Annotated in this window: 51 protein-coding genes (1 of these 51 running past the window's edge); 27 read left to right on the top strand and 24 right to left on the bottom strand. The window is 68.2% G+C overall.

All coding sequences use genetic code 11. The annotated features are described in order from the left end of the window. Positions 1 to 89, top strand: partial view of a tyrosine-protein phosphatase gene (locus tag ACFV2O_RS30095; protein ID WP_379254838.1) — the end only. 658 nt of this gene lie to the left of the window's left edge; only the last 89 of its 747 coding nucleotides appear in the window; its start codon lies off the left edge, out of view; the stop codon is at positions 87 to 89. A gap of 7 nt (positions 90 to 96) precedes the next feature. Here the strand turns inward: ACFV2O_RS30095 and ACFV2O_RS30090 are convergent, their stop codons facing one another. Together ACFV2O_RS30090 and ACFV2O_RS30085 are read right to left on the bottom strand one after the other, a co-directional pair. Beyond that, entirely contained in the window at positions 97 to 1,332 is a 1,236-nt protein-coding gene (locus tag ACFV2O_RS30090; RefSeq protein ID WP_379254837.1) for a class I adenylate-forming enzyme family protein, read from the bottom strand. 92 nt (positions 1,333 to 1,424) lie between these two features. Then, positions 1,425 to 2,219 carry an enoyl-CoA hydratase/isomerase family protein gene (locus ACFV2O_RS30085; protein ID WP_355077286.1) on the bottom strand — a complete coding sequence of 265 codons (795 nt, stop codon included), beginning with the start codon at positions 2,217 to 2,219 and terminating at the stop codon, positions 1,425 to 1,427. 38 nt (positions 2,220 to 2,257) lie between these two features. Between ACFV2O_RS30085 and ACFV2O_RS30080 the strand changes: the two genes are divergently transcribed. The 6 genes from ACFV2O_RS30080 (at position 2,258) to ACFV2O_RS30055 (ending at position 13,689) form a co-directional block, all read left to right on the top strand. Beyond that, positions 2,258 to 3,283, top strand: coding sequence for a glutathione S-transferase family protein (locus tag ACFV2O_RS30080; protein WP_379254835.1), 1,026 nt, complete (start codon positions 2,258 to 2,260; stop codon positions 3,281 to 3,283). Between the two features lie 138 nt (positions 3,284 to 3,421). Next, complete coding sequence (locus ACFV2O_RS30075) at positions 3,422 to 4,153, top strand: hypothetical protein (RefSeq protein ID WP_355077290.1); 732 nt, start codon at positions 3,422 to 3,424, stop codon at positions 4,151 to 4,153. After that, a complete protein-coding gene (locus ACFV2O_RS30070; protein ID WP_379254834.1) occupies positions 4,150 to 5,136 on the top strand; it encodes an ABC transporter ATP-binding protein in 987 nt (328 codons plus the stop codon). The genes ACFV2O_RS30075 and ACFV2O_RS30070 overlap by 4 nt, the downstream gene beginning before the upstream one ends. Continuing rightward, entirely contained in the window at positions 5,133 to 5,915 is a 783-nt protein-coding gene (locus ACFV2O_RS30065) for an ABC transporter permease (RefSeq protein WP_379254833.1), read from the top strand. The genes ACFV2O_RS30070 and ACFV2O_RS30065 overlap by 4 nt, the downstream gene beginning before the upstream one ends. Before the next feature lie 51 nt (positions 5,916 to 5,966). Further along, a complete protein-coding gene (locus tag ACFV2O_RS30060; RefSeq protein ID WP_379254832.1) occupies positions 5,967 to 9,752 on the top strand; it encodes an ABC transporter ATP-binding protein in 3,786 nt (1,261 codons plus the stop codon). Positions 9,753 to 9,858: 106 nt separating this feature from the next. Beyond that, positions 9,859 to 13,689, top strand: coding sequence for a multifunctional oxoglutarate decarboxylase/oxoglutarate dehydrogenase thiamine pyrophosphate-binding subunit/dihydrolipoyllysine-residue succinyltransferase subunit (locus ACFV2O_RS30055; protein WP_379254831.1), 3,831 nt, complete (start codon positions 9,859 to 9,861; stop codon positions 13,687 to 13,689). A gap of 145 nt (positions 13,690 to 13,834) precedes the next feature. Here the strand turns inward: ACFV2O_RS30055 and ACFV2O_RS30050 are convergent, their stop codons facing one another. From ACFV2O_RS30050 to ACFV2O_RS30040, 3 genes are read right to left on the bottom strand one after another with little or no spacing between them, the layout of a single operon-like run. Further along, positions 13,835 to 14,227 carry a DNA-binding protein gene (locus ACFV2O_RS30050; protein ID WP_379254830.1) on the bottom strand — a complete coding sequence of 131 codons (393 nt, stop codon included), beginning with the start codon at positions 14,225 to 14,227 and terminating at the stop codon, positions 13,835 to 13,837. Beyond that, positions 14,227 to 14,484 (bottom strand): hypothetical protein, encoded by a 258-nt coding sequence (locus ACFV2O_RS30045; protein ID WP_379254829.1) that lies wholly within the window; start codon positions 14,482 to 14,484, stop codon positions 14,227 to 14,229. Before ACFV2O_RS30045 ends, ACFV2O_RS30050 begins: the two co-directional genes overlap by 1 nt. A 49-nt stretch (positions 14,485 to 14,533) precedes the next feature. Continuing rightward, positions 14,534 to 14,731 (bottom strand): hypothetical protein, encoded by a 198-nt coding sequence (locus ACFV2O_RS30040; RefSeq protein WP_379254827.1) that lies wholly within the window; start codon positions 14,729 to 14,731, stop codon positions 14,534 to 14,536. Between the two features lie 61 nt (positions 14,732 to 14,792). Here ACFV2O_RS30040 and ACFV2O_RS30035 point away from each other — a divergent pair, with 61 nt between their 5' ends. The 4 genes from ACFV2O_RS30035 to ACFV2O_RS30020 are packed head-to-tail and all read left to right on the top strand — an operon-like array spanning position 14,793 to position 17,250. Next, complete coding sequence (locus ACFV2O_RS30035) at positions 14,793 to 15,137, top strand: type VII secretion target (protein ID WP_379254826.1); 345 nt, start codon at positions 14,793 to 14,795, stop codon at positions 15,135 to 15,137. Then, positions 15,134 to 15,436: a WXG100 family type VII secretion target gene (locus ACFV2O_RS30030; RefSeq protein ID WP_379254824.1), complete on the top strand. Its 303-nt coding sequence runs from the start codon at positions 15,134 to 15,136 to the stop codon at positions 15,434 to 15,436. The genes ACFV2O_RS30035 and ACFV2O_RS30030 overlap by 4 nt, the downstream gene beginning before the upstream one ends. A gap of 3 nt (positions 15,437 to 15,439) precedes the next feature. Continuing rightward, positions 15,440 to 16,762 carry a hypothetical protein gene (locus ACFV2O_RS30025; protein WP_379254822.1) on the top strand — a complete coding sequence of 441 codons (1,323 nt, stop codon included), beginning with the start codon at positions 15,440 to 15,442 and terminating at the stop codon, positions 16,760 to 16,762. 35 nt (positions 16,763 to 16,797) lie between these two features. After that, the gene (locus ACFV2O_RS30020) at positions 16,798 to 17,250 is read left to right on the top strand and encodes a hypothetical protein (protein ID WP_379254820.1); all 453 of its coding nucleotides are present in this window, start codon (positions 16,798 to 16,800) and stop codon (positions 17,248 to 17,250) included. Positions 17,251 to 17,645: 395 nt separating this feature from the next. On the opposite strand, the gene ACFV2O_RS30015 is transcribed toward ACFV2O_RS30020, so the two are convergent. The 3 genes from ACFV2O_RS30015 to ACFV2O_RS30005 are packed head-to-tail and all read right to left on the bottom strand — an operon-like array spanning position 17,646 to position 19,714. Then, positions 17,646 to 18,182: a hypothetical protein gene (locus ACFV2O_RS30015; protein ID WP_379254818.1), complete on the bottom strand. Its 537-nt coding sequence runs from the start codon at positions 18,180 to 18,182 to the stop codon at positions 17,646 to 17,648. A 35-nt stretch (positions 18,183 to 18,217) separates the two neighbouring features. Beyond that, positions 18,218 to 19,030, bottom strand: coding sequence for an SGNH/GDSL hydrolase family protein (locus ACFV2O_RS30010; protein ID WP_379254816.1), 813 nt, complete (start codon positions 19,028 to 19,030; stop codon positions 18,218 to 18,220). Between the two features lie 3 nt (positions 19,031 to 19,033). After that, positions 19,034 to 19,714 (bottom strand): hypothetical protein, encoded by a 681-nt coding sequence (locus ACFV2O_RS30005; protein WP_379254814.1) that lies wholly within the window; start codon positions 19,712 to 19,714, stop codon positions 19,034 to 19,036. A gap of 70 nt (positions 19,715 to 19,784) precedes the next feature. Here ACFV2O_RS30005 and ACFV2O_RS30000 point away from each other — a divergent pair, with 70 nt between their 5' ends. After that, positions 19,785 to 20,312, top strand: coding sequence for a MarR family winged helix-turn-helix transcriptional regulator (locus ACFV2O_RS30000; RefSeq protein ID WP_379254812.1), 528 nt, complete (start codon positions 19,785 to 19,787; stop codon positions 20,310 to 20,312). A 600-nt stretch (positions 20,313 to 20,912) separates the two neighbouring features. Here the strand turns inward: ACFV2O_RS30000 and ACFV2O_RS29995 are convergent. From ACFV2O_RS29995 to ACFV2O_RS29985, 3 genes are all read right to left on the bottom strand, one after another. Next, positions 20,913 to 21,818 (bottom strand): aromatic prenyltransferase, encoded by a 906-nt coding sequence (locus tag ACFV2O_RS29995; protein WP_379254811.1) that lies wholly within the window; start codon positions 21,816 to 21,818, stop codon positions 20,913 to 20,915. A 120-nt stretch (positions 21,819 to 21,938) separates the two neighbouring features. Next, on the bottom strand, positions 21,939 to 22,859 hold the full coding sequence (locus ACFV2O_RS29990) for a hypothetical protein (protein WP_379254810.1): 921 nt from the start codon (positions 22,857 to 22,859) through the stop codon (positions 21,939 to 21,941). Beyond that, positions 22,859 to 23,239 carry a hypothetical protein gene (locus ACFV2O_RS29985; RefSeq protein WP_379254808.1) on the bottom strand — a complete coding sequence of 127 codons (381 nt, stop codon included), beginning with the start codon at positions 23,237 to 23,239 and terminating at the stop codon, positions 22,859 to 22,861. Before ACFV2O_RS29985 ends, ACFV2O_RS29990 begins: the two co-directional genes overlap by 1 nt. A gap of 153 nt (positions 23,240 to 23,392) precedes the next feature. Between ACFV2O_RS29985 and ACFV2O_RS29980 the strand changes: the two genes are divergently transcribed. Next, positions 23,393 to 27,559, top strand: a complete 4,167-nt coding sequence (locus ACFV2O_RS29980; protein WP_379254806.1) for a CHAT domain-containing protein — start codon at positions 23,393 to 23,395, stop codon at positions 27,557 to 27,559. A gap of 39 nt (positions 27,560 to 27,598) precedes the next feature. Here the strand turns inward: ACFV2O_RS29980 and ACFV2O_RS29975 are convergent, their stop codons facing one another. Together ACFV2O_RS29975 and ACFV2O_RS29970 are read right to left on the bottom strand one after the other, a co-directional pair. After that, positions 27,599 to 29,392: an NERD domain-containing protein gene (locus tag ACFV2O_RS29975; protein WP_379254804.1), complete on the bottom strand. Its 1,794-nt coding sequence runs from the start codon at positions 29,390 to 29,392 to the stop codon at positions 27,599 to 27,601. Positions 29,393 to 29,543: 151 nt separating this feature from the next. Next, a complete protein-coding gene (locus ACFV2O_RS29970) occupies positions 29,544 to 30,569 on the bottom strand; it encodes a hypothetical protein (RefSeq protein WP_379254802.1) in 1,026 nt (341 codons plus the stop codon). A 56-nt stretch (positions 30,570 to 30,625) separates the two neighbouring features. On the opposite strand from ACFV2O_RS29970, the gene ACFV2O_RS29965 reads away from it, so the two are divergent. Continuing rightward, positions 30,626 to 31,069 (top strand): MarR family transcriptional regulator, encoded by a 444-nt coding sequence (locus ACFV2O_RS29965; protein ID WP_355077323.1) that lies wholly within the window; start codon positions 30,626 to 30,628, stop codon positions 31,067 to 31,069. A 40-nt stretch (positions 31,070 to 31,109) separates the two neighbouring features. Here the strand turns inward: ACFV2O_RS29965 and ACFV2O_RS29960 are convergent, their stop codons facing one another. Beyond that, entirely contained in the window at positions 31,110 to 31,742 is a 633-nt protein-coding gene (locus tag ACFV2O_RS29960; protein WP_379254800.1) for a TetR/AcrR family transcriptional regulator, read from the bottom strand. A gap of 71 nt (positions 31,743 to 31,813) precedes the next feature. Here ACFV2O_RS29960 and ACFV2O_RS29955 point away from each other — a divergent pair, with 71 nt between their 5' ends. From ACFV2O_RS29955 to ACFV2O_RS29930, 6 genes are all read left to right on the top strand, one after another. Beyond that, entirely contained in the window at positions 31,814 to 33,343 is a 1,530-nt protein-coding gene (locus tag ACFV2O_RS29955) for a flavin-containing monooxygenase (RefSeq protein ID WP_379254798.1), read from the top strand. Next, complete coding sequence (locus ACFV2O_RS29950) at positions 33,340 to 34,170, top strand: SDR family NAD(P)-dependent oxidoreductase (protein ID WP_379254796.1); 831 nt, start codon at positions 33,340 to 33,342, stop codon at positions 34,168 to 34,170. The genes ACFV2O_RS29955 and ACFV2O_RS29950 overlap by 4 nt, the downstream gene beginning before the upstream one ends. A gap of 21 nt (positions 34,171 to 34,191) precedes the next feature. Then, on the top strand, positions 34,192 to 35,109 hold the full coding sequence (locus ACFV2O_RS29945; RefSeq protein ID WP_379254794.1) for an alpha/beta hydrolase: 918 nt from the start codon (positions 34,192 to 34,194) through the stop codon (positions 35,107 to 35,109). A gap of 119 nt (positions 35,110 to 35,228) precedes the next feature. Next, on the top strand, positions 35,229 to 37,022 hold the full coding sequence (locus ACFV2O_RS29940; RefSeq protein WP_379254792.1) for an AMP-dependent synthetase/ligase: 1,794 nt from the start codon (positions 35,229 to 35,231) through the stop codon (positions 37,020 to 37,022). Between the two features lie 127 nt (positions 37,023 to 37,149). Beyond that, a complete protein-coding gene (locus ACFV2O_RS29935) occupies positions 37,150 to 38,964 on the top strand; it encodes a molybdopterin-dependent oxidoreductase (RefSeq protein ID WP_379254791.1) in 1,815 nt (604 codons plus the stop codon). A gap of 100 nt (positions 38,965 to 39,064) precedes the next feature. After that, positions 39,065 to 39,691, top strand: coding sequence for a Uma2 family endonuclease (locus tag ACFV2O_RS29930; protein WP_379254789.1), 627 nt, complete (start codon positions 39,065 to 39,067; stop codon positions 39,689 to 39,691). Between the two features lie 51 nt (positions 39,692 to 39,742). On the opposite strand, the gene ACFV2O_RS29925 is transcribed toward ACFV2O_RS29930, so the two are convergent. The 3 genes from ACFV2O_RS29925 to ACFV2O_RS29915 form a co-directional block, all read right to left on the bottom strand. Next, positions 39,743 to 41,224 carry a DHA2 family efflux MFS transporter permease subunit gene (locus ACFV2O_RS29925; RefSeq protein ID WP_379254787.1) on the bottom strand — a complete coding sequence of 494 codons (1,482 nt, stop codon included), beginning with the start codon at positions 41,222 to 41,224 and terminating at the stop codon, positions 39,743 to 39,745. 12 nt (positions 41,225 to 41,236) lie between these two features. Further along, a complete protein-coding gene (locus ACFV2O_RS29920) occupies positions 41,237 to 41,935 on the bottom strand; it encodes a PadR family transcriptional regulator (RefSeq protein WP_355077338.1) in 699 nt (232 codons plus the stop codon). 481 nt (positions 41,936 to 42,416) lie between these two features. Next, a complete protein-coding gene (locus tag ACFV2O_RS29915; protein WP_379254785.1) occupies positions 42,417 to 43,307 on the bottom strand; it encodes a glycine betaine ABC transporter substrate-binding protein in 891 nt (296 codons plus the stop codon). A 242-nt stretch (positions 43,308 to 43,549) separates the two neighbouring features. Here ACFV2O_RS29915 and ACFV2O_RS29910 point away from each other — a divergent pair, with 242 nt between their 5' ends. The 4 genes from ACFV2O_RS29910 to ACFV2O_RS29895 are packed head-to-tail and all read left to right on the top strand — an operon-like array spanning position 43,550 to position 47,039. Next, positions 43,550 to 44,434: an ABC transporter substrate-binding protein gene (locus tag ACFV2O_RS29910; protein WP_379254966.1), complete on the top strand. Its 885-nt coding sequence runs from the start codon at positions 43,550 to 43,552 to the stop codon at positions 44,432 to 44,434. A 13-nt stretch (positions 44,435 to 44,447) separates the two neighbouring features. Continuing rightward, complete coding sequence (locus ACFV2O_RS29905; RefSeq protein ID WP_356969741.1) at positions 44,448 to 45,596, top strand: ABC transporter ATP-binding protein; 1,149 nt, start codon at positions 44,448 to 44,450, stop codon at positions 45,594 to 45,596. 49 nt (positions 45,597 to 45,645) lie between these two features. Continuing rightward, entirely contained in the window at positions 45,646 to 46,314 is a 669-nt protein-coding gene (locus ACFV2O_RS29900; RefSeq protein WP_379254783.1) for an ABC transporter permease, read from the top strand. Then, positions 46,311 to 47,039, top strand: a complete 729-nt coding sequence (locus ACFV2O_RS29895) for an ABC transporter permease (protein WP_379254781.1) — start codon at positions 46,311 to 46,313, stop codon at positions 47,037 to 47,039. Before ACFV2O_RS29900 ends, ACFV2O_RS29895 begins: the two co-directional genes overlap by 4 nt. 113 nt (positions 47,040 to 47,152) lie before the next feature. Here ACFV2O_RS29895 and ACFV2O_RS29890 read toward each other — a convergent pair whose 3' ends face one another. The 4 genes from ACFV2O_RS29890 to ACFV2O_RS29875 all read right to left on the bottom strand — a co-directional run bounded on the left by ACFV2O_RS29890 (position 47,153) and on the right by ACFV2O_RS29875 (position 51,566). Continuing rightward, positions 47,153 to 48,349, bottom strand: a complete 1,197-nt coding sequence (locus ACFV2O_RS29890; protein WP_379254779.1) for an NADP-dependent malic enzyme — start codon at positions 48,347 to 48,349, stop codon at positions 47,153 to 47,155. Between the two features lie 506 nt (positions 48,350 to 48,855). Further along, complete coding sequence (locus ACFV2O_RS29885; RefSeq protein ID WP_379254777.1) at positions 48,856 to 50,397, bottom strand: FAD-dependent oxidoreductase; 1,542 nt, start codon at positions 50,395 to 50,397, stop codon at positions 48,856 to 48,858. A 51-nt stretch (positions 50,398 to 50,448) separates the two neighbouring features. Then, positions 50,449 to 50,715, bottom strand: a complete 267-nt coding sequence (locus ACFV2O_RS29880; RefSeq protein ID WP_379254775.1) for a hypothetical protein — start codon at positions 50,713 to 50,715, stop codon at positions 50,449 to 50,451. Beyond that, positions 50,712 to 51,566, bottom strand: coding sequence for a PHP domain-containing protein (locus ACFV2O_RS29875; protein WP_379254773.1), 855 nt, complete (start codon positions 51,564 to 51,566; stop codon positions 50,712 to 50,714). The genes ACFV2O_RS29880 and ACFV2O_RS29875 overlap by 4 nt, the downstream gene beginning before the upstream one ends. Positions 51,567 to 51,641: 75 nt before the next feature. On the opposite strand from ACFV2O_RS29875, the gene ACFV2O_RS29870 reads away from it, so the two are divergent. Continuing rightward, positions 51,642 to 52,733 (top strand): magnesium and cobalt transport protein CorA, encoded by a 1,092-nt coding sequence (locus ACFV2O_RS29870; protein ID WP_379254964.1) that lies wholly within the window; start codon positions 51,642 to 51,644, stop codon positions 52,731 to 52,733. A gap of 12 nt (positions 52,734 to 52,745) precedes the next feature. Here ACFV2O_RS29870 and ACFV2O_RS29865 read toward each other — a convergent pair whose 3' ends face one another. Genes ACFV2O_RS29865 through ACFV2O_RS29855 form a run of 3 tightly spaced genes read right to left on the bottom strand, consistent with a single transcriptional unit; the run spans position 52,746 to position 54,791 of the window. Next, positions 52,746 to 53,327, bottom strand: coding sequence for a suppressor of fused domain protein (locus tag ACFV2O_RS29865; protein WP_379254771.1), 582 nt, complete (start codon positions 53,325 to 53,327; stop codon positions 52,746 to 52,748). Positions 53,328 to 53,330: 3 nt separating this feature from the next. Next, positions 53,331 to 53,822, bottom strand: a complete 492-nt coding sequence (locus ACFV2O_RS29860) for a general stress protein (protein WP_039800517.1) — start codon at positions 53,820 to 53,822, stop codon at positions 53,331 to 53,333. A gap of 12 nt (positions 53,823 to 53,834) precedes the next feature. Next, complete coding sequence (locus ACFV2O_RS29855; protein ID WP_379254769.1) at positions 53,835 to 54,791, bottom strand: HpcH/HpaI aldolase/citrate lyase family protein; 957 nt, start codon at positions 54,789 to 54,791, stop codon at positions 53,835 to 53,837. A gap of 63 nt (positions 54,792 to 54,854) precedes the next feature. On the opposite strand from ACFV2O_RS29855, the gene ACFV2O_RS29850 reads away from it, so the two are divergent. Beyond that, the gene (locus ACFV2O_RS29850) at positions 54,855 to 56,135 is read left to right on the top strand and encodes a magnesium transporter MgtE N-terminal domain-containing protein (protein WP_379254767.1); all 1,281 of its coding nucleotides are present in this window, start codon (positions 54,855 to 54,857) and stop codon (positions 56,133 to 56,135) included. 58 nt (positions 56,136 to 56,193) lie between these two features. Next, entirely contained in the window at positions 56,194 to 56,823 is a 630-nt protein-coding gene (locus ACFV2O_RS29845; protein WP_379254962.1) for a DUF1003 domain-containing protein, read from the top strand. Positions 56,824 to 56,975: the final 152 nt, after the last annotated feature.

Genomic DNA, 56,975 nt, shown 5'->3' with positions numbered 1-56,975 from the left:
AGTTGCACGGCGGCCTGGACGGCTATCTCGCGACGATCGGACTGACGCCCGACCTGCTCGGGCGGCTGCGCGAGCGAATGCTGGAGTGAGACAGGGTCACTCGACGGGCACCGGTTCCCTGCGCACCAAGCCGTCTTCGTCGATCGTCACCTGATCGCCGGTGTGGAACCAGGTTCCGGTGAACCGGGCCGCGGTCGTGGTCGGGTCGTCCCAGTAGCGCGGGGTGACATTCGGCCCGCGGCACAGCAGTTCGCCGTGCCCCGCCGTCGCCCGCGGGCCCCACAGCGCCAATTCCGTTCCGCCGAACGGGAAACCGAGTACCGCGGCGGCTTCGGACGAGTCCGCTCGCTCGGCGTCGTCCACCGCGAGGCCGATACCGCTGGTCTCGGTCGCGCCCCACACCGACCACTGCCGGGCGGCGGGGAACACGCCGCGCAGTTCGGCCGCGAGGGCGGCCGGAGACGCGGCGCGATGACCGGCTTTACTGATCCGCGCGATGCCCTCGGTGCGCAATCCGTCGGAGCGCAGTTCCGCGAGCCGGGGCAGCAGGCCCGCGAAGATCCGCGGCGTCGCGGAGACCATGTCGACGCGCTCGGCGGTGACGGCTTCGGCCATGCCTCGGGTGTCCCGGGTGAGCACCACGGTGCCGCCGACGGCGAAGGTCGGCAACAGCTGATCGACACAGCCGCCCGCGTGCGCCAACGGCAACAGCACCAGGTTGCGCAGGCCGTCGGTCGGCAGGTCCAGCGCCGCGACCACCGAACGCACGGCCGACAGCAGGTTCTCGTTGGTCAGTTCCACACCCTTGGGCGTGCACGTTCCGCTCGTGTAGCACAGCAGCGCCAGGTCGCCCAGTGCCGCGCCGTCATCGATGTAGGCGGCGCCGTCGGGCAGCTCGGTCTCGGCGCCCTTGCCGCCGAGCACGAAATCGGCACGGCTGTCGGCGATCACGCGCTCGGCCACCGACTCCGGGAGCCCGTCGTGCACCAGTACCGGTACCGCTCCGCTGAGCAGTGCGCCGAGGAATGCCTGCACCCATCGAGCGCCGGTGGGCAGGTGGACGGCGACTCGGTCCCCGTATCCGATGCCGTGCTCCTGCAAGCCGCCCGCGATGCGGGAAGCGGAGTGCCACAGCTCCCGGTAGGTCAGGCGCGGGCCGCCGACCTCCACCACGGCTTCGCGGCTCCCGAACGCGTGCACCTGAAGATCGAGTAGTTCGGTGAGCGCGGGTGTGAGGTTTCCGTAGCGCAGCACCCCGTCGGCGCCCCGAGCTAGCGGGTTGTCCCAGACGTGCGGGCCGGTGAGGGGATATTCGACGAGCAACTGCGACATTCGTCCTCCGCGTGCCTCGAGTTATCAGGCACTGCGACTATATGACGCATGTCACAACTTCGCTGGAATAGGCGATGAACGTGTCCTAGCTGTCACCGGCCCGCGTAGCGCGCCTTCCCCGGGCCCTGCTCGAGGAAGCTGCGCACACCGCCCTGCAGATCCTCGGTGCCGAACAGCTCGCCGGACACCTCCGGCGTCACCGAATCCGCATGTGCCACACCGCCGGAACGCCAGGCCTCGATGATCTTCTTGGTGGCCGCGTTGGCTTTCGTCGGGCCATCGGCCAGCCGGTGGGTCAGCGCTCGCGCCGCGGTGTCGAGGTCTTCGTGCACGGCGTTGACCACGCCCCACTCGGCCATGGTCGCCGCGTCGTAGAGGTCGCCGGTCATCACGAACTCGCGGGCCCGCCCCGAGCCCGCGCGCTCGGCGAGACGCTGCGGGCCGCCCATCGACGGGGTCAGCCCGACCACGATCTCCACCAGTCCGAACTTCGCCTTCGGCGCCGCGAGCAGGATGTCGCAGGCGAGGGCGATCTCGAAGGCGGCGGTCAGGGTCAACCCGTGCGCGGCGAACACCACCGGGCACGGCAGCGCCTCCAGCGGATGGATGATCTGCGCGAACAGGGTGCGCCACAACTCGGCGCCCTGCTCGGGCGTCAGGCCGTCGAAGACGTGCACGTCGACGCCGCCGGAGACCACTTTGCCCTCGGCGCGCAGCAGCACCGCGCGCGGCGGCCGCGCCGACAGCTCGGCGATGTCCTCGACCAGCGCGTCCAGCATCGACCGGTCGAAGAGGTTGAGCGGCGGATGGGCGAGCGTGAGGGTCGCCACCTCCGCTCCGCCGTCGGTGACGTCTCGTTCCAGACGGGTGGCCTTCGTTTCACTCATCCGGTCAGCGTACGAGGTCGATCTGGAAGACTGTCGATGTGACCAAGTCGGCCAGCAAAACCGGTTCCTACGTCGAGCCCGGCGAGTTCAAACGCGACACGAACTACATCACCACCCGGATCACGGCCGACGGCCGCGACGGTTACCCGGTCGAGCCGGGGCGCTACCGGCTCGTCGCGGCGCGAGCCTGCCCGTGGGCCAATCGAACGCTGATCGTGCGCCGCCTGCTCGGACTGGAGCCGGTGCTCTCGCTCGGCTTGTGCGGACCCACGCACGACAAGCTGAGCTGGACCTTCGATCTGGATCCCGGTGGTGTCGATCCGGTGCTCGGCATCCCGCGGCTGCGCGACGCCTACCTGGCCAGGTTCCCGGACTACCCGCGTGGCATCACGGTGCCCGCCATCGTGGACGTGCCGACCGGCCAGGTGGTCACCAACGACTACGCGCAGATCACCCTCGACTTCTCCACCGAGTGGACCGCGCACCACCGGCCCGGCGCGCCGCAGCTGTACCCGGAGCCGCTGCGCGCGGAGATCGACGAGGTGAATCTCGCCGTGTTCCGCGACGTCAACAACGGCGTCTACCGCTGCGGATTCGCCGGTACGCAGGACGCCTACGACGCCGCCTACGACCGGCTCTTCGCGCGGCTGGACTGGCTCTCCGAACGCCTTGCCGCACAACGGTATCTGGTCGGCGACACGATCACCGAGGCCGACGTCCGGCTGTTCACCACGCTGGCCCGCTTCGACGCGGTCTACCACGGGCACTTCAAGTGCAACCGGACCAAGCTCGCCGAGATGCCGGTGCTGTGGGCGTACACGCGCGACCTGTTCCAGACCCCGGGCTTCGGCGACACGATCGACTTCGGGCAGATCAAGCGGCATTACTACGTGGTGCACCGGGACATCAACCCGACCGGGATCATCCCCAAGGGCCCCGACCTGGCGAACTGGCTGACCCCGCACGGCCGAGAAGCTCTCGGCGGCAGGCCGTTCGGCGAAGGAACCCCACCTCCCCCTCCGGCATCGGGCGAACGCGTGCCCGCGATCCACGCTTCCGCGTAAGGACGCACCCGCCCGGGTCGAAAGCGAGGCAGCCGCCGGTGGAACCGATGCGGCTGGGTACTTCGTTGTCATGACGAGCTGACGGCAACCGGTGCCATACAGTTCTACCCAGCAGACCGGAAGAGGAGGATGCCGCCGATGCTCAAAGGCGCGTTCGAGAAGACGGTGGTCGAACTGCTCGACACCGGGTCCCGCCTGCAGGCCCCCGCGGTCGCCAAGTACGTGGACCGCATTCGCCGCTCTCACCCTGGTGAGAGCCCAGCACAGATCGTCGACCGACTGGAGAAGCAGTACCTGCTCGCGGTGACCGGCAGCGGCAGCGCGGTCGGCGCGACCGCAGCCTTCCCCGGCGTCGGCACCGTCGCGGCCATCGCCGCGGTGAGCGCGGAGACGACCTTTTTCATGGAGGCGTCGGCGGTGTTCACCCTCGCGGTGGCCTCGGTGCACGGCATCACGCCGGAAGACCAGGAGCAACGCAGGGCGCTCGTGCTGGCGGTCGTGCTGGGTGAGAGCGGCATGCAGATCGTGCAGAAGAGCGTCGGCACCTCCGCGAAGAACTGGGGCTCGGCCTTCGCCAACCGCATCCCCGGATTGTCGAGCATGAACGATTCGCTGCTGAAGCGGTTCATCATCCGGTTCATCACCAAGCGCGCGGCGCTGATGGCGGGCAAGGTACTGCCCGCAGGCATCGGCGCGGTGATCGGCGGCGCGGGCAACCGCGCCCTCGGCAAGGCCACGATCACCAACGCGCGCAAGGCATTCGGGCCGCCGCCCACCACCTGGCCGGTCGACCGCCATTTGGTCATCGAGGCCGATCCGCTCACCGCGATCGACCCGGCGAAGCCGCGACCTCCGGCCACTCCGCGATGAGCGGGACGCGGCCGATCGCGTTCGCGGTCCGGGGACTGACCAAGCAGTACGAGCTGGCGACCGCCGTGACGGACGTCAGCTTCACCGTGCCCTCCGGCACCATCGCCGCACTGGTGGGCCCGCGCGGCGCGGGCAAGACCACTGTCTTGCGGGTGCTGCTCGGCCTGCTCGCTCCCACCTCGGGCACGGCGTCCGTCGGCGGGCCCGGTTCCCGGGGAAACACCGCGGGCTCCGCGAACGTGATCGGCGGCGTCCTCGCGCCACGCGGACTGCATCCGGCCCGCACCGCGCGCGAACACCTGTGGGTCTACGCGGCGGCGGCGAACGTCGTCGACAGCCGGGTGACCGAAGTGCTCGAGCTGGTCGGACTGGACGAACATGCCAGGACGAAGATCGGCGCCCTGTCGATCGGACAGCAGACCAGGCTGGCCCTGGCCACCGCGCTGCTCGGCGACCCCCCGCTGCTGGTGCTGGACGAACCGATGGACGGACTCGACCCCGCCGAACGCGGCTGGCTGCACGACTTTCTGCGCAAGCACGCCCGGCGCGGCGGCAGTGTCCTGCTGACCAGCGAGAGTCTCGGCGCGGTGCTGCCCGCCGCGGACCAACTGGTCGTGCTGAGCGAGGGCGCGGTGGTGTACCAGGGCACTCCGGCGCGCTTGCGGCGCGGGCATCCGGACCGGCTGGTCGTCGCGGCGTCCACCCCCATCGCGCTGGCCACCACGCTTGCGGCACAAGGATTCACGGACGCGGTGATCCGGCCGGACGGCCGCCTCGCCGTCGCCGAGGCGAGCGAAGCGCAGATCAGGACGGCGGCCACCGCGGCGCAGGTGCGGATCGATAGCATCGTGCCCGACCCGATCCACCCCGACCGCGTGCTCGCGTCGCTGACCAGACGCACCGCCACGCCCGCGCCGCACTACCCGGGCCTCTCCGCGCCCGCCCAGCCACCCTCGCCGACGCCCTACGGGATCCCACGATGATCGCCATCCTGCCCACGGACCTGGTGCCGAACGTCAACTCCGAGGTGCGCAAGGTCGTCACTATGCCGCGCGGCCGGACGCTCGCCGCAGCGCCGATCGTCGTGGCGCTGCTGGCGAGCGTCGCGTCGGCGAGCCTGGCCGGGCCGCCGGATCCGCGCGGCCAGCCCGCCACCGGCGCCGCGACGATCGGGCTCTACTTCGGCCTCGCCTTCGTCGTGCTGGCGGCGGCGGTCTTCGGCGCGCTGGCGACCGGCGCGGAGTACCAGTACCGCAGCATGGCCGTGACCACGCTGTTCAGCCCTGACCGCGACCGGCTCACCGCCGCGAAGTTCCTGGTCATCGGAGGCTGCGCGCTGGCCGCGGCGGTCGCGGTGGAACTGGTGTCGGCCGGCGCGCTGTTCGGCGTGGGGCGCGGCAAGGTCCCGGTCACCGGGGAGTTCTTCGCGGTGCTCGGCGGCGGGCTGCTCGCCGCGGTCTGCTGGTCGTTGATCGGCGCGAGCGCGGGCATCCTGCTGCGGTCCTCGACCAAGGCGGCGGCGCTGCTGCTCGGCTGGAGTGTCGTCGCCGAGCCTTTGATCTGGCTGATCGCGCGCGGTCTCGGTATTCCGGGCGTGGTCACCCTGCTGCCCGTCTCCGCCACCGTCGGCACCGTGGCGGTCGGTTCCTATCCCGACAGCGACTTCCTCGCACCTACTCCGGCCGCCGTGGTGGTCCTGCTGCTGTGGACCATCGGCCTGGGCGCCGCGAGCTGGTGGAATCTGCGCACCCGCGATCTGTGATCCGAGGACCCGCCGGGAACAACGACTTGTCGGCCGGTGTCGGTACCGTCGATGACGAACGCGGTACGACGAAGGGGACGGGCGAACGACGTGGACGGGGGATGCAGTCCGGGCTGGATACGGAGGCTGTGGGCCGAATGCCTACCGCACCGCGCGGTGCTGGGCGGCCTCGCCGCCGCGGTGCTCGGCGGGGCGATCGTCGAGACAGCGGGGCCGCTGCTGACCAAGCGGGCCGTCGACGCGGCCGGGATCGGTGACACGGCCGCGATCAGCGTGGTCGCCGGGCTGATCCTGGTAGTGGCCGTGAGCCGGTCCGGGGCCGGATTCGGACGGCGCTGGCTGGCCGGGCGGCTGTCCTTGGACGTGCAGCACACCCTGCGGGTGCAGCTGCTCGGCGCACTGCAGCGGCTCGACGGCGTCGGTCAGGACACCCTGCGCACCGGCCAAGTGGTGTCGCGATCGATCACCGATCTGCAGCTCGTCCAAGGACTGCTGGCCATGGTGCCGCTGTCGGGCATGGCGCTGCTGGAATTCGGGCTCGCCGCCGCGGTCATGCTCTGGCTCTCCCCGCCGCTGGCCGCCGTCGCGTTGCTCGTGGTGCCCGCGGTCGGCCTGGTGGTCTACCGCATGCGGCCGCGCCTGCACGCGGCGACCTGGTCCGCGCAGCAGCGTGCCGCCGATCTGGCCCAGCACGTCGAGGAGACGGTCACCGGGGTACGGGTGGTCAAAGGCTTCGGCCAAGAAGCGCGGATGGTCGACCTGCTGGAGCGGCACGGTCGCAAGCTGTTCGCGGAGCGGATGCGCGCCGCACGGATCGACGCGCGCTTCGCGCCGACCGTCGCGGCGATCCCGCAGCTCGGGATGGTCGCGGTCATCGCGCTCGGCGGACTGCTCGCGCTGCACGGCAGCATCGGCATCGGCACCTTCGTCGCGTTCGCCGCCTACGTCGCCGTCATGACCGGCACCGCGCGCATTCTCTCCTCGGTGATCGTCATGGCGCAGCTCACCAGGGCGGCGGCCGAGCGGGTCTTCCAAGTGATCGACACCGCCCCGGTCATCGCCGATCCCGAACGCCCGGTCGAGCTGCCGGACGGCCCGCTCGGCATCGAGCTCGATGCGCTGAGCTTCGGCTTCGATCCCGAGCGGCCGGTGCTGCGCGAACTGGATCTGCGCGTGCGGCCCGGCGAGACGGTGGCGGTCATCGGTCCGGCGGGCTCGGGCAAGTCGACGCTCGCTCTGCTGCTTCCGCGCTTCTACGCGCCGGACGCGGGCCGTATCCGGCTGTTCACCGATCCCACCGCGCCGCACGCGGGCGCGGTCGACGCGATCAAAACCCCGACTTCGCGCGCCGGGACCCGAATCGGCGAGGCCGTCGACATCGCCGACGTGCGCGCTGCCGACCTGCGCGCCGCCATCGGCGTCGTCTTCGACGATCCGTTCCTGTTCTCCGACACCATCGCGGCCAATATCGCGCTCGGGCGACCGGACGCCACCGACGAGGAGATCAGGCAGGCGGCCGTCCAGGCCGCGGCGGACGAATTCATCGCCGAGCTACCCGACGGCTACGACACGGTGGTCGGCGAGCGCGGCCTCACCCTCTCCGGCGGCCAGCGTCAGCGGATCGCGCTGGCCAGGACGCTGCTGGCCCGTCCGCGCATCCTGGTGCTCGACGACGCCACTTCCGCGGTGGACGCGGTGACCGAGGCGGCGATCTTCGACGCGCTGCCCGACCAGGGCGGACGGACCACGCTCATCCTCGCGCACCGGGAGTCGACGCTCGCCCACGCCGATCGCGTGATCCGGCTGCCCGCGCCCGCCGGGCACCCCGCTCCCGAGCCGGACGCGAGTTCGGCCACGGGCAGGCGAGTCGGCGACGGATCCGCCGGCCGTCGCTTCGGTGCGGCGGCGGCCGACATCAGCGAGACGCCCGAGCTGCGCCGGACCATCGAGCGACTGCCACCTGCCACCGAGCAGCCGGACACGGACAGCGAACGCATTCGCGAGCCGGATCCAGGTTTCCGGCTCACCCGCCTGCTGCGTCCCGTCCGCGGGCTGGTGCTGACCGTGATGGCGCTGCTGGCCGTGGACGCGGCGATCGCCATCGCGTTCCCGCCGCTGGTGCGCTACGCGATCGACGGCGGCGTGCTCGGCGACGACGCCGGAGCACTCGTCCGAGCGACACTGCTCGGCGCGGTACTGGCCGCGGCGGGGTTGGCGGTCGGCGCGGCCACCACGCTGCTCACCGCGCGCACCGGGGAACGCGTGCTGTTCGCCCTGCGGGTGCGCAGCTTCGCACACCTGCAACGACTCGGCCTGGACTACTACGAGCGCGAACTGTCCGGGCGGATCATGACGCGGATGACCACCGACGTCGACGCGCTGTCGACCTTCCTGCAGACCGGCGTGGCCACCAGTCTGGTCGGGCTGCTGACGCTGGTCGGCATCACGGTCGCGCTGCTGGTCATCGACGTATCGCTGGCTCTGGTCGTGCTGGCGACGGTGCCCGCCCTCGCGATAGCGACGGCGCTGTTCCGGCGGGTGTCCTCCGCCGCCTACACCGTGTCGCGCGAGCACGTGTCGGCGGTCAACGCCGACTTCCAGGAGAACGTCACGGGCTTGCGCGCGGTGCAGGCGAACCGGCACGAGCCGCGCGCCGCCCGCCGCTTCGCCGAGTACTCGCAGCGCTACCGCAACAGCCGGTTGCGGGCGCAGCGGGCGATCGCGCTGTACTTCGCGTTCGTCGTCGGATGGGCGGACGTGGCGCTGGCGGCGGTGGTGTTCTTCGGTGCGCGCGAGGTCGCCACCGGTGCGACCAGCGCGGGCACACTGGTCGCGTTCGTGCTGTATCTGGAGCTGCTGTTCGTGCCGATCCTGCAGCTGTCCCAGGTCTTCGACAATTACCAGCAGGCCAGGGTCGGGCTGCGCCGGATCGGTGACCTGCTGCGCACCCCCTCCTCGATCGCCGCCGACCCGGCCGACCCGGTGACCATCGGACCCGCGCTGCGGGGTGACGTGGCGTTCGACGACGTCCGTTTCCACTACCCGGGAAGTCGCGTTCCCGCGCTGGACGGTGTGTCGCTGCGCATTCCGGCGGGTTCCAGCCTCGCTCTCGTCGGCCCGACCGGCGCGGGCAAGTCGACCGTCGTCAAGTTGCTCGCGCGGCTGTACGACCTGCGCCCGGATTCCGGCGAGCGCACGCGAGTGCCCGCCGCAGCTCCCGGCGCGATCAGGGTGGACGGCGTCGACGTGCGCGACTATCGCCTCGCCGACTACCGCTCGCGGCTGGGCATCGTCCCCCAAGAAGCTCACCTGTTCACCGGCGACGTGGCGAGCAACATTGCATTCGGGAAACCATTCGCGACCCCCGACGAGATCGCCGCGGCGGCTGCGGCGGTGGGCGCGACGGACATGATCGCCGGCCTCCCGCTCGGCATGCAACAACCCGTCGGCGAGCGCGGCCGGGGCCTGTCGGCCGGGCAGCGGCAGCTGATCGCGCTGGCCCGTGCCGAACTGGTCGCTCCGGACTTGCTGCTGCTCGACGAGGCCACCGCGACGCTCGACCCGGACACCGAGGCATCGGTGCTGGCAGCGAGCAGATCGCTGAGCCGGGACCGCACCACGGTGATCGTCGCGCACCGGCTCGGCACCGCCGCGCGCGCCGACCGGATCGCGGTGGTCGACCACGGGCGGATCGTGGAATTCGGCGAGCATACGGAGCTGCTCGCCGCAGGTGGGCCATATGCCCGGCTCTGGGCAGCGGCACAGGCGTCGGAGGGAATATTCTCGGGTGACGCCGGGTCATCACCAATAGGGTCGGGGGTGTCGGGTGGTCAGTGAATCGGCCGATTTGCTGCTGGGCCTATCCTCAGATAGGGCGCATCGGCGCGCAATCCGCTGATCCCCGTGCCGGGCACGTCACAAACGTCGCAGCGCGAAGAACGAAATGAGGCGAACACCTGCTGTGAGCAGCTCAACATCCCAGTTCGGACAGAACCAGTGGCTAGTCGACGAGATGTATCAGAAGTTCAAACAAGATCCATCATCGGTCGACGAGAGCTGGCACGAGTTCCTGGCCGACTACACGCCTGACGCGAGTGGCGACACCGGCAACAGCCAGCCTGCCCCCGCGACCGCGCAAGCTGCCGCTCCCGCACCGGCTCCGGCGGCCACCAAGCCCGCCGCCGCCACGCGCAACGACGCCAAGCCTGCCGCCGCCCCCGCGGCCCCGAAAGCGCCCGCCCCGGCCGCCGCCAAGCCCGCACCGGCTGCCGCCAAGCCCGCACCGGCCGCTGCCAAGCCCGCCGCTGTGACAACACGCACACCGCAGACCACCCCGGCGCCGACTTCGAACGCCGCGCCGACCTCCGGCCCGAAGCAGGCCGACACCGCCGCCGACGAGTCCAAGGTGCTGCGCGGCGCCGCCGCCGCGGTGGCGAAGAACATGTCCGCCTCGCTGAGCATCCCCACCGCGACGAGCGTGCGCGCCATCCCGGCCAAGTTGATGATCGACAACCGCTTGGTCATCAACAACCACCTCGCCCGCACCAGGGGCGGGAAGATCTCCTTCACCCACCTGCTCGGTTACGCCATCGTGCAGGCGGTCAAAGCGTTCCCGAACATGAACCGGCACTACGCCGAGATCGACGGCAAGCCGAACGCGGTCACCCCCGCGCACACCAACCTCGGCCTCGCCATCGACCTGCCCGGCAAGGACGGCAGCCGATCGCTGGTCGTCGCGGCCATCAAGGGCTGCGAGGCGATGACCTTCGGGCAGTTCCACACCGCCTACGAGGACATCGTCCGCCGCGCCCGCGACGGCAAGCTCACCGCGGAGGACTTCTCCGGCGTCACCATCTCGCTGACCAACCCGGGCACCATCGGCACCGTGCACTCGGTGCCCCGCCTGATGAACGGCCAGGGCGCGATCATCGGCGCGGGCGCGATGGAGTACCCCGCCGAGTTCCAGGGCATGAGCGACGAGCGCATCGCCGATCTGGGCGTCGGCAAGCTGATGACCCTCACCTCCACCTACGACCACCGCATCATCCAGGGCGCGGAGTCCGGTGACTTCCTGCGCACCATCCACCAGCTGCTGATCGCCGACGAGTTCTACGACGAGATCTTCCACGGTCTCGGCGTGCCGTACGAGCCGATCCGCTGGCGCAAGGACATCCGCGAGCGCGCTGTCGACAAGAGCGCCCGCGTGCTGGAGATGATCGCCGCCTACCGCAACCGCGGCCACCTGATGGCCGACACCGATCCCCTGCGGCTGGTGAAGGACAAGTTCCGCAGCCACCCGGACCTGGACGTCACCCAGCACGGCCTGACCCTGTGGGACCTGGACCGCACGTTCAACGTGGCGGGCTTCCACGGCCAGGACCAGATGAAGCTGCGCGACGTGCTGTCCGTCCTGCGCGACGCCTACGTCCGCCATGTCGGCGTGGAGTACACCCACATCCTCGAGCCCGAGCAGTTGCAGTGGATCCAGGATCGGGTCGAGCAGAAGCACGCGAAGCCGACGGTCGCGCAGCAGAAGTACATCCTGAACCGGCTGAACGCGGCCGAGGCGTTCGAGACCTTCCTGCAGACCAAGTACGTCGGGCAGAAGCGCTTCTCGCTGGAGGGCGCCGAGGCCGTCATCCCGATGATGGACGCGGTGATCGACCAGTGCGCCGAGCACAGCCTCGACGAGGTCATCATCGGCATGCCGCACCGCGGCAGGCTCAACGTGCTGGCCAACATCGTGGGCAAGCCCTACTCGAAGATCTTCACCGAGTTCGAGGGCAACATGAACCCGGCCGCCACCCACGGCTCCGGCGACGTGAAGTACCACCTCGGCGCGCAGGGCACCTACCTGCAGATGTTCGGCGACAACGAGATCGAGGTCTCGCTCACCGCGAACCCCTCGCACCTGGAGGCGGTCGACCCGGTCCTCGAGGGCCTGGCGCGCGCCAAGCAGGACCTGCTGGACAAGGGCGACGGCCCGGAGGGCTTCTCGGTCGTGCCGCTGATGCTGCACGGTGACGCCGCGTTCGCCGGTCAGGGCGTGGTCGCCGAGACGCTGAACCTGTCGGGTCTGCGCGGCTACCGGGTCGGCGGCACCATCCACATCGTGGTGAACAACCAGATCGGCTTCACCACCGCTCCGGAGAACAGCCGCTCCACCGAGTACTCCACCGACATCGCGAAGTTCATCGGCGCGCCGATCTTCCACGTCAACGGCGACGACCCGGAGGCGTGCGACTGGGTGGCCCGCCTGGCGGTCGACTTCCGGCAGAAGTTCCGCAAGGACGTCGTCATCGACATGATCTGCTACCGCCGTCGCGGCCACAACGAGGGCGACGACCCGTCGATGACCCAGCCGTACATGTACGACGTCATCGACACCAAGCGCTCGGTCCGCAAGGCGTACACCGAGAGCCTGATCGGCCGCGGCGACATCTCGCTGAAAGAGGCCGAGGACGCCCTGCGCGACTACCAGGGCCAGCTGGAGCGGGTGTTCAACGAGGTCCGCGAGCTGGAGAAGTACTCGCCGGAGCCGAGCGAGTCGGTCGAGGGCGACCAGCCGGTGCCCGCATCCGTCGTGACGGCCGTGGACAAGTCGATCCTGCAGCGCATCGGCGACGCGTTCATCAACGTGCCCGACGGCTTCAACGTGCACCCGCGCGTCAAGCCGGTGCTGGAGAAGCGCCGCGAGATGGCCTACGAGGGCAAGGTCGACTGGGCCTTCGCCGAGCTGCTCGCCTTCGGCACGCTGATCGACGAGGGTCGTGCGGTGCGCCTGACCGGTCAGGACTCCCGCCGCGGCACGTTCACCCAGCGCCACGCGGTGATCATCGACCGCAAGACCGCCGAGGAGTACACCCCGCTGCACAACATCGGCAGCGAGAACCCGGGCTGGTTCGCCGTGCACGACTCGGCGCTGAGCGAATACGCCGCCGTCGGTTTCGAATACGGCTACTCGCTGGGCAACCCCAACGCGCTGGTGTTGTGGGAGGCGCAGTTCGGTGACTTCGTCAACGGCGCGCAGTCGATCATCGACGAGTTCATCTCCTCCGGTGAGGCCAAGTGGGGCCAGCTCTCCGACGTCGTGCTGCTGCTGCCGCACGGCCACGAGGGCCAGGGCCCGGACCACACCTCCGGCCGCATCGAACGCTTCCTGCAACTGTGCGCGGAAGGCTCGATGACCGTCGCGGTGCCGTCCACCCCGGCCAACTACTTCCACCTGCTGCGCCGCCACGCACTCGACGGCATCCGCCGCCCGCTGATCGTCTTCACCCCGAAGTCGATGCTGCGCAACAAGGCCGTCGTCTCCGACCTCAAGGACTTCACCGAGAGCAAGTTCCGCTCGGTCTTCGACGAACCGGGCTACGAGCAGGGCATCGGCGACCGCAGCAAGGTCAAGCGCGTCCTGATGACCAGCGGCAAGCTCTACTACGAACTCGCCGCCGAAAAGGCCAAGCAGAAGCGCGAAGACGTCGCCATCGTCCGGATCGAGCAGCTCTACCCGCTGCCCGTCCGCCGCCTCAACGAGGCCCTCGAGGGCTACCCCAACGCCACCGACCTGGCCTGGGTCCAGGAAGAACCGGCCAACCAGGGCGCCTGGCCCTTCTTCGGCCTCAACCTCCCCGAAACCCTCCCACCCCGCTTCGCCAACACCCGACTGCGCCGCATCTCCCGCCGCGCGATGTCGGCCCCGTCCTCGGGGTCGAGCAAGGTGCACGCGGTGGAGCAGGCGGAGATCATCGCGGAGGCGTTCGAGCCGACTAGTTAGTTCTTGACCTGACGCCGGGCCGGCTCGCTCAATCCATTGAGCGAGCCGGCCCTGTTTCATATATGCGGGTGGTCGACGAACAAGGTTTCAGGGCAGCGGGACAGGCCGTCGGTTCTCCCGATCACTGCTCACGGCTCGAACAAGCTCACACCTTGACGATCTCGATCTCCGGACCACACAGCAACGCCATGTCCTCGGGGTCCGACGTCACCACCGTCGCCAGCCCACGAACCGAGCGAGCCGACGCAGCCAGAACGGCGTCGATCGCGTACTTGTGTCCACCAAGGCCATGCTCGCGCAACAACGCAGCGGCCTGCGCGGCCAACTCTCCGGTCACCGTGTGAACGTCGATCTGTGACAGCGTCCATGCGATCCGGGCGGCACGCACTTTGCTGTAGTCGGCTTCCACAGTCGTCATAGCCGTAGTCGCGACTCGCACGCCGTCCTCTTTGGCCGCCTGTATCCACGCAAGCATGCGACGATCCTTCCGATACAGCATGGACAGCCCCTCGCAATCGAGGAAAAGCACATCCGGCATCAGGCCGCCGATCCGCGCGAACCCCAACGTCGCCGCTCGAAACCCAATTCCGCCCTCGCCTGATCAATCTCCGCACGAGTCAACGGCTCGTCGTCCTTCTCGAAATCGGCCACCAGCTCCCCCAGCTTGTCCATCGCTACACGCTGCTCCAACGCCTCGGCGACATAGGCGGAGAAGCCGCCGGGGCCAACATAGGCTCGAGCCTGCTCGGCGAGATCCTCCGGGAGGCTGATCGAGTATTTCTTACTACCACCCATAATCCCGATGCTACCAAGGGTAGCAATCGCGGTGCCATGCAGGCCGCCTTCAAATGCGTGCCGCAGCGCAGCTCGGCATCGTCTCGATAATGTCGGCGCACTCGTCACCCAGCTCGATCGCGTCGCCCAGAGGTCGCCACTTTCTCGCCGTGCTCTTCGCGATGCCGGCACGGGCGGCGAATCGACGCTGGGTGAGTCCCAACGCGTCCGCAAAGCTGTGGCCCACCAGGATGATCGGCGTCGACACCCTCCGATAGGCACAATGGGTCCCTCGACAGGTCGGGCGGACATTCAGTACGCTGCCGGTCATGAGCAACGGGGGGACGCCGTCGACCGATAATCTCTCGGTGGTTCCGGAGAAGGTTCGTGAGGTCGGCGAGCAGGTCTATGAGCTATCGATGGCATTGCGGACGGCACTCGACTCTGCGGCCAAGGATGTCGAATCACTGGTCAATGGAACGTGGAGGGGCAATCTGGCGAGCCAGTTCGCTGACGGCTGGACCGATATCCGTGACGGCGGCGCCCAGATCATCACCGCTCTGTCCGGGATGGCCGAAAAGCTCGGTATCACAGCCTCGACCTATGAAGACCTCGACGGGAGCAACGCCGCCGTACTATACAACACGAGCAGCTCAAGTTTGGACCTGCCATGAGTTCCGAGGAGTTCCAGGTCGACTTGGACCACCTCGATGAGGTCGTGATCCGCCTGTCCGCACTCGCGAGCGTTATCGCCGAGCACCTCGACACGATTGACGACAAGGTTGCCGCGCTGGCGGGTACCGGCTGGGAAGGTGTTGCCGCTCAGGCCTATTCCGACGCCCACCTCGAGTGGTCGGTCGGCGCGCGGGAATTCGCCGAAGGTGTCCGCGATATCAGCGAAGCAGCCCGCAAAGCGCACACCGGCTACACCAGCGCGATCGAGGAAAACCTGAAAATGCTCCGAGGGGCATAACTAGTGCGCGTCAATTGGCAGACGTACTTCGATGCCGGCAAACAATGCCATGACCTCGCCGCCGAACTGCGTCGCACCGACAAACCGCTACACGACGCCGTCAAGGGTGAATGTGCAGGCATGGCCGGGGACGCCCCCGGATGTAAGCAATGGGGCGAAGCGTACGACCAGTACGCACGCGACACTATGCAAACGTGTACACACCTGGCCGACGCCCTTACCAACTTCGGCAACGTCCTATACGCCAATGGTTACAAATACGCGATCGCAGACAACGCCAAACCCCAGCGACCGACTCTCCACCAGGTCTCCGAGTACCAGGTAACCATCCCGACCTCCGTCCACGACAACGGCGACGGCGTCAAACACAACGGTGGCGTAGAGGAGTTCTTCAACGAACTCACTGCGAAGATCGTCAGTACCTTCGGGAAACTTCCCAACGGTGACGTCGACAAACTCTCCAAGGCCGCCGACACGTGGAAAACCTTCGCCAACCACGCGACCATCACTGGAGCTGCGGCTAAGATCAGCGGGATCTCCGCGTTGTTCGACGATATGGATGCGGCAGAGAATCGCGCCAAGATCCAGGAACACTTCGGGACACTGAAGTCCAGCGCCGATCTTCTGGCCACCGCGTCCCTCAATGTCGCCGCCCCTGTTGCGGACTATCACAGCTCGACAGTCGAAGTCGGCGAAGGCATCAAGACGGCAATGACCACCTTCGCATGGGCCGTCGGACTGCTGGTCACCGGCGCCATCGTAGGAGCGATCTTCAGCTTCGGCGGCAGTCTCGCGGTCGCCGGCGGCGGTGTCGCGCTCGCTGTTGAGGACACGATCGCCACCATTCGCGGCCTCTACACGACAAAGCGGCTATTCCAAATCCTCAAGATCACCCTGGCTGCGAGCGTCGCCGTCGGCGTTATCGACGCCTTCGGCCAGGTCCCCGACCTCACCGCCACACTCACCAAACTGGCCGCCATCATCGCCATGAAGGCACTCATCGACGACAACGGCCCTACAGCGACGCCAGCCCTGGGCGGGGACGATCCGATTACACAAGAGATTGCGAAGAAGATCGCCGAACACGCGAATGGACGTGCCGCACAGGGAGATGGCTCACACTACGTATCCGGCGTAGGCGCCGCAGAACTTCCCGAGTACGTTCGCAAGGTCCTCGACGGCGAGGTACCGACGGAGGTAAAGCATCTACCCAGGGGCCGAACGGCATATTGGGATCCGGAGAAAGGTGCTGTAGTCATCGAGGACGGAGATGGAGGAACCGTGTTCACGCCAAAGGACGGACGCGAGTACTTCGACGGCCTGTAGCGATGACTTGGATTGACAGGAAGGACCCGGAGAAGATGCCAGAACCGAACCTCGGACGCTATCGAGAGCATCTCGTCAGCGCAGAAAATTTCCAGGTCATTCGACAGCTGACGTTCGAGCTGGCTAATGTACCCAGAGAACCGATGGTCAAGTTGGGATGGAATCCGAAGAACGGCGATTATCTGAAACAACTCGCGCGATCTGTGCCGTCGCAGATCACAGCTCCTACTCGGGTGAAATTGGTTGTCCTCGATGAGGAAATCAACGATCCGACCTTGCCGGGCCGCTTATATGCAGCCGAGGAAGAACCCGAACCACCGAGCGATATCGTGAGATACTTACCCAAGTCGATCGCGGCCGTGTATCCGAATCTGTTGAGAGCAGCTTTTGAAGCCCTGGGAGAGCTTGAAACACGTTATCGAACAGGATTCTACGAAGACGAAGTAATAGAGGCCCTGAATGCAATCGATGGCGTCAGCGAAAATTGAATGGATTAAATAGCCGAGAGCAACGGCAGACTCGCCGGAGCAGGACCGGCGACGCTACATGGGCGTCTGCTCGCCAAATACGATGCCACACCCGATCCGGGCGGCACGGTCATGCGCCCTGCCGATCCGGACAGCGCACTCGGCAAAGCTCCGGCAGCGTCCTTCTCGTCGCTGTGCCGGTGTTGGGAGTGGTCGGATTTCTGGCATATGTGGGCGGCGGCCCGTTCGAGCCGCCACCTGAGTGATGGCAAGGCGCTGTCCGCGCAGTTGAACAACTTGTGACGGAAGGGCGGCTCCGCGCCGCTGCTCGACCTTGCCGGCGGAAGCTGGGACCGCGTCTATGTCTATCAACAGGAATACTTCGGCCGGGAGCAGGTGACTGCCCCGAGTCGAAATCACATCGACAGCGAGAAGATACGCAAGATTGGGATTCGACTGTTCGCTACGGTTGCGTGTTCGGGATCCAATTGTGGGGTCATAACCACTGTGCGGTCGGTGATCTCCGCGTCGATCGGGAAGACGAAATCGTCTACACGAGCGGCGAGTTCGGCTGCGGCGAGCACACGGCCGTCGTCGGCCGCGATCCGGAGGACACCGTCATCGACGGTCAGCGATCCCGCGTCGATCTCGATGATGGCCGAGGTGGACGTAGCGTGGGCGTTGAAACCTACTGAGCGCGAATCGGATTCCGCGCCTGCGGGTCCCGCAGCGAGGATGGCAGACGACGCGGGCGCCAACACTGCCCCGGCGACGATCCCGCCATCGCGACGACGCGCGAACGCCGACACAACGGTTTCCACGACCACAGCACGGCGACGACCTGCGCGTGTCCCCACGACTCCGCTATCGCGGCGGCGAGCGACTGCCGCCGCCACGGATTTCTCGATTGCGCCGTCGCCGCGACTCTGGAATGACGAAACCGCGTTCTGCACGATCCCACCCCCACCCACGGACCCCACCGCACCCCTCACAATTCCGCCAGCGCGGCGACGAACGAGGCTGCTACGGCCTGCTGACCGGCCAACGTGGCGTGCAGGCCGTCATCGAGCAGCAGCGGGTCCTCGCCGTTTGGCAGCGTGTCGTTCTCCACGTCGACGGTCAGGTCGGCCAGGTCGTGCAGCACGGTCGAGGTGTCGGCGATGTCGGCTCGGGTCCAGGTGATGCCGATTCGCTGGAAAGGCTCGAACGCGGCGATGCGGGCCTCGTCCACTGTGGTCGGGGTGAGCCAGATCCACTGCGCCGGTTCGGGGGCGCGGGATCGGAGGATGCGCAAGTTGCGTTCGGTCTCGGCCAGGCCGACCAGACGCTGACCGCCGGGGCCGCCGATGCGCTGGGCGTCGTTTGCGCCGAGCTGGCAGAACACCCAGTCGGGGCGCTGGAAACCCAGAGCGGGAGCGAGCGTCAGCGTCTGCGTTGTGGTCGCCCCCGAGACGGCGAGATTGGTGAGCCGAATGGCATCGTCGGGTCTGCGCAGGTCGAGCAGATAGCGCAGGATTTCGAACCACGACAGCCGGTCGGCGGTCGAACTTTCGCCCAAGGCGACCACGTGCTGTCCGGGTCGAAGCGGCAGCCGATCCGCCGCGGCGGCCACCGCGGCGTCGTCCAGGAGGGCAGCGGCCGCCCAGCGCGCCTGCTCATCGAAATCGGTACAGAGCTTTTCGTATTCGACGGGGGTGAGACCGAACAGCGGTGCGACGCGGTCGGCGCCGAGGCCGGGGAGGTAGGGCAGCGAGCGTTCGGGACGCTGGAATCGGACGAGCTTCTCAATGTGCGGATTCATCGGTCATTCCGTTTCTGCGGCAGATGATTTCGAGACGAGGAAGCCAGCGGCGATCAACCACGCCATGCCGGTGAAACGGGCCAGCGGCAGCAGGACGGCGGCCTCCGTGCGCATCAGCGTTGCCGTGGTAGCCAGTCCGGCGACGGCGATGACGAGGCCGAGCCTGGCCAGCCAGGTACGGAAGGCAGCTACCGGCAACGCGATGCCCGCGATGAGCAACCCGGTCGAGACGACATTGCCTGGGCCGCCCGCGAGGAAGGCCAGCGTGTGCAAAGCGCGCACCAAGTGCGGAGATTCGACGACTTCGGGCACCGTCAGCACCCAGGTCACCACCGCCGACAGCATCAGGAATCCGGTGGCGAGCGCGCCTCCGGCGAGGGCGAGCGCGCCCCGCGTCCGCAGCCGCGCGGTGATGGCGGCGACGAACAGCGCACCGGGGATCGCGGCGGCGAACTGCAACGTCGCTCCCAGCCGGACCGCGTCGCGGTGGTCGGTGAAGTAGAACAGCGCGTCGTCCGGCGCGGCGAACGGGGAAGGAAACACTTCGCCACCGGCCGCGACGGTGCTCGCGGCCAACCCGGCGACGAACAGCGCCGCCGAGGCGGTGGCGAAGACCCCCGGCGACGGGCCCAGCCCGGGTATATCCGGCCGCGGTGGAGTGGAAGCGATTGCGGGAGCGCTCATTACACGAGTCCGTTCTTTAAGGTGAATCATTCACTGTAGTGAACGATTGAGGCGTGTGTACGATAACCCGGTGACAGCAGAAGAGCAAGCGGGTGACAACCCGATTCCGCGACAGGCCCTTACCCGGCAGGTCTCGTTCCTGCTCGCCCAGCTCGGCGCACACGCCACCCAGCGGTTCACCGACCGCATCGCCCCGCTCGGCCTCACTCCCCCCGATATCGGCGTGCTGCGCATGATCGCCATGTCCCCCGGTCGCAGCCAGCGCGCTCTGGCGGAGGAACTCGGCGTGGTTCCCAGCCGCGTCGTCGCCCTACTCGACAACCTCGACCGTAAAGGCCTCGTCGAACGCCGCCGCAGCGCCACCGACCGCCGCAACCACGAACTGCACCCGACCCCGGCGGCCTACCAGCTGATGGGCGAACTTTGGCCGGTGCTCCAGACCCACGAAGCCGACCTCACCGCGGCGTTGTCCCCCGCCGAACGCGATCAATTGGCGTCACTGCTGGCGCGGATCGCCGAGCAACAAGGTCTGGACGTGGGCGTACACCCGGGATACCAGCGCGCGAACTCGCCCACCACCGATCAGACGAAGGGATAGATCGCGACCCGACACCAGGCCGCTTCCAGGTGGAGCAGTTCAGCACACGGCTTCACGCGGGTGGCAGTACCTGGTGAGATCACTGCCCCGTCGCCCCCATACGTGGCCGTGTAGGCCCACGGCGCTGCTCGCCGTACAACATGCGGGTGAAGGTTGTTGTCGGTTGGATAGCGATTCCCACGTCACAGACGGTCCTGGCGTGAACTCCGTAATCGTCACCACGCAGGTGCTGACGCGGCGTCCACTGCCGATATCGCCGTCGCGCCCACCTGCGCGAGTAGAGTCGCCGACCTGACGACGGAACCGATGTCCGCCGCTACACGGCGCACGACACCGATTCGCTTGCGGCACGAGCATGGTGGCGCGCGGCGGACATGTCGTCCGAGGGCGGCGGATCGATCACGTCGCAGCAGCCCTGTCACCCGCCTCAGGCGGACGCCGGTCCACCGATCTCCGGACCGGCAAACTACGCGCCGACGTCATCAGGGCGGCGCGGTTCGAGGCGGCCGCCCAACTCTCCGCTCGACACCACTATCGAAAGGCCGTGTCAGCAGGAGTGGTATTGCTTCAGCTGGCACAGAGAACGCCCGATCGACAGTTCTACGAATCGGACGTCTTCATCCTGTCCAATATCCTGGGCTGCCACTGGTAGAACCAACTGAACTTGTAGGACTCCCCATCGGGCGACGAGGTAGCGGCATAGGTGAATCGACGGTCGGTCGTGCTGATCGGAACTTTGTCGACGAGTTGCTCGAAGCGCGGTTCGATTCGAACCGGGAGCGTTGTCGGGTCCGGTGTTATCACCGGAAAACAGAGGCGCTCGATTCGGCGCGATTCCCAGCTGATGGTGGCGTAGATATCGAATGCTTTCTCGGTGAGTGAGAGAAAGTCATCGCTCGGGTCCGGGAGTCCGGCATCCCGGTGCAGCGACACGATGGCGCGGGGTTCGAAGTAGTCGGCCGACAGGCCGGGGAAGTACACGTTCATCGTCTTGTCGTGGTAGTCGATACCGAGCAAGCCGACTTTGTCCTCCAAGCCGTGACGTGCGAACATGCCGACGTGGTCGGCGAGGCCGGGCGGCATGGACGGTAGTTCGGCGAGCTCCGATACTTTCTGCATGCCATCGGCGGGAAAGAAGGGCCAGATTTTCTTGAAGCCGCCGACTACACCGATGTCGATCCCGTAGCTGTGGATGGGGCACCGTTCCCGGACCTCGTCCAGCAGAGCGCCGACCGGATGATCGGTCTCGGAAATGAGTTCGTTGGAAAGGGCGATGCCATAGGGGTCGATGTCGCTCGGCAGCGTCAAGAAGCGGTAGTCGAGGTCTCCTGAGCGGCGGGCGTCGGTGACCACTCGGAGGGAGATCACGGAACGCGTGAGCATCGCGCCGTACGCGGTCAGAGTGGGCCGGACAGCTTCTCGAGTGCAAGGGACGTTCCATAGCCGCGCGGATTCCTCGATGGCCGCGTAGAGATCTTCCAGCTCGGATTCGGTAGTGGTGAACACGCGTCCTTCCAGAGATCGGTGCTACGAGCAACATCACGGTTGCGCCAATTCCATTCAACCAGAATGCAACTCAGGGCCGGATGCCACGTGTGGGAATGCAGGCACCGCATCCTTCCATGGTCACGCGGTTGACGAACGGAGGTGGCGGGTGAGGGCATGACCCAGATGCGGGCCGAGGGGACCGGTGTGGTCGATGCCGAGCTGGGTGGCGAGGGTGGTGGTGTGCAGGCGTGTGGCGTTTTCCAGCAGGGTGGCGTAGGTATCGGTGGTTGCGCGGATTCGGTGATGAGCGGTCGCGGCGATGACGACGGCGAGAGGTGCGGCGGGCCACCACCAGACGGTCAGAGCAAGGTAGAGAACGGACCAGGCCGCAAGCGTGGTCGCTCGCGAGAGAGCGGTGCGGGCGGTGGTGATCTGCTCGCGCACGGGGTCCGGCAGGACCAGCCACAGCGACGGCCACACGGTCGCCAGGTCGAGATGGTGATCGCGATCGAGTCGAATCGCCGTTGCTTGGATTCGGTCGCCGCTCCAGGTCGGGCGCTCGGGCCGCTCGACCGAAATCCTTGCTCGCGCGCGTGCCGCACGGTGCCTGAGCGCCGGGTCGGGCCGGGACGCCGGATCGGGAGTCAAGGCATTCTGGTATTCACGGAGGTAGTCGGCGTTGGCGCTGTCCCACCGACGCTGACGGCGGGCGAGCGACCACCGAGCGGCGAACCGCACGGGAATCGGCCAAGCCTGCCATTCCGCCGCCAGCACAGCCCGCTCCACAAACGTTCCGATCGATTGTGCGACGAAACCGACCGCCGCGGCGGCTGCGAGAATCGCGGCCAAGACGACGACCTGCCCGCCCGTGCTGGTCACCGCGGGGTTTCTGGCGTAGTCGGTGATATGTCGGGTGAGCAGGCCGATGTCCAACGCATGCGCGTGGCCGAGGGTGAGCGCGGTGGCGGTGACCGCCAGATAGAACGCGCCGGGCAACACGAGAAGCGAAAACCATTTCTCGGCCATCTTTTTGGCGAGTTCACTCCACAACCCGTTCATCAAGAGAGCCGTTCGCGCCGTAATTCCCGTCCGCTGACGGCGCATCGGGGCGGCTCGGCATCGACATCGTCGCGGCCGTCGCAGCGTTCGAGCGGGCAGCGGTAGACGACTTCGATGCTGTGCACGCCGACCGGAACCAGACCGCGGTGGTGTCCATACACACCGCGCGCATCGCCGGCCGCCCGCAGAGCGGTGTGCACCCCATCCAGCGCGGCGGCGATGCCCGCACCGTCCCCCGATCGGACCGAGCTGAGCAGCTTGTGCAGCGGGGTCGAAGTGTCCGTCCCGTCATCGCCGAGAGTGCCGCGGATCTCCTGCAGATGACCGCACAGATACGCCAGCCCGGCGGTGACCCGAGTTGCATCTTGTGACGGCGGCAACCGAACTCCCAGGTGCACAGGTGAATACGATGGGCACTGTCGCCGAGGCCACGATCCGGCGAGCGTGTCGTGTGATCATATCGCCGTAAACCGTTGTGCCAGGGGTGACCGTGTGATCAGCGTGGCTCGATAGGGCAGGGGGATGGATGCGGTATGACGATCAACGCCACCATCATCACGGCCGAAATCAAACTGTGGCAACGCAAGCTGACCACGCTGCCGACCGGCCACCCCACGCGGGTGCTGTGCCTTTTCCGCCTCGGTGACGCTTTTTATCGCCGGTTCAAGGCGACAGGGGCCATCGCCGACCTGGACGAAGCCATCGTCTCCCTCCGGAAAGCCGTGGAGGCCACCCCCGCCGGTCACCCGAACCTCGCCGTCATACTGACCGAACTCGGCGGCGGACTCTGGATCCGTTTCCAGCGGACCGGGATGTCGCCCGACTTGGACGAGGCGATCCGGACAGCTCGACGCGCGGTGGACGCCACGCCACCCGATCGCCCCGTGGCCGGCCTGCTGGGTTTCATCGTTGCAGCCCTGAAGATCCGATTCGAGCGGACGGGCGCGATGGCCGATCTGGACGAGATGGCCCGGACAATGCGGCTGACGATCGCGGCCACGCCCACCGATCACCCCGAGCGAGCCCAAAGGATCAGCGCGCTGAGTCGCGCCCTGCGGCATCAGTTCACGTTGACGACGGCGCTGCCCGATCTGGACGAGGCGATCCAAGTCGGCCGACAGGCGGTGGCCGCGGCGGCCCCGTACCACCCCGAGCGTTCCAGCATTCTGTCCGATCTCGGGATCTCCTTACGGGTGAGGGCCGAGCGGACGGGCGGGCAGGCCGACCTGGAGGAAGCGATCCGAGTAGGTCGGCAGGCGATAGCCGAAACATCGCCCGACCACCCCAAGCGTGCCGACCACATGACCAGCCTCTGCCGGGCTCTGGTGCACCGGTTCGCACGCGCGGGTCTACCGGACGATCTAGATGAGGCGATCGAAATCGGTCGACGAGCGGTAATGGTCACAGCCCCAGAGGATCCCGACCGTGCCGAAAGTATGTCCGTCCTCGGATCAGCGCTACGGCTCCGGTCCGAGCGAACAGGCTCGACAGCCGATCTGGACGAGGCCGTCGTCACCCTGCGGAAGGCCGCGAACGTGGACCTCGTCGACCGAACAGTCCGCCCGGTGTCGCTGTCCGATCTCGGTATCGCCCTTTTGAACCGTTTCGAAAGGACCGGGACCCAGGCCGACCTGGACGAGGCGATTCAGGTCGGCCGACAGGCGGTGGAAACCGGCTTCGGCCGCTTCGACTTCGGCAACATCCTGTCCAGTCAGGGGGTCGCGGTACTGCGGCGGTTCGAGCGAAACGGCGAAATGAGCGATCTGAACGAGGCCGTCATCACCTTCCGGAAAGCCGTGGACGTCACGTCTCCCGATCATCCCGATCTGGCGAGCATACTGACCAATTCCGCCGTCACACTGCTGAAGCGGTTCGAGCGGACCGGCGAACTGCCCGATCTGGACGAGGCGATCGAACTCGGCCGACAGGCGGTGACAGCCCTGCCGGTCGGCCACCCTGACCTGGCCAAAACACTGTCCAATCTCGTCACCTGCCTGGTGAGCCGGTTTCAGCGGACAGGCGAAATGGCCGACTTGGACGAGGCGATCCGGATCGGACGGGAGTCGGTCGATGCCACACCCACCGGCCATCCCGGCTCGGCCGCCACCGGGTCCAATCTCGCGATCTGCCTGGTGAGCCGATTTCACCGCACGGGGCAGACGCCGGACCTCGACGAGGCGATCGTCATTCTCAGGAGAGCCGCGGACGTTCTTGCCCCCGACCATCCCGATCTTGTCACGCTGCTGTCCAATCTAGGTGTCGCATTGTGGAAGCGGTTCGATCGAACCGGAGCCCCGGTCGACCTGGACGAGGCGATATACGCGAACCGACGAGCGGTGGCGACCATACCGGACGACCACCCCCTCCGAGCCCGCCATCTGTCCAATCTAGCCATTCCTTTGCGGATTCGATTCCAGCGAACCGGCGCGATGGCCGATCTGGACGAAGCGATCCGAATGGGTCGGCAATCCGTCGCGGCCACACCCGAAGACCATCCTGACCTTCCCGTCATGTCGACCGAACTCGCGGCCTTCCTGCTGAGCCGGTTCGAGCGGACGGGCATGATCGCCGACGCGGACGAAGCCATAGCCACGCTCCGGAAAGCCGTGGACATCACCCCGGTCGACCACCCCGCACGCGCCGGGATACTGGCCGACCTCGGAGTCGTGCTTTGGAAGCGCTCCGAACGTACGGAAACGGCGGATGACTTGGGCGAGGCGATCCGGATGGGCCGGCTGGCAGTCGCGGCCACGCCCACCGACCACCCCGAACGCGCCGACCGACTGTCGAATCTCGCCGTGCCCCTGACGATTCGGTATGAATTGACGGGCACGACACACGATCTGGACGACGCGATCCGTCTCGCCCGGCAGGCGGTCGCGGCCATCCCGACCGGGCACCCTGGCCACGCCGTCATGCAGGTCAACCTCGCCGAAGCTTTGCGGGCCCGATATTCGCGGACAGGCACGGCGTCTGATCGGGAGGAGGCGACGACCGCCCTGCAGGAGGCTGCGGAACTGGCCACAGCGGCTCCGTCCCTGCGAATCCGGGCTGCTCGCGGCGCCGCCGAGCTCACCGCGACGGCGCAGCCGGGCCGGGCGGCGGAACTGCTGCGGCGGGCGGTCCGCTTGTTGCCCGAAGTCGCGCCACGCGAGTTGGCGCGGTCGGATCAACAACATGCTCTGGGCGAGTACGCCGGAATCGCCTCCGACGCGGCGGCACTGGCGCTGGACGATCCGTCCACACCGCCGGACCAGCGGCCCGTCCTGGCATTGCAGCTGCTGGAGGCGGGGCGGGCGGTGCTGTTGAGCCAAGCGTTGCAAGTGCGCGGCGACATAGCCGACCTCGCAGACCAGCATCCAGATCTGGCCGCCGATTTCGTCCGGCTTCGGAAACTTCTCGACCGAACTCCCGATGCCGCCGCCGCGTCGGACGCGGCAGCCGACCCCATAGCGGACCGGGCGCGCTCGGCGCGGGAGTTGAACGACGTGCTGGCGCGGATCCGGGCGCAGCGCGGATTCGAGTACTTCGCCCTGCCGCCGTCGGCGGCGGAACTCATCGCTCAGGCCGGCCGAGGCCCGGTGGTGGTGTTCAACATCAGCGGCCACCGCAGCGACGCGCTGCTGCTCACCGCCGGCGGAGCGACCTGTCTGCCGCTGCCCGGCCTGCCGCTCGAGACCGTGATCGACCAGGTTCTCGCCTTCCACGAAGCCTTGCGGGCCGCTGGTCACGGCCGCACCGGGCCGGAGCGGCAAACCGCCCAACGACAGCTCAGCCGGATCCTGGAATGGCTGTGGGACAACGCCGCAGGCCCGGTTCTGGACGCCTTGGGCTACCGCGAGCGGTTCCCTGCGGACCGGACCGGCCCGCGGGTGTGGTGGATACCCGGCGGTCTGCTGGGTCTACTGCCCATCCACGCCGCGGGCTATCACACCGCACCACCTGATCCCGCGGGCCGGGCGGTGCTGGACCGGGTTGTCTCCTCCTACACCCCCACCATCGCCGCCCTCCGCCATGCGCGGCGGCGCTCACCGAGCGCCGAGCCGTCTGCACGCAGGCCCGCACTCATCGTCGCGATGCCTACCACCCCCGGCGTAGCGGGGCGCCTGCACCACGTGCCCGAGGAAGTCCGCACGGTCGCCGCCCACCTGTCGTCGTCGATCACGCTCACCGAGCCGGACTCCGGCATCCAGGTCGACCTCGCTGGAGCGGACTCCGCCACAACCCTTCCGACCAAGGCCAATGTCTTGAATCGCCTGGCCGACTGCGCCATCGCGCACTTCGCCTGCCACGGCACCACCGATCCGGCCGACCCATCCCGCAGCCACCTGCTGCTGCACGACCACGACGCGGACCCGCTCACCGTCGCCGAACTCGCCCCGGTCCACCTCGACCACGCGCGTCTGGCCTACCTCTCGGCCTGCGAAACCGCCCTCACCACCAACACCCGGCTCCTCGACGAAGCCATTCACCTTGCCTCGGCGTTCCAACTCGCCGGATACCCACACGTCATCGGCACACTGTGGCCCATCGACGACGAAATCGCCGTGCAGGTGGCCGACGCCTTCTACGCCGCTCTGGTCACCGACCCGGACGTGACCGATGCCGCATACGCGCTGCATCGCGCCATCCAGACTGTGCGCGACGCGCTTCCCGCCACCCCCTCGCTCTGGGCCGCCTACCTTCACGCCGGGGCATGAGAGCCGACCCCGATCGGCCCCGCATGCCCGCCTGCGTCGTCAGCACTTCGGCGTGAGCGGAGTGCACAGAGGCAGCAGGTTCATGCGGGCCGGGGTTTCCGTGACGGGCGGCGGCGGGGGAACCGCCTCGGTCGTGAGCTCAGGAGCTCGGGTCGGTTGCACAGCGCCGCCGGTGGGCGTCGAGCAGGAGGCGGCCAGTATCCATATCGTGCCGATGACCAGCACGATCAGCGCCACCGCGGCGATCTGTTGCGAGCGGTGGCCGCGTGACTTCGATTTCTCGGAGGTGCGACCGGGGATCCGCGCGGACAGGGCGGTTAGCTGCTCGCGAACCGGGACCCGTGGACGGCGCTCGAGCACAGCCGTCGGCGTGGGTCGGCGCAGCGGCTCGGGCGCGGGGGTGGGCGTTGACCACGATGTGGGCCGGCTCGGCGGAGGCGCCTGCACCGGACGTGGGCGCCGAGGCCGGTCGGCGGCGGGCTCGATCCACGACGACCAGTTGTCCGTGAAGGACGACGGTGCGGGCTTCGCCGCGAGTCGGCCTTCGAACCGAGGCGGCTCCGCGTGCTCGGCATCAGTTGTCGGGCCCGACGGCGCGGGATGTGATTCGGGCTCCGGCGCGAGGTATTCCGGCGCGAAGGGATCCGCCTGGGCGGGTTGCGCCTGCGCAGCTACGGCGACAAGTGCCTGCGGGGAATGCGACTCCGACGCGGACGCCTTCTGGCTGCCGCCTGGCACATCCGTGTACTCGAGCGACTGCCGAGCCGTCGACGACGCCCCTTGGGCTCGCTGTGCGCTTTCGGCACTGGGCCGCGTCGACGGCTCGAACGCCGAGCCCTCGCGCTCGTCGAAATACTGGGCGGGGCGCGCCTGCGCGGCCGCGGTTCCCGAGGCGTCGGTCTGCTCCAGCGCAGGCATCGCGGACTGCGACGCGGGCGACTGATCTACCTGCGGGACCTGCTGATAACCCTCATCTGCCTCGTCACCGTTTTCGATGGTTCGGGTCGAGCCGTATTCGCTGAGTCGCGCAGCATCCGGATCGAGGTCGTGCGGCTCGGGCACGGCGGCGACCGGTGGCGCGTCCGAACCAGCCGACACGTCGTCGGTGTCCGTATCCTCGCTGGACGTCCTACCCTCGAGCTCGGGAGCCTTCCGCGTCACGCTCTCCAACGCCGCCAGCGTCCCGGCCCGTAACTTCCGCTCCGCCGGAAAACCATCCGCCACCAGGTCGTCGATGGTGATCTGGTCGCCCAGGTTCAAGTCCGTCAGGAGGGCGTGGGTGCGTTCGGCGGTCCAGATGAGCTTGCGGCTCGCGGTGCGGTGGAACCACGCGCGCAGGTCGGCCTGCCCGGCTCCGAGCACCACCGCGCATCCGCGCCTGCGCGACTCGATGTTGAGCGTGAGGTTCGAATCCTTGGGCGGCACCACGACGATCAGTCCGTCGACGAAGGCCTCGGCATTGTGCTTGCGCACCAGCGTCTTCAAGTTGAAGACGTTGTTCGTCACCTGATCGAACGGGCTGCTGTCGTGGTCGCGCACGTGGATCGGGTCGCCCGCGTAGCCGGACAGCCGCCAGCGGCCGTTGGCCTGTACCGACAGGACACCGCTCGTCGCCTCCGGGACGGTGCCCTTGACCTCCACGACGACCGCCGCCCTGGGGGTGATCACCACCAGATCGGCTTCCTGCGTTTCGTCCTTGCGCTCGCGGTCGGGTAGGTAACACCCCGAGATCGCGAGTCCCACAATGACGTACTGGCCGGTCCAGCTCCGCATCCAGTCGAGCACGCGCTGTTCGGATCGCGGCGCCGTCGTTCGTTCATTGATGACCAACATCGGCGGCCTCCATCGCCGTCCACACCATCGACCACACAACGGTATGCGCCTGGATTTCCGCCACAAAATCGAAAGGCACTGGAGCAGCAGGATATTGGCAGCAGAAGGGCGTACGAAGGACAGCGTGTGGGCAGCGCCACACTCGGGTGCGTCAGACTCCGACCGCTTCTTCGATCTCTTCCTCGGCCGCATGTTCCGTGACGCGGACCGTCTCGGTGCGCGCGGCCGTGCGCAGCCTGCGCTCGTAGCCGCCCGCCACCAGGACCAGTCCCGCACCGGCCGCCAGCCACAGCACCAAGCTCAACACCCGGTTGCCGAATCCCGCACCGCCGTCGAAGTACAACAGGGTGCGCGCGCCCTCGACGAAACCCGCTCCGTTCCAGAACGAATGCAGCGCGCCGAAGAAATCGTTCTGCAGCCACGGCCCGTACACGCCGCCCGATGTCGTGAAGTTGAGCATCACGAACAGCACCATCATCGTCAGCGTGGTCCAGCGCCGTAAGAAAGTGTGCAGCCCGATGCCCACGGCGAGAATCCCAGCCGAATACAGCCACGACATCGCCCAGACGGCGGCGTAGTCGTGGTCGACCACATGGAATACCGGCCCCGCGACGCCGAGCCCGATGACGCTCACCGCCAGCGACGTGACCAGGCCCAGCAGTGCGCGAACGCCCATGCTCAGTCCCGCCCCGGCCGCGCCGATCGCCGCGACGCTGCCGTAGGAGCCGATGCTCAATGCCACCAGCAGGAAGAACAGGCCCTGCGCGGTCGGATCGCCGGTGCTCGGCGGAGCGATATCGGTGACCTCGACCGGCGCGCCCTGCTGGGCGGCGATCCGGTCGAAGACGGCCTCGGCCGCCATTGCCGTGGTGTCGGAACCAGCCTTGGCGACCAGCGCTTCGTGCGATTCCGGCACGTAGGCGCCGGCCAGTGTCCGCTCCCGCAACTGCCGCACCGCCTCCTCCCGACCTGGCAGGGTGACAACCTCCAGCGCGTCTCCGGCCCGGTCCTTCAGCGTCTGAGCCAGCACCTTGACCTGCGGTGCGTCACCCACGATCGCCACCTTCAGGTGGTTCGGCTCGGGCTGGTGGAACGCGCCCAGATATGCCAGTGCCATGCCGAGGCACATCAGCAGTGGGGTGAGCAGATGCGCGGCGACATGCCGTAGCTGGTGCATGAGACGACTCCCCAAAAGGTTGGTAAATACAACTATCTTCGTTGTACTATACAACCATGCGGCAATCTCCGGCATTCCCCACTCGCTCGACCGCGATCCACACCATTCAGCGCGAGCTCACCGCATTCGCCCGCCGAGCCCGTGGCCGAGCCGCCGAACTGCATCCGGAACTGCCGCTGGTCGCGTCGAGCATCCTGGACCTGGTCATCGAACGCGACGGCTGCCTGGCCACCGAACTGGCCGAACACTTCCTGCTGGACAAATCCACGGTGAGCAGGCAGGTGGCGGCGCTGGAACGGCTCGGGTATCTCACCCGGGAGGTCGATCCCGCCAATCGCCGCAACCACATCCTGCGCGCCACCCCCGCCGGGCAGCGGATCGCACGGGAGGCCGAGCAGCGCCGCCGGGAGGCGTTCGCCGAACGGTTCCGCGACTGGGACGACGAGGACCTCGCCGAACTCGCCGGGTACCTGGTCCGCTACAACGCGGCGGACGGCTGATCGGCGCACGGCCGGCGCGGCGGACGCGAGCGAGCCCCGCTCAACCTCGCAGCGCCGCGGCCAGATCCGGGTCCACCGAGAACGCTATGCCGATCAGCGATTCGACCAGCAGGTCGATCAGCTCCGTACGCGAGATCGGCTCGGAACGCAGCCAGGTGAGCGTGGACTCCTCGACGAACGCGATCCAGCCGCGCATCGCGAGCATGAGCCGAGGGTGATCGGCTTCGGCGACCGGAACCGGCGTTTCCGCGAGGATGATCCCGATGATCGCGTCGCGGGTCTGGTCGACCAGTGGGGCCAGGTCGGGGCTGACGCTGGTGGGGCCGCGCAGGAGCGCCAGATAGGAGGTCCGGTTCTCCGTGACGTACTCGATGTAGCGCTCGATCGAGTCGCGCAGCATCTCGAACAGGCCCAGCGAGCGGTCCGGGGCGACGCGCTCGAGCAGTTCGGCGTTGGCGTGGTGCACGATCGCGAGCTGGAAGTCCTGCTTGGTCGGGAAGTAATGGAACAGCAGGCCGCGGGAGATGCCCGCCTCGGCGGCGATCTCGCTGACGGAGATGTCCTCGATGGAACGCTCGCCGAGCATCTTCGCACCCAGAGTGATCAGCTGCTCGCGGCGCTCGTCGGGACTCAGCCGCGTGCGCTTGGGGGCGTCTCTCTGGGTTCTCGTCACGCGCACAATCCTACTGAACGCCAGTCAATACACTGTTGACTCGCGCTCAATAGGACCGTAGGCTCCATTACATGAGTCGCAAGGTTACAGACAAAGCTGTCGCCGGCCGACCCGCGCGCCACGCCAAGACGATCATCATCGGCAGCGGGTTCGCGGGCCTGGGTCTGGCCGTCCGGCTGACCCAGCAGGGTCGCAACGACTTTCTCGTGCTGGAGCGCGGCAGCGACGTCGGCGGCACCTGGCGGGACAACACCTACCCCGGCGCGGCCTGCGACGTGCCTTCGCACCTGTACTCGTACTCGTTCGCGCTGAACCCGAACTGGTCGCGGTCGTTCTCCCGGCAGGGCGAGATCCAGCAGTACATCCAGGACGTGTCGAAGCGTTACGACGTGCGTGACAAGCACATCTTCGACTGCGACGTGACCAGCGCCCGCTGGAACGACGAGACCGCGCTCTGGGAGATCGAGTCGACCCAAGGCAGCTTCACCGCGAACACGGTGGTCTCCGCGGTCGGCGCGCTGTGCGAGCCCGCGCTGCCGGACATCAAAGGCATCGGCGAGTTCGAAGGCGAGATCTTCCACTCCGCCCGCTGGAACCACGACGCCGACCTCACCGGCAAGCGGGTCGCCATCATCGGCACCGGCGCCTCGGCGATCCAGATCGTGCCTGCCATCGCCCCGAAGGTCGGCCATCTGGACGTATACCAGCGCACGGCGCCGTGGCTGCTGCCGCGCCTGGACCGCCCGTACACGAAGGCCGAGCGACTGGCCTTCAAGCACGTGCCGGGTCTGCAGCGACTATCCCGCGCGGCCATCTACGCCGCGCGCGAGACCCAGGTGGTCGGCCTGGCCAAGGTGCCCGCCCTGATGCAGTTGTTCGAGGCGATCGCGAAGGCCAAACTCCGCTACGAGATCCGCGATCCGCAGTTGCGCGCCAAGGTCACGCCGAATTTCCGGATCGGCTGCAAGCGCATGCTGATCTCCAACGACTACTACCCCGCGCTGTCGCGCCCCAACGTCGACGTGGTCACCGACGGCATCGCCGAGGTGCGCGCGAACTCGATCGTCACCGAGGACGGCACCGAGCGCGAGATCGACGCGTTGATCGTGGCGACCGGCTTCCACGTCACCGACTCCCCCACTTACAACACCATCGCGGGCCGCGACGGTCGCACTTTGGCGGAGGTATTCGACGAGATCGGCCAGCAGGGCTACAAGGGCTCGGCGATCGCCAATTACCCCAATCTGTTCTTCCTGCTCGGCCCGAACGTCGGCCTCGGGCACACCTCGATGGTGTACATGATCGAATCTCAGATCAATTACATCGCCGACGCACTGGCTACCATCGACCGCCTCGACCTGCGTACCGTGGAGGTGCGCCGCGACGTGCAGGATGCCTACAACGCCGACCTGCAGGCGAAGCTGGCGGGCAGCGTCTGGCTGACCGGCGGGTGCTCGAGCTGGTACCTGGACAAGCACGGCAACAACACCACGCTGTGGCCGGACTTCACTTTCGAATTCCGTAGGCTGACCAAGACATTCGACGTGGCGGCGTACGACATCTCCATTTCCCGGGCCGACCTGAAAGCAGTGGCATCGTGAGCAGTGACGCTTACTTCGAGAACAAGGTATGTGTGATCACCGGAGCGGGTTCCGGGATCGGCCGTGCGCTGGCGGTGAATCTGGCCCGGCGCGGCGCCAAACTGGCACTGTCGGACATCGACGTCGACGGTTTGAACGAGACCGTACGCCGCTGCGAACAGCTCGGCGCCGAGGTCAAGTCCGACCGGCTGAACGTGGTCGAACGCGAAGCGGTGATCCTCTACGCCGACGCGGTGAAAGCGCACTTCGGCACGGTGCACCAGATCTACAACAACGCGGGCATCGCCCACCACGGCGAGGTCATCCGCTCGGAGTACAAGGACTTCGAACGCGTGATGGACGTCGATTTCTGGGGCGTCGTCAACGGCACCAAGGCGTTCCTGCCGATGGTCATCGAGTCCGGTGACGGCCACGTCGTCAATGTGTCCAGCCTCTTCGGCCTGATCGCGATTCCCGGGCAGAGCGCCTACAACGCGGCGAAGTTCGCGGTGCGCGGCTTCACCGAGTCGCTGCGCCAGGAGATGCTGGTCGCGCGGCACCCGGTCAAGGTCACCTGCGTGCACCCCGGCGGCATCAAGACCGCGGTCGCGCGCAACGCCACCTACGCCGAGGGCATCGACGCCAAGTCGGCCGCGACGATGTTCGACCGGAAGCTGGCCATCCACACCCCGGAGATGGCGGCGCAGACCATCGTCGAGGGCGTGCGCAAGGGGCACGGCCGCGTGCTGATCGGCTGGGAGGCCAAACTGCTGGATCTGTTCGTCCGGGTCACCGCGTCGGGCTACCAGCGGATCGCGGCCAACGTCGAACGCCGCTTCCTGCCCTGACCCGGATTCGAGGAACGACGAATGCGGGACATCGACCTGCCACTGCCCCTCGCGCGGGCGATACTGAATCCGATCTTCCGGGTCACGCTGAACAAGCGATTGCCGTTCACGGTGCAGCGCAGGCTGCTCGACGTGACTTCGCGGGCGCAGTTGCTGCCCGCGGGCGCTGTCGTGCGGCCCGTGCGCCTGGGCGGCAGGCCCGCCGAGCGGATCGATTTCGCGGACAGCTCCGAGCACGGTGCCGTGCTCTATCTCCACGGAGGCGGATACGCGGTCGGCTCGGTCGCGACACATCGCTCGCTGGCGGCCCGGCTGGCACGAGACATCGGTTGCGCGGTCTACGTGCTGGACTACCGGCTCGCGCCGGAGCACCCCTTCCCCGCGGCACTGGACGACGCCGAGGCGGCGTTTTTGGAGCTGGTGGCGACCTCGGGACTGCGGCCGGACCAGATCGCCGTCTCCGGTGACTCCGCGGGCGGCGGTCTGTCGCTCGCGCTGGCTCAGCGACTGATCGCCCGGCACGGGCAGACCCCGGCCGCGCTCGGTCTGATCGCGCCGTGGGCGGACCCGAACGAGATCCCGGAGCGGGAACGCGATCTGGTTATCAACAGGCCCTGGTCACGCGCCTGCGCCGCCGCTTACCTGGGCGACAGCGATTCCGCCGACCCGGCTTACGCACCCCTGACCGGCGAACTGCGCGGCCTGCCGCCGACCTACGTGCAGGTGGACGTCAGCGAACTGCTGCACCGGCAGTGCATCGCGCTGGTCGCCGCGCTGCGCGAGGCGGGGGTACACGTGCGCTTCACCGAGAGCAAGGGCTTGTGGCACGTCGCTCAATTGCAGGCCGCGCTGGCGGCGCCCGCAGCGGCCGCGCTGTGCGAACTCGCCGAGTTCCTGCGCGAAGCGATTCAACCGGCGGACCTGCGCGAACTAGGATGAAATTCGAGCGGGTCCCCAGCCTGCGGTGATGTACGGAGGCGATTGGCGGTGGTCGACCTCACGGGCCCGGCGCAGGTGTCGTAGATTACTGGCGAGTAAACCCACGTGGAAGGGCACTGATGCGAGAGTTCGAAGTCCCGGCTTCTTACACCATTCCGGATGACGCGAACAATTCCGACAACGTCTTCCGCCACGCCGAGCAGTCGCCGAATACGGTGCTGTTCAACGTGCCTAACGGCAGTGGCGGCTGGCGGGACGTCACCGCCGCCGAGTTCGCGAAAACCGTTACCGGGGTGGCGAAAGGCCTGATCGCTTCGGGTCTCGAACTCGGCGATCGCGTCGCCATCATGGCCCCCACCCGCTACGAGTGGGCCGTCCTCGACTTCGCCATCTGGGCCGCGGGCGGCTGCACCGTCGCGATCTACGACAGCTCCGCCGCCGAGCAGGCCAAGTGGATCCTGCAGGACTCGGCCACCAAGCTGCTGGTCGTGGACAGCGACAAGCACCGGAAGGTGATCGACGAGATCGAAACCGGGGCGCTGCCCGAGCTGCGGGAGATCCTGCAGATCGACAAGGGCGCGGTGGACGAGTTGCTCGGCCGCGGCGCCGACCTGGACGACCAGGCCGTGCACGAGCGCCGCGCACAGGTCGGCGCGCAGTCGCCCGCCACTCTGATCTACACCTCGGGCACCACGGGCCGCCCGAAGGGCGTCATGCTGACCCACGCGAACCTGTACGCGGAGTCCAAGTCCGACCGGATCGCGCTGAACAAGTACGTCACCGAGGGCAAGAAGACCCTCATGTTCCTGCCGCTGGCGCACGTCTTCGCCCGCGCCGTGGCGCTGGCCGCGTTCGACGCGAAGGTGGTCGTCGCGCACACCGCCGACTGGTCCACCCTGGTCGAGCAGTTCGGCAGCTACCAGCCGCACTTCATCCTCTCGGTGCCCCGGGTGTTCGAGAAGGTGTTCAACAGCGCCAAGCAGAAGGCGCACGACGGCGGCAAGGGCAAGATCTTCGACGCCGCCGCCGATACCGCGATCGCGTGGAGCGAGGCGCTCGACAACGGCGGACCGGGCCTGGCGCTGAAGCTGAAGCACGCGCTGTTCGACAAGCTGGTGTACGCCAAGCTGCGCGCCGCGCTCGGCGGCCAGTGCGAGGCCGCCGTTTCCGGCGGCGGGCCGCTCGGCGCGCGACTGGGCCACTTCTTCCGCGGCGTCGGCGTCACCATCTACGAGGGCTACGGCCTCACCGAGACCACCGCGGCCATCGCGGTCAACACCCCGGAGCACATCCGGGTCGGCTCGGTCGGGCGGCCGATCGAGGGCCACGCCGCCAAGATCGCCGAGGACGGCGAGCTGCTGCTGCGCGGCTCGGTCGTGTTCAGCGGCTACTGGGGCAACGCGGAGGCCACCGACGACGCGTTCGAGGACGGCTGGTTCAAGACCGGTGACCTCGGCGCCATCGACGGGGACGGCTTCATCACCATCACCGGCCGCAAGAAGGAGATCATCGTCACCGCCGGTGGCAAGAACGTCTCCCCCGCGCTGCTGGAGGACTCGCTGCGGGCGCACCCGCTGATCAGCCAGGTGATGGTGGTCGGTGACGGCCAGCCCTTCATCGGCGCGCTGATCACGCTGGACCCGGAGTCGCTGCCCGGCTGGAAGGAACGCAACAGCCTGCCCGCCGACACCCCCATCGAGAAGCTGATCGAGAACCCGGACCTGCTCGCCGAGGTGAACGCGGCGGTGGCCGAGACGAACAAGAAGGTGTCGAAAGCCGAGCAGATCAAGAAGATCCGCCTGCTGACCATCGACTGGACCCAGGAAACCGGCGAACTCACCCCGAAGATGTCGCTCAAGCGCGCCGTCGTGATGAAGCAGCACGCCGACGACGTGGCGAACATCTACAACTGAACCGATCGCGGAAAGGCGCTGTCCGTTCGCGGGCAGCGCCTTTCGCGTGTCCGGGTCCGTCCGCGACGATCCGTGCGCTGTCGCGGATGCCGGACCGAGCCGGTCGACCGGCAGTAGTCTCGATGCCATGGCCGATCTGCGACTGCGTGTGGTGGCCGGGATCGTCTCGGCGGGCCTCACGCTGGGTGTCGCCGAATCGCTCGCGGCCTTCCTCGGCCCCGACAGCGCGCCGCTGCACCTTCTCGGTTCGGCCGTGGTCGACCACACGCCCGACGGTGTGCGGGAATGGGCCATCACCACCTTCGGCACCAACGACAAGGCCGCGCTGTACCTGATCATGAGCGTGATCGCCGTCCTGGTCGCCGGCGTGGCCGGAGCGATCGAGCGGACCACCCGTGCCGCCGGGTCGTGGTTGTTCGTCGTGTTCGGAGTGATCACCGCTTGGGTGGCGGTAGCGCGCACCGGTCTCACCGCCGCGTTGCCGACCGTCGTCGGCGTCGCCGTCGGCATCTACTCGCTGCGAGCGCTGACCCGTCGCATCGACGCGGCGGTCGACAAGTCGTCCGGTACGAGGCACGCGGGAACGGCATCGTCGACCGACCCTGCTCGAACCGTGGCCGAAGGTTCGGCTTCCGCCGACCGAGATCACTCAGAGCACGCCGATGTCGCCGACGGGCAGAACCGGGCGATCACCGACGTGGACTCCGGCGCGGACTCGCGTCCGGACACGTCGGTGCACCGGCCAGGCACCGAACGCCCTGGTGCGGGCGAGAACCTCGCCGCCGCGGACGAACCGGGACGGGTCGAGGCCAGACCGGCGGGTGAGGTCTCGCCCGCATCGGCCGCCGGCGCTTCGGAGCTCAGCTCGGCGGCTCCGGAGCGCAGGCAAGTCTTGCGGGGACTACTGGTGGCCGGTGGGCTGGCCGCGGTGACCGGAATCGGCGGACGGGTGCTCGGCGCCCGCCGCAGCGACGTTTCCGGCGAGCGAGCCGCCGTGCAGTTGCCGGAGCCGTCGGCACCCGCCGAGCCGGTCGCGCCCGGCGTGGACCTTCGTGTCCCCGGACTGACGCCGTACCTGACCGCGAACGACGATTTCTACCGGATCGACACCGCGCTGATCGTGCCGCAAGTGTCCAAGGACGGCTGGTCGCTGCGGATCCACGGCATGGTCGACCGCGAGATCCGGCTCACCTGGGCGGATCTGGCGCTTCGCCCGGTGGAGGAACACCTGGTCACGCTGGCCTGCGTGTCCAATCCGGTGGGCGGCGACCTGATCGGCAACGCGCGCTGGCTCGGTTACCGCGTGGATCAGCTGCTCGCCGAGGCGGGACCGCACCCCGACGCGGACATGGTCCTCTCGCACAGCGCCGACGGCTGGACCGCGGGCACGCCGCTGGCGGTGCTCACCGACGGACGCGACGCGCTGCTCGCGGTCGGCATGAACGGCGAACCGCTGCCGGTGCGGCACGGGTATCCAGCCCGGCTGGTCGTGCCCGGTCTCTACGGCTACGTCTCGGCCACCAAATGGGTGACCGAACTGGAAGTCACCCGCTTCGACCGCGCCACCGCGTACTGGACCCGCCGCGGCTGGTCGGCACTCGGCCCGATCAAGACCGGCATCCGCATCGACACTCCCCGTGCTCGCGGCCGCCTCCAGCCGGGCCGCATCCCCATCGCCGGAGTCGCGTGGGCACAACATCGCGGCATCCGCGCCGTGGAAGTGCAAGTCGACAACGGCCCCTGGCAGCAGGCCCGCCTCTCCGAAGAGCAGTCCATCGACACCTGGCGCCAGTGGGTATTCGACTGGGACGCCACCTCCGGCCCGCACACCCTCCGCGCCCGCGCCACCGACGGCGCCGGCGAAACCCAAACAGCCGAACGCCGCGACGTCATCCCCGACGGCGCCACCGGCTATCCCTCGGTCACAGTCAGCGTGGGTTGACGCGCACCGCGGATGGTCTCGTAATGGCAGGCAGTGAACTCGTGTCGACGGGATAGGATCGGGCGAGTCCGGTAGTCGTCGGCCGTTCGAGGAGGGGGCCATGTCCGAGATTTTGGATTGGGCGCGAGAAGAGAACTTGCAGCCGGCGCCGATCACGTTGGAGATCTGGAAAAAGCTTCCCGAAGATTTCTGCCGCTTGGTGGAGGTGGTGAACGGGGAGGCCGTTCGGGCGGAGTCGCCTACCAGGCCGCATCAGAAGTCCGCCCGCAGAATAGCGGACTTTGTCGAGACCGCTGCCGAAGCTCACGTTGGTCGATACCGTAGCGGCTGCTTGGACGTCGATATGGATTTCGATGTGCTGCTGTGGGAGCTGCCGCGGGTGACGATTCGGCGGCCCGACATCGCACTGTTCGAATGCGCCCCGCCCGAACTTCGGCCGTTGCCCGCTTCCATGGTCAAACTGGTGGTAGAAGTCGTCTCACCGGGCACCGAGCGTGTAGACACGGCCGACAAGCTCGCGGAGTATGCGTTGGCCGGGATCCCGTGGTACTGGATCGTCTGGGTTTCCGGCAATTGCGTCGATTCGATCGAGGTCTATGTACTCGACCATGTACTGGGCCAGTACCGACTACATGTGAAGCTGCCGCCGACCGATTCCCAGACCGTGATCGATGTGCCGATCGAGATCACCATCGACTGGACCAAGCTCGGCGTGCTGGCGCGCTGACGAACATGCCCCGCAGAAGGACTTCTTCTGCGGGGCATGGTATTTCGGCGGTCAGCTCGCTACGGCGTCGGCCTCGACCCGTTCTTTCTCGAGCCGCGGCGGGGCCGACTCGCCGTGGCGGATGAACAGTACCGAGGCGGCGACGCCGATCAGCAGGACAGCCGCGGGGAGCAGCGCGGACTGGCCGAGCGCGGTGCTGAAGGCATCCTTGACGAACTCCGGGAGCGGGCCCCGGCCCGCGCCTCCTTCGGCAACCGGGCCGCCGCCCAGGCCGTTCGCCGTCATCCTGGCCGCCACCAGCGCGCTGATCGCCGCGCTGCCGAGCACCGAGCCCACCTGGCGGGTGGTGTTGTAGACACCGGCGCCCGCGCCGGCCAGCTGGACCGGCAAATTGTGCGTGGCGGTGGACGCCAGCGGCGCCCAGATGCAGGCGTTGGCGAAACCGGCCAGCGCCGCGGCCACCAGGAACCAGACCAGCGACGAGTCCGGCTTCATCAGCGCCGCGAAGCAGAACACCGACAGCGCGAACAAGCCGAAGCCGATGGTGGGCACGATCCGCGGGTGCAGCTTGTCGGCGAACTTGCCGACCAGCGGGGCGGAGAAACCGGTCACGATCGCCATGGGCGCGAAGACCAGCGCGGACTTGGTCGGCGACAGCTCCCGCACGGCCTGCAGGTAGAAGTACGTCGGCACCATCAGGGAGGTCACCGCCGCACCCATCGCGGCGATCGCGGCGTTGGACAGCGCGAAGTTGCGATCGCGGAACAGGCTCAGCGGCAGCAACGGCTCGCCCTTGTTCCTGGCCTGGTTGACCAGGAACACCGCGAGCACCACCAAGCCAGCGCCGATCAGCAGCCAGATGCGCAACGACCAGTCGTAGGTGTTGCCCTCCTGGATGCCGAACACCAGCAGGAACATGCCGACGCCGCTGAGCAGCACACCGGGGATGTCGAACTTGTGCTCGTGCGTCGGCAGCGCGGGCACCAGCCAGACGGCCAACGCGAAGGCGACGACGCCGACCGGGACGTTCACGATGAAGATCCACTCCCAGCCGAGACCGTCCACCAGCACACCGCCGAGGATCGGGCCCACCAGCGTCGCCAGGCCCGCGACGCCACCCCACAGGCCCATGGCGGCGCCGCGCCGGTCGGGCGGGAATGTCCTGGTGATCACGGCCATGGTCTGCGGCGTCATCAGCGCGGCGCCGATGCCCTGGGCGGCGCGTGCCGCGATCAGCATGCCGATGGTGCCGGACAGACCGCACCACAGCGACGCGGCGGTGAACACCGCCAAGCCGATCAGATAGATGTTCTTGGGGCCGAATCGATCACCCAGCCGTCCGGTGACCAGCAGCGGCACCGCGTAGGTGAGCAGGTAGGCGCTGGTCACCCAGATCACCTGGGAGATGTCGGCGTGCAAGCTGGTCATGATCGCGGGATTGGCGACCGCCACGATCGTCATGTCCAGCAGGATCATGAAGAAGCCGACGACCAGCGCGACCAGCGCCAGCCACGGATTGCGTTGTGTGGACATCTGTTTCGTTTCCTAACTCGGATGATCCGAAAATCTCGGGTCGGCGGCCGCCACAGCGCCGGGCGGCACCGGCAGCGACACCGGGGTGTCGGCGGCCGGTTCGGCCGCGGAGCGTTCGCCGGTCACGGGGTCGAAGTCCTCCCACTCGAGTGCGCCGCCGGCCAATTCGGCGGTGAACTCCTTGACCCAGGTGAGTTCGGCGGCGAGGATCGCCCGCAGATACGGCAGGGAGATCCAGTAGCGGCGGGGAACGACGTGCTCCTCGGCCCAGGCGATCAGCATGTCGGCATCGGCCAGTTCGGTCTCCAGCACGCCGATTCGTTCGCGCAGCAGCGTGAGCGCCTCCGTCTTCGGCAGATTGTGCAACTCGCCCAGCGCCACCGGGAAGATCGGATACTCCGGAACGGGTCGCCGCACGATCTCGGCGATCCGGTTGCGCAACGCCTCCCTGCCGCGCCCGGTGATCCGGTAGGTGGTGCGTTCGGGCCGGTTGCCCGCCCGGTCGACGCCCTCGGCGTGCACCAATTCTTGGTCGGCCAGGCGGGACACGGTGTGGTACAGCGAGCCCGGCCGCACCTTGACCAGCTTGTCCTCCCGCCGCGCGATCAGCGTCTGGAACATCTCGTACGGATGCATGGGCCGCTCCTCCAGCAGTGCGAGCACGGCGATGGCCAACGGCGTCACCGACGGATGCGCCTGCCCTTGCCCCATGCTTGTTCACCTCCGTCACTCGGTCGTCTCGGCCTTCGGCCGCCGACGCTGCGAGCCTGCCGCCGCCCGGCACGCTATCGCCCGGTCCCGACATGCTCCACGCTAAATATTCCACGTGGAATATACGGCGCGGAACAGCCTGCGAACAAGACGCTGCGACCCGTGATGACCCCCACAATTCACAGCCTCGCGTATCGCGTTCCCGATGTCCCGGCTCGTACACGACGAGAGGCCATCGAGATGTCAGTTCTCGATGGCCTCTCGATTTCGGCTCCCGCCGAAGGCCGACGACGTCGGCGACCCTCTCCAGCGCCGTTGCTGTGCGGGAGGGTGTAGTGGCTGCTCAACCAGCCTATGCCGCGGCTCGCAACCGGCGGCAGTGTCGGATGCGACATCTATCGCTCGATTCCCGACAGGAAACGACGCGAGCTTACGACTCAGCGGCGGCAGCCGACTGTGGCAAGCGCCGTGCGGGTCACGCCTACAACGAGTGCTTGTCCAGCCAGGCGCGCGCGACGTCAATCGGTGCGGCGCCGTCGTCCCGGACATTCCGGATCATGGCCGCCAGCTCGTCGGTCGTCAGTTCGCCCGCGACGTAGTCGAGTTTCTTGATCTGCCGCCGGTCGAGCAGTCCTTTGCGGAACAGCGGCAGCACGTTCTCGGCTCGCACGGCGTACTCGTCATCGGACAGCACGGCCAATCCGTCGGTCGCACCGGGCGTCAGTTCGGCGGGACCGCCGAGCAGGCCGACCTGAACCCGGCCTTCCAGCAGCGCTTTCCGCAGTGCGGCGGGATCCGGGAAGGCCACGGTGGCGGCGAAGTCGCACCCGGCGACGCGATCGCTCCCGGCCTGCGGCAGCAGGCCGGGCGTGGCCGCTACGCCGACGGTCAGTCCACCGCAGCGGGGCGCGAGATCACGCACCGAACGCACTCGGTCCTGCGCCGCCGCCTGTGCGGTGAGCAGCACCCGCGGCCGCAGATCGGTGCCGTCGGCGCGATCGGAGACGACCAGCCCCTCGGGCAATGCGGCGCTCACCGCATCTTTCACCTGCTCAGGCAGCCGCGCCGTCGTGTGTTCGTCGAGATGGGCCAGCAGCGCGCCGGTGTGCTCGCCGACCACTTGGACCCGGTCCGCATCGAGCGCGGCGAGGTAGTCCGCGCGGCTGCCCAGTCGCGGGTCCACCGCGGTCCGCACACCGGCGCGCGCGAGCGCGCCCGCATAGATTTCGGCGAGCACGGAGGACTCGATCGAATCACCCGCGCCGACCGTGATCGACGGCTGCGGCTCGTCGTTTCCGCAGGACACGACCAGCGCGACGGAAGCGACGACCAGCAACCGAGCCAGCACCCGCTGTGACGCGGCCAACACCATCCGGCGACACCAACTCTCCGACGACTCGACACGGCCAACAGAAAAACCCGGAAGCGGGCAGTATGGACACCCAGAATGTACCGGCGGCCGCTCGGTGCCGAGACCGCGCCCGCCGTCATGTCGGAAGGACTCTCGTGAAATCCACCCGCACCCCCGGTGCCGCCGCGCACCGGCACCCCGCCGCGCGCGTCGCACTGCGCGGCGCCCGTATCCTCGCCGCCGCGACCGCCCTCGCCGTCGCGATGGCCCTGTCGGCTTGTGGCGATTCCGATCCACTCGCCACCGGCGGCAGCTGTTCGGGAGACGGATTGACCGTCGGTTCGGCGAACTTCCCCGAGTCCGAGACCATCGCCGAGGTGTACGCGGAAGTGTTACGCGCCAACGGCTTCAGCGTGGATACCAAGCTGGGCATCGGCAGCCGGGAAGCTTACCTTCCCGCCCTGCGGAAGTGCGCCATTTCGGTGATCCCCGAGTACACCGGCAATCTGCTGCAGTACCTGGACAAGAACGCCACCGCCACCAGCGCGGCCGACGTGAACAGCGCGCTCGGTACGGCGCTCGGTGCCGATCTCGCGATCGGCACGCCCGCGCCCGGCGAGGACTCGGACGCCGTCGTCGTCACCCGCGCCACCGCCCAGCGCTGGAACCTGACCACGATCGCCGACCTGGCCGCGCACTCGGCCGAGGTGAAATTCGGCGCGCCCGCCGAATTCCAGGAGCGTGCGGGCGGTCTGCCCGGCCTGAAGAAGAACTACAACCTGGATGTCGCGGCGAGCAATTTCGTCCCGATCGCCGACGGCGGCGGTCCCGCGACGGTTCGCGCGCTGGTCGAGGGCCAGGTGACCGCGGCCGATATCTTCACCACCTCGCCCGCCATCCCGCAGAACGACCTCGTGGTGCTGAACGACCCGAAGCACAACTTCCCCCCGCAGAACGTGGTGCCGCTGCTCAACGCGAGCAAGAAGTCGGACAAGGCGCTCGCGGCGCTGAACGCGGTATCCGCGCAGCTGACCACCGCCGAACTGATCAAGCTCAACGAGGCGGTCTCCGGCACCGGCAAGACCGAGCCGAAGGCCGCCGCCGCGGCCTGGGTCGCCGCCAAGGGGCTGAACAAGCCGGTCGGCTAGGGAGGGAGATTCGGTGTCCGATATCGAATTCTCCGGTATCAGCAAGACCTATCCGGACGGCACGCACGCCGTCACCGACCTGGATCTGCGCATCGAGTCCGGGTCGTTCACCGTGTTCGTCGGGCCTTCCGGCTGCGGTAAGACGACCTCGATGCGAATGATCAACCGCATGATCGTGCCCAGCTCGGGGACGATCACCATTGCCGGGCAGGATGTCTCGACCGTCGATCCGGTCCGGCTGCGCCTCGGGATCGGGTACGTCATCCAGAGCGGCGGACTGCTGCCGCACCGGACGGTCGTCGACAATGTCGCGACCGTTCCGGTCCTGCGCGGTGACTCGCGCCGGGCCGCCCGTGCCGCGGCGCTCGAGGTACTCGACCGGGTCGGCTTGGATCGGTCGCTGGCGCAGCGGTATCCGGCGCAGCTGTCGGGTGGTCAGCAGCAGCGCGTTGGCGTGGCCCGCGCCCTGGCCGCCGACCCGCCGGTCCTGCTGATGGACGAGCCGTTCAGCGCCGTCGACCCGGTGGTGCGCGCCGAATTGCAGGTCGAAATGCAAAGGTTGCAGGCGGAATTGCACAAGACCATCGTGTTCGTCACACACGACATCGATGAGGCGATCACGCTCGGCGATCGCGTGGCGGTGTTCGGACGCGGCGGAGTGCTCCAGCAGTACGACGCGCCGCAACGCGTGCTCGCCCAGCCCGCCACCGATTTCGTCGCCGACTTCGTCGGCCGCGACCGCGGTTACCGCGGATTGTCCTTCCGGTCCGCGAATGAGATTCCGCTGCACGAGATCCGGACGGCTGTCACGGACGAGGTGCGCGAACTGCGACTCGACGCGGGCGAGTGGGTGCTGGTGGTCGACACCGACCGCAAGCCGGTGGGCTGGATGGACGTCACCGGCGTCGAGGGATTCCGCGCGGGCCGCGCACTGTCGGACAGCATGTCGGCGGGCGGTTCGCTGTTCACCCCGTCCGGCGACCTGCGCCAGGCGCTGGACGCCGCGATCTCCTCGCCATCCGGAATCGGTGTCGCCGTCGACGGCGCCGGTGCGGTACGCGGCGGAGTGCTGGCCACCGAGGTGCTCGAGCAGTTGGCCGGGCAGCGCGCCCACGAAGACGCCGAACGCAACCGGCACTTCTTCGAAGAACGAGTGCCGTGAACGGACGTGAGCGAGACGGCGTCGTGCGCGCCGGAATCCGGAGAGCGGCATGAGATACCTCGTCGAGAACTTCTCGGAGATCATGGGAATCACCGCGACCCACCTCTATCTCGCCCTGGTGCCACTGTTGCTTGGCCTGGTGATCGCGGTCCCGGTCGGCGCGCTGGTGCGGCGAGCGGCGTGGCTGCGCCGGGTCACGGTGACCACCGCGAGCCTGGCCTACACCGTTCCGTCGCTGGCGCTGTTCGTGATCATTCCTCCGCTCGTCGGCATCTCGGCCATCGACCCGCTGAACGTGATCATCGCGCTCACCATCTATTCCACGGCGCTGCTGGTGATCGCGGTCCCGGCGGCTCTGGACTCGGTGCCCGCCACGGTGCTCGACGCGGCCGACGCGGTGGGCCACGGCCCGCTGCGCCGCACGCTCACCGTGGATATGCCACTTGCCGTGCCGGTCTTCGTATCCAGTCTGCGGGTGGTTGTGGTGACCAATATCGCGATGGTGTCGGTCGGCGCGCTGATCGGCGTCGGCGGGCTCGGCAAACTGTTCACCCAGGGCTACCAGCGCGATTATCCGGACGAGATCATGGCGGGCATCATCGTGACGCTCGCGCTCGCGCTGGTCGCCGACCGGGTGGTGTACGCGCTGGGCCGCTGGTCGACGCCCTGGGTGCGCGCGGACGCCAGGACCGTCAGGGCGAAAGGCACTGCGGCATGAACCTTTTCCTCGACGCCTGGCACTACTTCACCGACGGCGCCAACTGGAGCGGTCCGTCGGGCATCGGGAGCCGCATTGTCCAGCACCTCTGGTACAGCTTCCTGACCGTCGCCGTGTCCGCGGGGATCGCCGTACCGCTCGGCCTGATCATCGGCCACACCCGGCGTGGGGCGGCGGTGCTGGTCGGCTTCGCCAACGCCATGCGCGCGCTGCCCACCCTCGGCCTGTTGACCTTCCTGGTACTGCTGCTCGGCCTCGGCTTGATACCGCCGCTGCTGGCACTGATCACGGTCGGCATCCCCCCGCTGCTCGCGGGCGCGTACGCGGGAATCGCGAACGTTCCCGCCGACGTCGTGGACGCCTCGCGCGCCATGGGCATGACCGAACGGCAGATCCTGTTCCGAGTGGAGGTGCCCAACGCGCTGCCCATCCTGCTCACCGGGCTGCGCGGCGCGACCCTCCAGGTGGTGGCCACCGCGACGATCGCCGCCTACGTCAACCTCGGCGGCTTGGGCCGCTACATCTTCGACGGGATCAGCCTCTACCGCTACGACCGCGTGCTGGTCGGCGCGCTACTGGTGGCGGTGCTTGCCATGCTGCTGGACGGGCTGCTGGCGTTCGCGGTGTGGGTCAGCGCGCCGGGCACCGTCCGGTTGCGTCGCCCGACCCCGGCCGCGCAATCTGCTCCGCTATCGCCCCAGGACCGAGCCACCGTGCCCAACTAGCTCTCCACGTGTCCGCTCAGTCGTCGGTGACGCGAGGCGCTTACTCGGCCGCGACACGCGAAAGGCGCCCATTCGCGGTCGAATGGGCGCCCTTCGGCTGGCGTGCGGTGGGGTTACGCGACGCCCTCGGCGCGGGCGGCGGCGGCGACCGCTTCGGCGACGGCCGGAGCCACCCGCGGGTCCAGCGGGCTCGGCACGATCTTGTCCGGGCCGAGTTCGTCGGTGACGACGCTGAGGATGGCGTCGGCGGCGGCGATCTTCATGCCCTCGGTGATCCGCCGGGCGCCCGCGTCCAGCGCGCCCTTGAAGACGCCGGGGAACGCGAGCACATTGTTGATCTGGTTCGGGAAATCGCTGCGGCCGGTGGCCACGATCGCGGCGTACTTGCGGGCCACCTCGGGGTGGATCTCCGGGTCCGGGTTGGACATGGCGAACACGATCGCCTCCGGCGCCATCGACGCGATGAGCTCCTCGGCGATCAGACCGGCCGACAGGCCGAGGAACACGTCGGCGCCCGCCAGCGCCTCCGCCGCGCCGCCGGTGAGGCCGCGCGGGTTGGTGCGGGTGGCCAGCTCGGCCTTCACCTCGTTGAGGTCGCCGCGGTCGGCGCCGACGATGCCCTTCGAATCGAGCACGGTCACGTCGCGGACCCCGGCGGCCAGCAGGATGTTCGTGCACGCGACACCGGCGGCGCCCGCGCCGGACACCACGACCTTCAGGCCCTCGATGCCGCGGCCCTGCACCTTGGCGGCGCCGTTGAGCGCGGCGAGCACCACGATGGCGGTGCCGTGCTGGTCGTCGTGCATCACCGGGCAGTCGAGCGCCTCGATGACGCGCTTCTCGATCTCGAAGCAGCGCGGCGCGGAGATGTCCTCCAGGTTCACCGCGCCGAAGCTCGGCCGCAGGCGGATCAGCGTCTCGACGATCGCGTCGACGTCCTTGGTGTCCAACACGATCGGGATCGAATCCAGCCCGGCGAACTTCTTGAACAGCGCCGCCTTGCCCTCCATCACCGGAAGCGAGGCGCGCGGGCCGATGTCGCCGAGGCCGAGCACGGCGGTGCCGTCGCTGACCACGACCACGAGCCGATCGGTCCAGGTGTAGCGCTTGGCCAGCGCCTCGTCCTCCGCGATCGCGCGGCTGACCTGGGCGACGCCCGGGGTGTAGGCGATCGACAGATCGCGCTGGGTCTCCAGGGGCGCACTGAGTTCGACCGAGAGCTTGCCGCCGAGATGTCCCGCGAAAATTTCGTCGTTTGTGATTTCGGACAAGCTTGCCGTGGAATTCGGTGCATCAGTCACAGGTGACACGATTTCACTCCTGCTCGGGTCGGGCTAAACCGGGGGACGGTTACCACCGGGTAATGGGTATAAGGGGTTTCACAACGCTCATCGGGTGCGCTGACCGGTGCGTTTCGAGCTGGCTGCGAGCGGCGAACGCGACTTGCCGAGTTCTCGATGGCGGGCGCGGCACTGATCCGCGAAGCAGAACCGAGCGGGTGCGCCCGGACAGAACGTGCGGTGTGATCTCGCGGGTCGCGACGGTACGTCGGCGAGGCGGAGACCTCCGTGATTCCCTCACCCGGCGGTGGCGGAGGCAAGGAATCCGACACATTCTGCCAGTCCGGTAGGCAAGTTGCCAAACCGGTTACCACCTGGGCCGTGTCGTGCTCCATCACCCAACGTTAGGGGGCGGGAATTACCCTCAGGTAAGCGGAAACTCCCCGTTCAGCAGTCGCGCGCGGTGAGCGATCGCACCGCTCGGGGCGGCGGCGGTGTGAGTACCAGCGGGCCGAGCACCGCCCGGCGGCGCACGGTCAAGCGACGATATCGCGGGGCTGCTCCGGCATCGTCCTCGGCGCGTCCGGGCGCACCCACACGCTGCGCACGCCACCGGACATCAGTCGCGTCCGCCAAGTGTCGGACGCGCCGGGATGATCGGTCCTGCGGTGCATGCCGCGGCTCTCCGTGCGCGTCAGCGCGCTGTATTTGGTCCAGCGCGCCACCGCGAGCAGCGCGGCGGCCTGCCGGGCCCGCAGCAGGTCGGCGCCGCTGCCGCCGAGGTCGAATTCCGCCCCTGGCCACATGCCGTCGAGTTCGCCGATGCTGTCGCGCAGACTGCCCGCGCTGCGCCAGTAGCTGCGTCGCAACGGCAGAGTGTGCTCTTGGACGAGGCCGACCACCGCCCTCGGATCGATCCGCGCCACGGCATTGAGCCCGGCTCCGGTCACCTCGCGCGCCGGGGCACGCCGGTCCGTCGTCCGGGCGAATTTCGCCGCGCCCGCGCCTGCCCAGACGCCGGAAGCGATCGCCCACGCCGCGCTCAGTCCGCCGAATCCGCTCACCGCGCCCGTGAGCGGCTCACGACTGACCACGTCGCCCGCGGCGAACAGGCCCGCGACGGTGGTCGCGCATTCCGGTCCGGTGACGCGCAGTCCGCCGGTGCCGCGCACGGTGCCCTCCAGCACGGCGCGCAGCGGCACCCGTTCGGCACGGTCGACGAAGCCATGGCGCGCCAGCCGGGACCGGAGGGCCACCGGTACGTCGTCCAGGGCGGCGAAAACCCGCTGACCATCGGCGATGGCCGCGAGCGCCGCCGAGCGATGCCCGGGCAGCTCGACGCCGGATTCGTCGTAGAGCGGGGCGAACCGCAAGGCGAGATTCCGCAGCGCGGTGGGCTCGGCCTTCCCTGGCGGAATCAGGCTGTAGGCGCAGGAGAACTCCATCCCGGACAGCTCGGCGCCCGCTTCCACGGCGAACAACAGACCGTCGCCGGTGTCCACGTCGGTGCCCGCCGCCCCGGACAGGAACGCGCAGCCACCGGTGGCCACCACGACCGCACCCGCGCGCACGGTCCAGCGCCCGAACCCGTCGTGGGGGCGCAGTCCGGTGGCGCCGCGCACTACGCCGTCGCGGTCCACCAGCAGTTGCAACGCCGGGTGATGATCGAGTACCCGGACCCCCGCTTCCCGCACCGCGCGGCGCATTCGCCGCAGGTAGCGAGCGCCGTCGAGATAGCTGCGCCGCCTGGCCGGACCCGCGGGGTCACCGGCGATGTGATAGCCCCAGCGGGCCAATTGCTCGACCCGCTGGTGACTTTCCTCGAGCACGCGGTGCATCCAGTCCGGATCACCCAGCGCGCCGCCGTGCGCGTGCCCGCGCCGGACCGCCTCGTCCCGCGCCGGGCCGGGCGGAAGGTGCCACAGCGAGATCGCGCCGTACGCCGTCGGCCCGCTCGACCCGCAGCGCGCCTTGTCGACGAGCACCACGGTGGCGCCGGCCGCGGCGGCCGAGACGGCCGCCCAGGTACCGGCGGGACCACCGCCGAGTACCAGTACATCCGTCTCGAGTTCGGTCATAAAGAAAAATGTTCGGGCACAATTCATCGGCCCGCAACCAAAACTCGGGAGTCAGCTCCACCATTGCGTCCACAGCAATAGTCCAGCAGCCAGAAAAACGATCATCGAACCGGTAAAGGCGGCCGAACCACGATGCCGGTCCGAATATATCTGCGCCACCAGGGCGACCACCGCGGCCGCCACGTGCCAGGCGACCGATTCGGCGCCGGGACCGGGGAAGCCGCGCCGCTGCGCGATGACCGCGGCGCCGACCACGACCAGCATGCCCACCACGACGCCACCGGCGACGATGCCGCTGAGGCCGCGCACGAATCTCACGCGGCGATCACCGGCACGCCGGAGGCCTTGCCCACCAGCTTCTCGAATTGCGTTGCGTCGGTGGTGAACTCGCCGAGCCGAATGGTCTTGTTGGTGCCGTGATAGTCCGATGAACCGGTGGTGAGCAGGCCGAGTTCCGCGGCCAGATCGGTGAGCAGCTCGCGGTCGGCCGCGGAGTGGTCCGGGTGCGCGATCTCCAGGCCGCCGAGCCCGAGCGCGGCCAGCTCCCGGATGTCGTCGACGGCGAGCAGCCTGCCCCGCTTGCGCGCCCTGGTGTGCGCCAGCACGCTGACCCCGCCCGCGGTGGCGATCATCTGCACCGCGCGACGCACCGGGGTGTCGGCCTTCTCGGCGTAGTAGGGACCGTGCGGGGCGAGCAATTCGTCGAACGCCGCGTCCACGCTGGGCACCACGCCCGCGGCGACCAGCGCCCGGGCCAGATGCGGGCGCCCGGCCGACGGCCCCGCCGAGGCCAGCACGGCGTCGGGATCGATCGGCAGTCCGTCGGCCGCCATCCGCTCGGCCATGGCGCGCAGCCGTTCCACCCGTTCGGCGCGCAGCCGCTCGCGTTCCTCGGCGAAGCCGCGATGGGTCGGGTCGAACAGGTAGGCCAGCAAATGTACGGGCACCGGCCAGCCGTCCTCCCCCAGGCCGACGCAGGACATCTCCATGCCGCGGACCAGCGTCAGCCCCTTCGGCAGCGCGTCGACCGCTTCCGACCATCCGGCCGTGGTGTCGTGATCGGTGATCGCGACGACGTCCAGGCCCGCGGCGGCCGCGTTCCGTACGAGTTCCGCCGGGGTATCGGTGCCGTCGGACGCGGTCGAATGGGTATGCAGGTCGATGCGCACGTCTTCAAGTCTTACAGTGCCGCGCGGTCGTCCCGCACGCGCAGGCGACGTTCCGGCAGCCCACGGCGACGTAGCATCGTCAGCGTGCCGTCCTTTTCTCCGCTTTCGTCGCTTCGTGGCTCCGGCCGGACACCGTCGCAATCCGGGCAGCGGTTCATCCCGGTTCCGACCGCACAGGCGATCGTCGACTGCGCGGTGTACGTGGACGGCAAGCGGCTGCCGGGGCGGTTCACCCACAAGGCCGCGCTGGCGCGGGCCCGTGAGCAGCCGAACGGATTCGTCTGGGTGGGCCTGCACGATCCCGACGAGACGCAGATGGAAGACATCGCCGCGACGTTCGGCCTGCACCAGCTCGCCACCGACGACGCCCTGCAACGGCACCAGCGGCCGAAACTGGAGCGCTACGACGATTCGCTGCTGCTGGTGTTGCGCACGGTCAGCTACGTCCCGCACGAGATGAACAGCGTCAGCGAGATCGTGGAGACCGGCGAGATCATCGTGTTCACCGGTCCCGACTTCGTGGTCGCCGTCCGCCACGGTGAGCATTCCGGCCTGGCCGAGGTGCGCAAGGCGCTGGAGGAGGACCCCGAGCAGCTGGCTCTCGGACCGGGCGCGGTGCTGCACGCGATCGCCGACCGGATCGTGGACTCCTACATCGACGTGGCCCAGTCGGTCGAGAACGACATCGACGAGATGGAAGAGGAGATCTTCACCCCGCGCAGCAAGGTGACGGTGGAATCCATCTACCAGCTCAAACGTGAGGTGGTCGAGCTGCGGCGCGCGGTGAATCCGCTCGCCGCGCCGCTGGAGCAGCTCAGTCGCAAAACGGATCTGCCGGTGCCGAAGGAGGTCCGGCGCTATCTGCGCGATGTCGCCGAGCATCACGCCGCCGTGGCCGAGCGGATCAACGACTTCGACGAGGCGCTCAGTGCGCTGATCAGCGCCGCGCTGGCCCGGATCGGCGTGCAGCAGAACACCGACATGCGCAAGATCTCGGCGTGGGTGGCGATCGCTGCCGTGCCCACGATGATCGCGGGCATCTACGGGATGAACTTCGACCACATGCCCGAACTGCACCAGGTGTGGGGTTATCCGATGGTGTGGGTGCTCATCCTCGCCATCTGCACCGGCTTGTTCTTCACCTTCCGCCGCAACAAGTGGCTGTAGCCGGGGGAAGCCTCACAAGCTGGCGGCGCCGCGCCTCGGGTCGCGCACATCGATGCCGGCCTCCTGCCACGCGTCCCGCAACGCCTGCGCACCCCGCACCCGGACCCAGGCCGCCTCGGTCGCGGTCACCGGCGTCACCGCGAAATAACGCACCGGCTCCGCCGGGTCCGGCAGCGGCACCTCGGGAATGTCGCTCTCACCGAGCAGAACCGCGGTGAACGGCGCGTCGCGCCACATCGGCTCACCCAGATCCATCAGCGCGTCCGCTTGCAGCACAACACCTTCCACGACCGGCGCCGCGGCGAGCACGCCGAGCGACTTGGCCAGCCCCGAACTGGCTCCCACACCGGACCGCAACGTCAGCACGAGTTCCGCGCGCGGGCCGCGCACCGGGTCGGCGTGCACCGCGGTGGGATCGCCCATGGGATGCCTGCTGCCGCCCAGCGTCACGTAGTGCACCAGATCGTCCTCGACGATGCGCAGGATCTCGATCGGCTCCAAGCCCAGAAAAGTGACCGACGCGGCGTCGACGTTCGCGGCGTCCACCCCGAAATGGCCCAGCACCTCGGTGCGGACCGTCTCCAGCACTTCCATACGTCAGATCGCCAGCCGCGCGAGCATGTCCCGTGCCTGCTCGGCCGACTTCGGATCGCACAGCACGTCGTAGCGGCCCGCCACCAATTGCATGGTGGACGCGAAGTCGCGCTGACCCCTGGTCGCCGCGTAGGGGATCGAGGTCGAGATCAGGCCGAAGATGATGCCGCCGACCAAGCCGACGATCAGCGGGCCCAGCGCGCCGCTGGTGGTGAACAGGCTCAGCAGCAGACCGAGGAACAGGCCGAGCCAGGCGCCAGACACCACGCCGCCGCCGATCACCTTGCCCCAGGTCAGCCGGTAGAGAACCCGCTCGACCTGCATCAAGTCGACACCGACGATGGTCACGTCCTGCACCGGGAACTGGTTGTCGGCCAGATAGTCGACCGCCTTCTGCGCCTCGGCGTAGGTCGGGTAGGAGCCGACCGGCCAGCCCGACGGAGGCGTCGGGAGGGCCTGCCGCGCACGGCTCGAGTTCCCCAAGGGATTCGTCATAGTTCCATTCTGCTATTCCGACGCATTCCGCGGTGGTGTGAAACGCGTGGTGCGCGTCATTCCGGCGGCGCGGCCCTTTTCCGCGATCACCTGGGCCATCTTGGCGCTGGCCTCGTCGATCATCTCGTCGCCGAGCATCACCGCGCCGCGGGCGCCGCCCGCCGCCGAGGTGTGGAAGGCATAGGCGTCCAGGATCTCCTCGGCGCGGTCGTAGTCCGATTGCCGCGGGCTGAAGATCTCGTTGGCCGCCTCGATCTGACCGGGGTGCAGCACCCACTTGCCGTCGAACCCGAGCGCGGCCGTGCGCGCGGCGGCTCGGCGGAAGCCGTCCACGTCCCGGATCTGCAGGTACGGGCCGTCGATCGCCTGGAGGCCGTGGGCGCGGGCGGCGAGCAGGATGGTCATCAGGATGTGGTGGTAGGCGTCGCCGGTGTCGTAGCCCTCCGGCTGTTCGCCGACCACCAGCGTGCGCATGTTGATGCTGGCCATGAAGTCCGCCGGGCCGAAGACCAGGGTCTGCACCCGGGGACTCGCGGTGGCGATCGCGTCGATGTCGCGCAGTCCCACGGCGTTCTCGATCTGCGGCTCGATGCCGATCCGTCCGACGTCCAGGCCGCAGGTCTTCTCCAGCTGGGTCAGCAGCAGGTCCAGCGCGCGCACCTGGCCCGCGTCGGTCACCTTGGGCAGCAGGATCGCGTCCAGCCGCGCGCCCGCGCCCTCGACCACGGAAATGACGTCGGCGTAGGTCCATTCGGTGGTCCAGTCATTCACCCGGACCACCCGGAGTTGCGTTCCCCACCCGGAGTCGTTCAGCGCCGCGACGATGTTCGCCCGCGCCTCGGCCTTCGCGACCGGCGCGACCGCGTCCTCCAGATCGAGGAACACCTCGTCGACGGGCAATGTCTTGGCCTTCTCGATCATCTTCGGGTTGCTGCCCGGGCACGCGAGCACCGAACGGCGTGGCTTCATGATCACTCCCGTCGATCGTGGCGGGATGCGAACACCCGCGCGCGAACATCTAGCCTTGGCAGCATGGCAGCTACCAGGGTGTACGTCGCCAGGCTGGCCGGTTTGGCGGTACTGGGACCGGACGGGGAGTCTATCGGCCGGATTCGTGACGTCGTCGTGGCCGTGCGGTCCGACCGCCAGCAGCCCCGCGTGCACGGCCTGGTCGTCGAACTGCCTACCCGGCGGCGCATTTTCGTGCCGATCCTGCGGATCACCGCGATCGAGCCCGGCGTGGTCACGCTGAACACCGGAACGGTCAGCCTGCGCCGTTTCACCCAGCGACCGGGCGAGATGCTCGCCTTGGCGCAGATCGTCGACTCGGTGGTGCGGGTCGATGACCCCGACCTGCCCGACCTGGCCGGCGTGGACGTCCACGTGGCCGATCTCGGCATCGAACAGGCGCGTTCCAGGGACTGGCTGGTCAGCAGGGTGGCCGTGCGCGGGCACCGCAGGCTTGGCCGCAGGCGCACGGTGCACGTGGTGGACTGGACCAGGGTGTCCGGCCTGACGCCCCACGAGATCGGCAGGCCGGGACAGGACGTGACGCAACTGCTCGAACGGTTCGAGGGCATGCGCGCGGCCGACGTGGCACAGCAACTGCGCGAGCTGCCGGAGAAACGGCGGATCGAGGTGGCCGTCGCGCTGGACGACGAACGTCTGGCCGACGTGGTGCAGGAACTGCCCGACGACGAGCAGGTCGAGTTGCTCAGCCACCTGGAGGTGCGCCGAGCCGCCGACGTGCTGGAGGCGATGGACCCCGACGACGCCGCCGACCTGCTGGGCGAACTGCCGGAGGGCGAGGCCGAATCGCTGCTCGCCCTGATGGACCCGCAGGAGTCCGAGCCGGTGCGCAGGCTGCTCGAGCACTCCCCTTACAGCGCGGGCGGCTTGATGACGCCCAAGCCGGTCATTCTCACCCCGTCCACGACGGTGGCCGAAGCGCTGGCGCGGGTGCGCAACCCGGACCTCACTCCCGCGCTGGCCTCCATGGTGTTCGTGGTCCGTCCGCCCACCGCTACGCCGACCGGCCGCTACCTCGGTTCGGTGCACATCCAGCAGTTGCTGCGCGAACCACCCGCCCACCTGGTGGGCGGGATCCTCGACACCGATCTGTCGACGCTGCGCCCCGAACTGCCCCTGGCCGCGGTGACCCGGTACTTCGCGACCTACAACCTGGTCTGCGGACCGGTGGTGGACGAGGAGAACCACCTGCTCGGCGCGGTCAGCGTCGACGACGTCCTCGACCACCTGCTGCCAGAGGACTGGCGCGACCAGGAAGAGACCGACGAACGGGGCGGAGCGTGAGCCCGCACGACCCCGCGCACGCCCGAAAGGACACACCGTGAGCGAGAACGACCCGGGCGTGCGGCTCGGTCACAGCAGGGCCCGCCAACGGCTGGAGACGCCGGTGGAAAGCCGGTTCCGATTGGAATGGGACGCCGAGGCTTTGGCCCGCAGCAGCGAGCGGGTGGCACGATTCCTGGGGACCGGTCGGTATTTAGCGGTCCAGACGATCGTGGTGGTGGTCTGGATCCTGGTGAACATCTTCGTGGTCACGCTGCGCTGGGACCCGTATCCGTTCATCCTGCTGAACTTGGCGTTCTCCACTCAGGCCGCCTACGCGGCGCCGCTGATCCTGTTGGCGCAGAACAGGCAGGACAACCGGGACCGGGTCGCCCTGGAGGAGGACCGGGTGCGGGCCGCTCAGACCAAGGCGGACACCGAGTTCCTGGCCCGGGAACTCGCATCGCTGCGCATCGCGGTCGGCGAAGTGGCCACGCGCGATTACCTGCGCCGGGAATTGGAAGAGCTGAAAGAAATTCTGGACCGCATGGAGTACGCGGAATCCCCGGATCCGGAGAGCCGGACGGACAGCGCCGGAAAGGGCGGCCGCAAGAAAAGCTTCGGCCGAAAGCCCGCTCCGGCATCGGTTTCACCGTCGGTAACCAGTGATCAACCGGAAATACCGAATAAGGACCTGACTGGTGGGTAACCTGGACAACGTTGTCCAGAGCGGCCTGGGCAGGGGATGTCCCGGACGGCCGCTCCCACGACGTCGAGGATTGGGTGTGGCCGAATGCGTGTATCTGCTCCGATAACGGTCTCGGCTTTGGTTGTTGCTGGTGTGGTGGTGAGTGGTTCGGG

This window comes from Nocardia sp. NPDC059691 (assembly GCF_042733915.1).
Taxonomy (GTDB): domain Bacteria; phylum Actinomycetota; class Actinomycetes; order Mycobacteriales; family Mycobacteriaceae; genus Nocardia; species Nocardia sichangensis.
Note: the sequence above shows the minus strand (reverse complement) of the source record. Positions and strands in the feature narration are given on the sequence as shown.

Excerpts from the sequence above, each read along its gene's own strand:
- ACFV2O_RS29860 (WP_039800517.1), bottom strand. The coding sequence starts at position 53,822 with ATGACGAATCCCTTGGGGAACTCGAGCCGTGCGCGGCAGGCCCTCCCG.
- ACFV2O_RS30030 (WP_379254824.1), top strand. The coding sequence starts at position 15,134 with ATGAGTTCCGAGGAGTTCCAGGTCGACTTGGACCACCTCGATGAGGTC.
- ACFV2O_RS29915 (WP_379254785.1), bottom strand. The coding sequence starts at position 43,307 with ATGGTGTTGGCCGCGTCACAGCGGGTGCTGGCTCGGTTGCTGGTCGTC.
- ACFV2O_RS29980 (WP_379254806.1), top strand. The coding sequence starts at position 23,393 with ATGACGATCAACGCCACCATCATCACGGCCGAAATCAAACTGTGGCAA.
- ACFV2O_RS29925 (WP_379254787.1), bottom strand. The coding sequence starts at position 41,224 with ATGTCCACACAACGCAATCCGTGGCTGGCGCTGGTCGCGCTGGTCGTC.
- ACFV2O_RS29990 (WP_379254810.1), bottom strand. The coding sequence starts at position 22,859 with ATGAACGGGTTGTGGAGTGAACTCGCCAAAAAGATGGCCGAGAAATGG.
- ACFV2O_RS29920 (WP_355077338.1), bottom strand. The coding sequence starts at position 41,935 with ATGGGGCAAGGGCAGGCGCATCCGTCGGTGACGCCGTTGGCCATCGCC.
- ACFV2O_RS30010 (WP_379254816.1), bottom strand. The coding sequence starts at position 19,030 with ATGAATCCGCACATTGAGAAGCTCGTCCGATTCCAGCGTCCCGAACGC.
- ACFV2O_RS30050 (WP_379254830.1), bottom strand. The coding sequence starts at position 14,227 with ATGCCGGATGTGCTTTTCCTCGATTGCGAGGGGCTGTCCATGCTGTAT.
- ACFV2O_RS30055 (WP_379254831.1), top strand. The coding sequence starts at position 9,859 with ATGAGGCGAACACCTGCTGTGAGCAGCTCAACATCCCAGTTCGGACAG.
- ACFV2O_RS29900 (WP_379254783.1), top strand. The coding sequence starts at position 45,646 with ATGAGATACCTCGTCGAGAACTTCTCGGAGATCATGGGAATCACCGCG.
- ACFV2O_RS29895 (WP_379254781.1), top strand. The coding sequence starts at position 46,311 with ATGAACCTTTTCCTCGACGCCTGGCACTACTTCACCGACGGCGCCAAC.
- ACFV2O_RS29935 (WP_379254791.1), top strand. The coding sequence starts at position 37,150 with ATGGCCGATCTGCGACTGCGTGTGGTGGCCGGGATCGTCTCGGCGGGC.
- ACFV2O_RS30045 (WP_379254829.1), bottom strand. The coding sequence starts at position 14,484 with ATGGGTGGTAGTAAGAAATACTCGATCAGCCTCCCGGAGGATCTCGCC.
- ACFV2O_RS30005 (WP_379254814.1), bottom strand. The coding sequence starts at position 19,714 with ATGAGCGCTCCCGCAATCGCTTCCACTCCACCGCGGCCGGATATACCC.
- ACFV2O_RS30090 (WP_379254837.1), bottom strand. The coding sequence starts at position 1,332 with ATGTCGCAGTTGCTCGTCGAATATCCCCTCACCGGCCCGCACGTCTGG.
- ACFV2O_RS29975 (WP_379254804.1), bottom strand. The coding sequence starts at position 29,392 with ATGTTGGTCATCAATGAACGAACGACGGCGCCGCGATCCGAACAGCGC.
- ACFV2O_RS30020 (WP_379254820.1), top strand. The coding sequence starts at position 16,798 with ATGCCAGAACCGAACCTCGGACGCTATCGAGAGCATCTCGTCAGCGCA.
- ACFV2O_RS30065 (WP_379254833.1), top strand. The coding sequence starts at position 5,133 with ATGATCGCCATCCTGCCCACGGACCTGGTGCCGAACGTCAACTCCGAG.
- ACFV2O_RS30070 (WP_379254834.1), top strand. The coding sequence starts at position 4,150 with ATGAGCGGGACGCGGCCGATCGCGTTCGCGGTCCGGGGACTGACCAAG.
- ACFV2O_RS30035 (WP_379254826.1), top strand. The coding sequence starts at position 14,793 with ATGAGCAACGGGGGGACGCCGTCGACCGATAATCTCTCGGTGGTTCCG.
- ACFV2O_RS30060 (WP_379254832.1), top strand. The coding sequence starts at position 5,967 with ATGACGAACGCGGTACGACGAAGGGGACGGGCGAACGACGTGGACGGG.
- ACFV2O_RS29855 (WP_379254769.1), bottom strand. The coding sequence starts at position 54,791 with ATGAAGCCACGCCGTTCGGTGCTCGCGTGCCCGGGCAGCAACCCGAAG.
- ACFV2O_RS30075 (WP_355077290.1), top strand. The coding sequence starts at position 3,422 with ATGCTCAAAGGCGCGTTCGAGAAGACGGTGGTCGAACTGCTCGACACC.
- ACFV2O_RS29930 (WP_379254789.1), top strand. The coding sequence starts at position 39,065 with ATGTCCGAGATTTTGGATTGGGCGCGAGAAGAGAACTTGCAGCCGGCG.
- ACFV2O_RS29910 (WP_379254966.1), top strand. The coding sequence starts at position 43,550 with ATGGCCCTGTCGGCTTGTGGCGATTCCGATCCACTCGCCACCGGCGGC.
- ACFV2O_RS29965 (WP_355077323.1), top strand. The coding sequence starts at position 30,626 with ATGCGGCAATCTCCGGCATTCCCCACTCGCTCGACCGCGATCCACACC.
- ACFV2O_RS29940 (WP_379254792.1), top strand. The coding sequence starts at position 35,229 with ATGCGAGAGTTCGAAGTCCCGGCTTCTTACACCATTCCGGATGACGCG.
- ACFV2O_RS29970 (WP_379254802.1), bottom strand. The coding sequence starts at position 30,569 with ATGCACCAGCTACGGCATGTCGCCGCGCATCTGCTCACCCCACTGCTG.
- ACFV2O_RS29955 (WP_379254798.1), top strand. The coding sequence starts at position 31,814 with ATGAGTCGCAAGGTTACAGACAAAGCTGTCGCCGGCCGACCCGCGCGC.
- ACFV2O_RS29885 (WP_379254777.1), bottom strand. The coding sequence starts at position 50,397 with ATGACCGAACTCGAGACGGATGTACTGGTACTCGGCGGTGGTCCCGCC.
- ACFV2O_RS29945 (WP_379254794.1), top strand. The coding sequence starts at position 34,192 with ATGCGGGACATCGACCTGCCACTGCCCCTCGCGCGGGCGATACTGAAT.
- ACFV2O_RS29865 (WP_379254771.1), bottom strand. The coding sequence starts at position 53,327 with ATGGAAGTGCTGGAGACGGTCCGCACCGAGGTGCTGGGCCATTTCGGG.
- ACFV2O_RS30085 (WP_355077286.1), bottom strand. The coding sequence starts at position 2,219 with ATGAGTGAAACGAAGGCCACCCGTCTGGAACGAGACGTCACCGACGGC.
- ACFV2O_RS29850 (WP_379254767.1), top strand. The coding sequence starts at position 54,855 with ATGGCAGCTACCAGGGTGTACGTCGCCAGGCTGGCCGGTTTGGCGGTA.